Here is a 57,671-nt window from a genome sequence, read left to right on the forward strand (position 1 = left end):
ATATCTAATAAAACTAATTAGCAAAACTGTACATAAGAATATTGGCACAATCATACAAAAAAATATTGACATTAATACATTGATTATTTTTGTAAGTTTTTTATATCAATTTTCAAGTCTATAACTAAAGTGAAAATCAAGCGTTGGTAGTCTTTATGTTGGTTTATAACTGAAGTTGTATGTTTTTGTAAAAAGAAATATAATGAAATTATGGAGGTGTTATGGGTGGAGTATATAACAACAAAAGAAGTAGACAAAAATTGGGGGATTACAGACAGAATGGTAGTGTACTATTGCTCTGATAGACGGATTAATGAAGCTAAAAAAATAGAAAATACAGGGCTTATTCCTATTGATGTTGAAAAACCGGTTGATGAACGATATAGAGGCAACAAAGTAAAGGCTGGTGAAAATGAATGAAAAGGATATTTTTGGTTGAGGACGATAAAGCAATCGCTAAAAACCTTATGCTTTTACTCCGTTCTGAGGGATTTGCAGTAATTCATGCCTCTACTCGTAGTGAAGCGCTTGTAGCCATTACTGAGAATAAATTTGATTTGGCGTTGATTGATATTTCTTTGCCAGACGGAAATGGTTTTACGGTTTGCACTGAAATCAAAGAAACGGAAGATGTTCCCGTTATCTTTCTTACAGCTTCTGGCGATGAAGCAAGTGTTGTTACTGGGCTGAATATGGGTGCGGACGACTATATCACCAAACCTTTTCGTCCACGTGAATTGATTGCGCGAATTGGAACGGCCCTGCGAAAAAGTGGGCGTTTTGGAACGGATTTTGAGATTCTTGGGCTTCATGTGGATACGGCAAGTGGTATTGTTAAAAAAAATGGTAAAGAGATTTTTCTTTCAGCATTAGAATACCGATTATTGCTGGTGTTTATTAGTAATTCTAAAGGTATTATAACCAGAGGTAAGTTACTTGACGAATTGTGGGATGCTGCAGGAGAGTTTGTCAATGATAATACACTAACCGTGTACATTAAACGTTTGCGAGAAAAGATAGAGAATGATCCAGCAAAACCGCAAATAATTTTAACTGTTCGAGGAATGGGGTATAGATTGGGGGGCGAACATGCTTCGAAATAGAGAATTTAGACAGTTTACCATTTTATTCTCATTAATAGCTGCCATCAATGTGACGTTGGGATTTGCAATAAATGCAGCAGCGGGAATACTTACCATTGTTTCTGTTATTGCATTTGGAACAGCGTTTTTTGTATTTACCAAATCTCGATATAAAAGTATTTCACAAATTTCAGATCAAATCGATTGTGTGCTTCATAATGATGACCATTTGTATATTAGTGAATCGGATGAAGGTGAACTTTCTATTTTACAAAGTGAGATAACAAAAATGACGATGCGTATTAGGGAACAAAATGATGCACTAAAAAAGGAAAAAAAACATCTTGCTGATTCGCTAGCTGACATAGCCCATCAACTTCGTACTCCTCTCACATCTGTAAATCTTATTTTGTCATTGCTTACGAATAACCCCGAGGAAAATGAAAGGAGAGCATTGATTAGGGAAACAGAGGAATTGCTTGTACGTATGGATTGGCTTATCACGTCCCTATTAAAATTATCTCGTTTAGACGCAGGTATTGTAGTGTTTCAATGTGAAAAAATAGATGTAAATAACTTGATATGCGCTGCCGCTCGCCCTTTGCTAATACCAATGGAACTGCACCATATTGATTTGCAAATAAATGTATCTAAAGGTGTGGTTATTCAGGGTGATTCAGGCTGGCTTTCAGAAGCAATTCAAAATATCCTGAAAAATTGTATGGAAAGCGCAGGCGAAAATGGAAAAATTGAGATTATATGTACTGACAATTCACTGTTTACTGAGATTGCTATTCACGACAGTGGTAGGGGATTTGAAAAAGAAGATTTACCATGTTTATTTGACAGATTTTATCGTGGAAAAAACCCAAATGCTACAGGATACGGAATTGGATTGGCTCTTTGTAAGATGATTATAACACGGCAGGGCGGGACGATTACTGCAAAAAATCACCGTCAGGGTGGTGCAATATTTTCTATTCGTTTCCAAAAGTGACGAATCTCTCACTTGAAAGTCACATAGATGTAAGTTGAAGATTCTATTATATAGGTAAACCATTAGAAAGGAGACTCACATAATGGAATTTTTAAAGATTGAAAATTTATGCAAAGTCTATGGCAAGGGTGAAAACCAGGTTACCGCCCTTGATCATGTTTCACTTACTATTAAAAAAGGAGAATTTACAGCAATTATCGGTTCCTCTGGTTCTGGTAAATCCACACTTCTACATGCCATCGCAGGAGTGGATGTACCAACAAGTGGAAAGGTATACTTAGAAGGACAAGATGTATATGGACAGAGCAATGAAAAACTTGCTATTTTCCGCAGGCGTCAGGTTGGATTGATTTATCAGTTTCATAATTTGATACCAACGCTAAATGTAGTGGAAAATATTACTCTACCTATACTTATGGATAAGCGTAAAGTTAATCAGGAAAGACTAAATGACCTGCTGGAGCTACTTGGCTTAACAGAACGAAAAGCACATTTGCCAAACCAACTTTCTGGAGGTCAGCAACAACGTGTTGCCATCGGTCGTGCATTGATGAATGCACCAGCAGTTATGCTTGCTGATGAACCTACTGGTAGCTTAGACAGTAAAAATGGACAGGATATTATTCATTTACTGAAAGAAAGCCATAACAAATATCACCAGACCCTTATCATTGTCACACATGATGAAAATATTGCGCTGCAAGCAGATCGAATCATCTGCATAGCAGATGGAAAAGTAGTACGTGATGAGAGACAGGTGACTCGTTCATGAACATTTTTAATAAAGTTGCATTGCAAGGACTGAAAAAGAGTAGAACAAGAACACTTGTAACTATTATAGGAGTTATTCTATCTGCTGCTATGATAACGGCAGTCATTACCTTTGGTGTTACTTTGCTAAACTATATGAAAAATGGTGCCATATCGAAATATGGTGATTGGCACGTAGCGTTCTTAGACGTTAATTCTTCTTTTGTACAGAAACAGATAGATAATGATGAAGTTGCAAATACCGCAACATTTAAAAATATTGGATATGCAGCACTTGATGGTGGCAAAAATCCTGAAAAACCATATCTTTTTATAGCTGGATTCAGCGAAGAAGCTTTTGATACTTTACCAATAACTCTGGCTTCAGGGAGATTACCTGAAAATAGTGGAGAAATTCTTGTTTCGGGGAAAGTTTCAACAGATGGAGGAGTTAAATTTGCAGTAGGTGATACTCTTTCATTGGCAGTGGGAAGTCGTATGAGTGGAAAAGACAAGCTTGATCAGAGTGCCCCATATACCGACGGAAGTGAAAATCTTATGACACAAGATGAGAGAAACTATAAAGTTGTAGGTATCTGCAGAAGACCTGTCTTTGAGGAGTCTTCAGCACCGGGATACACCTTGATAACCAAAGCAGATGAACAAGTCAAGACGGATAGTTTCAGTATGTTTATCACATTAAAAAATCCCCATAAAGTTCATTCATACATAAGTAGTATTAAAGATCATGCTTATGTTTTGAATGATAATGTGTTGCGTTTTATAGGCATTTCCGACAATAACTTATTCAATATATTTATGTATTCCTTTGGCGGCATTGTGTTGGCAATTATTATGATAGGCTCGATTTTTCTAATCTATAATTCGTTTAATATGTCATTGAACGAACGTATGCAGCAGTTTGGAATTCTTTCATCTGTTGGAGCTACAGAAAAACAACTACGAAATTTGGTGCTGTTTGAAGGACTTTGCATTGGTGCAATTGGCATACCAATTGGAGTTATTGTTGGTATAAGCAGTATTAGTGTTGTAATTTCTGTTGTTGCTAAAAAATTTGCAAGTGTTCTCTATCTCAACACCCCTTTGACTTTGACGTTGTCTACAACTGCAATAATTGTTGCAGCAGTGGTAAGCATGGTTACCATTTTGATTTCAGCCTACATTCCAGCAAGAAAAGCTTCTAGCACACCGGTAATGGAATGTATTCGACAAACAAATGAGGTGAAAATTGAATCTAAAGCTGTTAAAACATCAAATCTCATACAACGCATTTGTGGTTTGGAAGGAACCCTTGCATTGAAAAACTTTAAAAGAAATAAAAAACGCTATCGCAGCATAGTACTATCACTTATTTTAAGTATAGTGTTGTTTATATCTACAAGTGTTTTGGTAGTTGATCTGAAACAAATGTCAAATCAGACGTTAGAGTTTACTGAACATGATATCATTTTTTCCACACAGAACATGAAGGATAGCGAAATGCTACAGCTCTACGATAAGTTTAAAACTGCTAATGGTGTTTATGAAGGATTATATCAAGAATGTATAACCTATTCATCCATTGTTAAAACAAGTGAGCTTACAAAGGATTACTTGAAGTATAAAGGTTCGTATTCTCAGTATGAAACGGCGAATCTACCAGTAAATATGCAGTTTCTTGATGACAGTACTTACCTGAATATTATCAAAGATCAAGGTTTACCTACAGAAGAATATACTGGGAAAAATGCAAAAATGATTGCTGTTTCTATGATTGAGGGGGTGGATGATACTATTGATATCTTCAAGAGTTCTTCTACTAATGTTACTTTAATTCCTGAAATTAAGGACCAGTCGAAGATGGTAGAGGGGCAAAACGTTGATATTACATTTGTCAAAATTGTACCACCTGATTGCCCCCCAAGGGATATAAGTTCAGAGATTAAGCAAACTTCCTTTATGGTGTTGGCTCCTTATTCGATGAAAAATGAATTTGCATCTTCTGATATTTCTACAGGAATAAAAAGTATGAGCTTTAAATCAAAGAATCCTACTCAGTCAGTTGCAGAAATGGAAAAAATCATCATGAGTGAGGGGGTTACATCCCAGTATAATCTATATAATATGTATGGATTAATGGATGATAATCGCAATTATATCTTCATTGCTAATGTGTTTGCGTATACTTTTATCAGTATGATATCACTAATTACGGTGGCAAATGTGTTCAACACAATTTCCACAAACATTAAGTTGCGTCGTCGAGAGCTTGCTATGCTTCGATCTGTGGGAATGTCTGAGCATGATTTTCAGAAGATGATGAATTTTGAGTGTATATTTTATGGGGCGAGAGCGTTACTATTTGGACTTCCTATAGCTATAATTACTTCATGGTTAATTCATAAAGTAATGGTAACAGACGATATCGATTTTGTGGTTCCGTGGGGCAGCATTGGAATCAGTGTGTTTGGTGTTTTATTTATCGTGTTTATTACAATGCTATACACTATTAATAAGATAAAAAAAGAAAATATTATTGATGCACTTCGAGATGATATGTCTTGATAATATATATTAATTTAATAAAAAATCAAAAAACATCTATTCCAGTTGTTGACGATTTTCTCAAAATGTACTTTATATCTAAAAATATAGAATTTATACTACACAAATAAAGTAAATTAGTGCGTAACTGTGGTAATGAAAAACTGCAGTTGTGGCAGATGACTTTTTTGGCCCCAATGGGGCTATGCGGCGGTTTTGAAATAATAATCAAAACCGCCGTTTCCCTTTTTCAAAATTAAAATATAGAAAGTGTAGAAAGGTAATTTTTTAAGCTATTAAAAAAGAATTTAGAAGTTTATTATATACAAGCTTAATAAAGAATTCATATCTTCTATATATTTTTTATAAAAGTGTTGGAGTTTGTGTAATTAAAATGAAATCTAAAAATTAAGTTAGAGGAATATGTAAAATATTGTAGAATTCATATAAATGTAAATAAACTTTGAATTTAAAATCAATAAAGATATAGTTTAATGATGATAGATTTATTACAATACTAAGAAGACAATTTTTAAATGATAAAAAAACTAAAGTTAGTATTGAATTTTTATAAAATAGGAAATTATATTTTTATACTATAGTAATAGGGAAAACCTAATGAGAATTAGTTAAGGGAGACAACCATAAATGAAACGAATATTAATTATTGAAGATGATTTGTCCTTAGCGAAGGGGATAGCGCTCGCTTTAAAAGACAGTGAATTTACATTTGTACAAGTACAGGATTTGTATTCTGCGTGGCGAGAAACTGAAAACAATACTTTTGATCTTATTATTCTTGACATCAACTTGCCTGATGGAAATGGATTGGATTTCTTAAAAGAGTTAAGGAGGGAATCAGCTGTTCCGGTAATAATTCTTACTGCAAATGATTTGGAAATAGATGTGGTTACAGGTCTTGAGTTAGGAGCAGACGATTATATAACCAAGCCTTTTAGTTTGATGATTCTAAGGGCAAGGGTAGGTGCTAGACTTCGAAGTAATGCACCTGCTATTGTTGATTCAATATCAATTAATGAATTTCAATTCTCTTTTACAAGAATGGAGTTTTTAAAAAATAACATTTTCATTGAATTGAGCAAAACTGAACAAAAATTATTACGTATTTTACTTGAAAATAGAGGACATACCCTTACAAGGGCGCAATTGGTGGATGCCGTATGGACGGATGATGCTGTATATGTAGATGAAAATGCCCTGTCAGTTGCAGTTAAGCGATTACGTGATAAATTAGAAGACACACCTTCTTCACCTGTATATATTAAAACAGTATACGGCATTGGTTATACTTGGTCGGTAATGTGATGGACAAGTATTTTTTTATAATAGGAATCTTTTTAGTTATTTCAATATTTCCTGTAATTTTCATCATCCTTCTATATCGTAGGAAAATGCGTCGGGTTATGAATTCCTTGACAACTATGTTAGATAATGCCATAGATGGAGATTTCATTGAAAATACCTTTGATGAATCTGTATTGTCAGCTATAGAGGCAAAAATGTCTCATTTTTTATCATCTTGTGCTGTATCTTCAAAAAATATGACTATAGAAAAAGAAAATATCAAGCATCTGATTTCTGACATATCCCATCAAATCAAAACACCAGTTGCAAATATACTTCTTTATTCACAGATTCTTATGGAACATGATTTGCCAGAAGAAAGTACTGTATGCGCAAAAGCACTAGCTACTCAGGCCGAAAAACTTGATTTTCTAATACTAGCCTTAATGAAAATTTCTCGTCTAGAAAGTGGGATTATTACTGTAAATCCTCAAAAGGGTACCATGAAGGCGTTAATCGATGCTGTTATTGCACAAATTCTGTCTAAAGCAGAAGAAAAAGATATTATAATTGAAACTGAGTTAGCAAATGGTACGGTTTATTATGATCCAAAATGGACTGTTGAATCAATTTATAATGTCTTGGATAACGCAGTTAAATATTCTCCTAGAAAAAGCAACATCAAAATTTGTACTGTATCATATGATTTGTTTTTTCGGATTGATATTATAGATAAAGGGATTGGTATAGCAACAGATGAAAAGGAAAAAATATTTACACGATTTTACCGTTCTGCAAAGGTACGTGAGTATGAAGGTGTGGGACTAGGATTGTTTCTGACACGAGAAATTATATCTAGCGGAGGAGGTTATATTAAGGTATCTGGAACAAAAGGAGGCGGTTCTACCTTTTCTATTTTTCTACCAACAGAGAAAAGATAAATCTTTCAAAACTGATAGATTTCAGAAAGAATGTGGAAAGAAAATTTTGTTATTATTTTTGTATAACAAAAATTTTGATGTAAATTTTGGGGAGGACACTATGAAAACCATATTAGAAACGACAAACTTAAAAAAATATTATGGGAGTGGAGAAATGGCTGTGCGTGCGCTGGATGGTGTTAGTCTTTCTGTAGAAAACGGTGAATTTATCGCAGTAATAGGGGTATCAGGTAGTGGGAAATCTACACTTCTTCACATGCTAGGCGGTCTTGACCGTCCAACTAGTGGAAATGTAATGGTAGATGGCAAAGAAATTTTAAAAATGAAAGAGGAAGAATTGACAATTTTCCGACGCCGTAAAATTGGCTTTGTATTTCAGCGTTTTAACCTTATGCCTATGCTAAATATTTATGAAAATATTGTATTACCTATACAGTTAGATGGTAACAAGCCTGACAAAAGTTATGTAAATAAAGTTATTAAGGTGCTAGGCCTTGAGAACAAACTAGAAAATTTACCAAATCAACTTTCTGGTGGACAGCAGCAACGGGTTGCTATTGCAAGAGCATTGGCAACAAAACCAGCTATTGTACTTGCTGATGAACCTACTGGCAATTTAGATAGCAAGACCAGTCAGGATGTGATAGGGCTTTTAAAAGTGACAGGAAAAAAATTCAATCAGACTATTGTTATGATTACTCATAGTGAAGAACTTGCACAGCTTGCAGACCGTATTATTCGTATAGAAGATGGAAAAATATCAGGTGGTGATACCATATGATTCGAGTGAAAAACAGAAAGATAATTTGCAAATTGGCAGTTAAGAATTTTAACTCTGCCCAAACACGCAACATTATAGCTGTCTTTGCAATTGCACTAACTTCACTTTTATTTACCGGTATGTTTACTATGGGGTTTGGTATGGTAAAAAGTATACAGCGTGCTGACATGATAATGTCTGGTGGTGATGGACAAGCGCGTATAAATTATATGACTGAATCAGAGTATGACAATATAAGCAGTCATTCTTTGATAAAGGAAATTGCCTATTGTCGCAAACTTGCTGACAGCGTAGATAATCAATCACTTATGAAGCGATACACAGAGTTTTGGTATTATGATGATCTTGGTTTGAAATATGCGTTTGTTGAGCCTACAATTGGGCATAAACCTCAGACAGAAAAAGAGATTATCACCGATACGACAACACTAGAAATGCTTGGTATCCCACAAAAATTGGGAACTCATATAAAACTAGAGTTTACTATCCACAATAAAAAAGTTGCACGGGATTTCATACTTGCCGGTTGGTGGAAGAGTTATCCAGGTGTGAGGAATGGTACCATTATTGCATCTAAGGCTTATGTTAATGCTCATTTGGATGAATTGAAAAGCACCTACCGCCAAGATCGGGAAGAAACTGGAACCATCGCTGGAATTATAAAATTTAAAGATGAGCAAAACATTGAAAAAGACCTGGAGAAGGTAGTGAAAGATAGCGGATTTTCTATGGATTTAAATGCACAAAATTATATAAATACAGGAATAAATCCACGATATTTGTCCAAGCATACAACAGTGGGGATTGGAACAGCTGGTGCACTATCTTGTGCATTATTGTTAGTTGTATTCACAGGATATCTAATCATCTATAATATTTTTCAAATTTCTGTTTTACATGATATGCACTTTTATGGGTTATTGAAAACTATTGGTACCACAGGACGTCAACTTTATGGAATCATTAACCGACAGGCATTTATGCTTTCATTACTTGGCATTCCTTTGGGGCTTTGTGGCGGTTTTTTAATGGGTAAGGCATTGCTACCAACGTTACTGATACAATCTAGTTTTAAGGGGAATACAGTAATTGTATCGCCTAATCCTTTTATTTTTATGTTGGCATCTATATTTACACTAATCACCGTATTTATAAGCGTTCGAAAGCCAGCAAAAATGGCGGCAGAAGTATCCCCAATGGAAGCTGTTTCCTATACTGATTACAATTTTAACAATGGTAAGAAAAAAAAGAAGAAGACAAGGAATGGAAATCCTCAAAAAAGGATGGCATGGGCCAATCTTGGACGAAATAAGAAACGTACTGTGCTAGTTATTATAAGTCTTTCGCTTAGCATAGTGCTAACTAACACAGTTTTTAATTTTTCGCAGAGCGTAGATCCAGAGAATGCTCTCAAAAATGCCAATACTTCAGATTTTTGCATCGGTAATACCGACTTGTTTTTTCAGTACAAAGTTAATGCAGAAAGTGCCCTTAGCGAAAGTTTTATAACTGCTGTAGAACAACATGATGGATTTAAAACCGGTGGTCGCCAATACGGCTGTAGAGCTACATACACAAGCAAAACCACTAAACAAACTTGCAGCAATCAGCAGAAAGACGGTTCATTTCCTACACATATATATGGTATGGATGAATTTCCATTTTCCCGTATGAAATTAGTAGATGGTGAAATAGATATAGAGAAACTTGCAACAGGGAAGTACATCTTAGAGGGGGCTTGGGTAGATTCCCGCGGTCATATGGACATGAAAAGTATGAATCATAGTATTGGAGATAAGTTGGAATTGAATTATAATGGTAATATTCATGAAGTAACTGTACTTGGACATGTTATTGCAAACGAGGGAAATACTTATGATTGGGTGGACTCCTGCTTTTTTCTTCCAGTGGAGGGTTATAAAGAAGTTACTGGCAATACCTATACTATGAGTTATGTTTTTGATGCTACAGAAGATAAAGAAGCTGATATGGAGGAATTTCTAAAAAATTATACGAATAGTGTTGAACCAACAATGAGTTATAAGTCTAAACTCAATACCTTAGCAGGTGTTACAGATATTAAGAATACAATCATATTGATTGGAGGCACTATTGCATTCATTATTGGAATAATTGGTATTTTGAATTTTATCAATACCATTTTAACTAGTATTTTGGTTCGTCGCAAAGAACTTGCAATACTACAAAGTATCGGTATGACCAAAAGGCAGCTTGTTGAAATGCTATGTTTAGAAGGATGTTATTATGTCATATTTACTTTGGTAATTTCTATCTTATTGAGCATAGGAAGTTCACTATTTATAGTGAGACCACTATGCAATCAAATTTGGTTTTTAAACTTCAAATTTAATTTTTTATCACTGGTAATCATTTTTCCAATATTATTTGTCTTAGGTTTGTTGATTCCATATGTTGCATATCACTTTATGGGTAAAAAAAGTATTGTAGAACTTTTGAGGGTTGATGGATTATAAAATTATTAAAAAATGTATATTTAGAATAATCATGATATAGAATTAATCGTTTTGTTACATGTAAAAATGTAGTGTTTATAAAAGAATAAATTTAAATAAATAATAAGATTTTGATTTTTATAATAGTAGTATAAATCTATAAATTTTTTATTTGTTTAAAACAAGAGAGGATAATATGTTTAAATTATAGTTCAAAAATTTATTTATATTAAAAAAAGTTATCACCAAATTTATTATATATTTAAGATTGTATAATAAATTTGGTGATTAATTTGTTGTTTATGAACATTCTTCAGTTTCATTTTCCCAAAGTTTATAGTATTTTTTTAAATATATATCCATAGCTTGAGTTTGGGGTGCACAGATAGGTTTATTATTATTATCTATTCTTTTTATTGGACATCCACCGTGACACATAGGTAAATATGAACATTCCTCACATTCCTTAGGCCAGAAATCTTTCAAATATTGTTGACAGCGCTCACAATTATCACATAGATTATCAACTGTACCAATAGTTAAATCTTTTTGTCCTATTTCTTCCCAACACTTATACACTTCTCCTTCAGGTCCAATTACATAAGAATCTTTACAAAGTGCTCCACAAGCAAAACTTAAAGGAACTGGATAAAATTTTTCAACTTTATCATCAATCATATAATCTTCGTATATATCTCTATAAAACTTATAATAGGCATCTAATGTAAGGGCAGAATCACATCCAGATACTGGAGCTAGAGTGATTGAAATTTTTTTGTTACTTTTATAATTTAAATCATTATATAAGTAAGATAGTAAATCTTTAATTTCATATTTATTATTATTATCAATGTTTATCCTGATTACTATAGCAAAATATGTACAGGCAACATTTATATTTTTAAAAATAGTTTTAAAACTATTATAACCATTTAAAGCAATTCTTCTTTTATTATTAGTTTCCTCAAAACCATCTAAGGTTACTTGTCCATCTCTAACTTTCATTTCTTGTAAAAATTTAGCGTTTTCCTCTGTGAGAAGTAATCCATTTGTAATTATGGATGCATGGTAGTCTATTTTATTTTCAATACAATGTTTTGTTATAGGTTCAGTTATATATTTAATAATATCCTTATTTAATAATGGTTCTCCACCGGTCCAAGTAATTAGTAACTTTTTAAATTGGTTTGTGGATAATTTATTTAATATAAATGCTATTATTTTATCTGCAGTAGTTTCAGTTAAATATTTTTTATTTTTATGCTCAAAGCAATAAGGGCAAGCCATATTGCAATCTAGTGTTGTCGCTATTGTAATTGATAAAGATTCATTTGCTAAGCGTGCATGTTGAGTTGATTCAACTAAATCTTCAATTTCATCTGAATCTATATTAACTATAAATCCTAAATCAATTAAGTTTTCTACAACTTCGTCATCATATTCATTAATTTTATTTATATCCGTTAAAAAATTTTGAGTTTCTTTATCTAAAACAACAAATGAACATTCTCTTGAATTAAATAAAATAAGTTCATCGCTATTGTCTACTGGCACTACTATATTGAATCGAGAGATTTTATAATCCATAAATAAGCTCCTTCCTTATAAGAACTAAAGATATTAAAATGTTAATTGGATTTATATAAAATTAATTATAAAAAAGTGTACTTGGAATCTTATAATAATAAATTTAACCCACCGGCGTTAACCGGTGGTAAGTATGTCATTATTAATAGTTGTAAAAAACTACAGTCCGTATCTTGGGCATGGTGCATGTTCTGGTAATGGATAATAGCATTTTATATTAGCAGATTTATTTTTCCTTCTAATTATTTTCATAGGAGTTCCCCCTTTCTTAAATTATTTATAAACTACTTAATTTAAACTAAGACTACTTAAATTAAAGTTAGTAAATGATGTTTAATATTTAGTGATTTTGATAATAAGTATATCTAAGTTTTTAATAAGTAGAAGAAAACAGTATTTGCAATATTTAATTTATCCAAATTATACCAACTAATAAAAGATATTACAATTAACAAATTGTAAAAATATAGAAAAAATTTATTTTATATTATGACAAAATTCAAGAATAGTATAAATGTATTAAGCCTAATTAAACAAATTTCTAATAAATTTTTGTAGAATTATAAGTAAGAAATATCAAAATAATATAAGAATAAAAATAATAAAACATCCTAAAAATATTAAATTTTAGGATGTTTTATTATTTTTATTAAGGAAATTCTAGTTCTATCAATTTTATCAATAATAAAAGTTAAGTCCTTCACTTCTATCATATCTCCTTCTTGAGGAATCCAACCAAATTCGCCGATTATGTAACCACCTATAGTATCAAAATCTTCAGATTCAATAGATGAACCTAGAATTTCGTTAACTTCAGAAAGTTTAGTAAACCCATCAACTAAAAATTCATGTTCATTTATTATTTCTATATTTTTAGTGTGTTCATCATATTCATCATCTAAATCGCCAACAATTTCTTCTACTAAATCTTCAATTGATATAAGACCTGCTGTTCCTCCATATTCATCTAGAACAATTGAAAGAGAAACTCTTTTTTTTCTCATATCTGAAAAAAGTTCAGAAATAGGTTTATATTCATAAGTAAAGTAAGGTGTTCTTAAATGTTTTTTAATATCAAAGTTATCATTATCAATATTATGAAAAATTAAATCTTTTAGATGTAGTATACCTACAATTTCATCAACATTATTTTCATATACAGGTATACGTGAAAAATGTTCTTCTTTGAATAATTCCATTATATCTTCATATGGAGTACATAATTGAATAGCTATTATATTAGTTCTTTGTGTCATAATATCTTTTACTTGTAAATCCGTAAATTCAAAAACATTATGAATCATAGCTTTTTCTTCAATCTCTAATATGCCTTCTTCATGTCCAACATTAACTAAGGTTTTTAATTCATCTTCAGTTATAAAAGGTTTCTTAGAATTATTTTTACTTCCTAGTAATTTTAGTATAAGTTCAGTTAACTTATTAAAAATAATTATTATAGGGTTTAAAATAATTATAGTTAAAGATATTATTTTACATACTTTTAATGAAATTTTTTCAGGGTCATTTGCAGCAAAAGATTTTGGGGTAATCTCACCAAAAATTAATACAAGAATAGTCATTATTCCTGTTGCAATACCAACTCCTGCGCTACTAAAATAATCAATTGCAATTACTGTGGCTAATGAAGATGCACCAATGTTTACTATGTTATTACCTATCAGTATAGCACTTAACAATTTGTTTGGATTGTCAATTAAATTACTTACAATATCTGCATTTTTTATATTTTGATCAACTAAGTATCGAACCCGTAATTTACTTAAAGACATTAGTGCAGTTTCAGATGCTGAAAAGAAAGATGATAATGCTAAAAGAAAAAACAATATAATTATTTTTCCACTATTATTTATATTCATAGTAAATACCTCGTTTAAAAATTTATTGCTTTAAAATATTATCTGTAATATGTAAGTTTTTAATCCATAATTGGCTATGAAAATTAAAATTATATTTAATAAAATATATAAAATAAATTAACCTAAAATACAATAAATATATTTGCTTTAAAAAAAATATTTCTAATATAAAAGCTATAATAAATTATAAAAAAAAGTAGCTTTAGGTGAATTAATAGCAGCATTTATTTTATCAACTAGTGTAACTTGTTATACATATGAGATTATGGGAATATGTGGAGAATGTGATGAAGAAATGCATCTTGATAGATCACACTTATATAGATATATATAAATAGTTACTTTAAGTTAGTAAAAGACAATTTCTATTAAAATACTTTCAAAGCTTATTGTAAACTGAATTAAATATTTAAGTTGACAATAAGCTATATATTTATTATTATTAAATAAAAAATATATGGGGGTAATTATTTGAAAAACACACAAAAATTAATTTTAGTTGCTATGTTTGCAGCTTTAACAGCGGTGGGGGCCTTTATTAAAGTTCCTATACCGTATGTTCCTTTTACTCTTCAATATATGTTTTGTGCATTAGCTGGTATAGTATTAGGTTCACGATTAGGTGCTTTATCACAAATGATATACATAAGTATTGGACTTATTGGTATACCAGTGTTCACTGAAGGCGGAGGGATTAATTACATATTTAAACCTACATTTGGATATCTCATAGGATTTATAATAGCAGCCTATGTTATAGGAAAAATAAGAGAAAAGACCACAAAAATAAACTTATCAAAAGTAGTGTTCATGTTGACTTCAGGGCTGCTTTTTATATACCTATTAGGTGTTCCGTATTTGTATGTTATTTCTAATTTATATCAAGAAAAAAATATTTCTTTTTACTTTGCTTTTTTTTATGGATTTATAGTATGCATACCTGGGGATTTGATATTAACATTATTTATAGCACATATTTCAATAAAATTATTGCCTATGTTAAAAATAGGTGGATATATAGATTAATCAAACATTAAAAGGGGATTAAAGTATGAAAAAATTTATTAAAAACTTAGAAGCAAAGGTTTTAGCAATGCAATTTATAAGTATTGAAGAGGCTATGAAGTTAACATATATTAAAAAAAATTGTGATATAGATCAATTGTGCAACAGTGCTGATAACATCCGAGAATTTTTTTGTGGTAGTAAAGTAGATTTGTGTACTATTAAGAATGCAAAGTCTGGATATTGCTCTGAAGATTGTAAGTTTTGTGCTCAATCAATTCACTATATGACAAATGCAGAAGTATATGGATTAGTTTCGCAAAAAGAAGTTTTAAAGTTGGCAAATGAAAATGAGAAAGAAGGAGTAAATAAGTTTTCTTTGATAACTAGTGGTAGAGGAATTAATGATAATGACTTTGAAAAAATTTTAGAGATATATAAAGAATTAAATAAAAAAGTGAAAATAAATTTATGCGCTTCATTAGGAATAATAAAGTATGATAAATTGTGTAGGTTAAAAGAAGTAGGGGTAACTATGTATCATCACAATTTGGAAACTAGTAGAAATTACTATGAAAATGTATGTACAACGCATAGTTATGATGAAAGAATAAGCACTATAAATGCAGCTAAAGAAGCTGGAATGGATATTTGTGCAGGTGGGATTATCGGGCTTGGAGAAAATTTATATGATAGAGTTAACCTTGCATTTCAATTAAGAGATTTAAACGTTAAATCTATTCCTATAAATATACTTAATCCAGTGAAAGGCACACCCTTAGAAAATACAGTCAACTTAACTCAAAATGAGATATTAAAGACAGTAGCAATATTTAGATTTATAAATCCTACAGCGTTTATAAGGCTTGCAGGAGGAAGAAACCTTATAAATAAAAGTGGTGAAAAATGTTTTAATTCAGGTGCAAATGCAACAATTACAGGAAATTATTTAACAACATCAGGTAATAAAATATGTGATGATAAAAAAATGATAACTGAATTGAATTTAGAGGTAAGAGAGAATGACTAAAGGAATATTTGTAGTTGGTACAGATACTGATGTAGGAAAAACTATTGTTACGGCAGGAATTATATATATTTTAAGAAAGAATGGTTATAATGCTATTTATTTTAAAGCAGCATTAAGTGGAGCATTAAAAATAGATGGAGAGCTTATTCCAGGAGATACAAAGCTTGTAAGTGAAGTAAGCAATTTAGAAGAACCTTATGAAAATATTACACCTTACATTTATAAATCAGCTGTATCACCGCATTTAGCGGCAAAAATAGAAAATAATCTTATAGATTTAAATAAGATAAGAAAAAAGTATAATTATTTAAAAGAAAAATATGATTACATAATTGCAGAAGGAAGTGGTGGCATAATCTGTCCACTAATAGATGGTGGAAGAGGAGTATATATTCTTAAAGATCTTATCAATGATTTAGGTATGAGTACTATTATTATAGCAAATGCAGGACTTGGAACAATAAATCATACAGTTTTAACTGTTAAATATCTACAGTCATTAAATATTAAAATTAATGGGATTATAATAAACAATTATGAGAATAATGCGATTTGTAATGACAATATTAAAATGATAGAAAAGCTTACGGGAGTTTCTATTATAGGTAAACTAAGTAAAATAGAAAATTTACAAGTTAATGTTGTTGATAGAATAAGGAATAATGCAGATAAAGACTTGAAACTAGAAAATATAATCAAATGTATGGACTTTTTATAATAGATAAAGCGAGGTGGTATTATGAATGAGTATGTAAAAAAAGATTTAAGATATATATGGCATCCCTGTTCTCAAATGAAAGATTATGAGGAACTTAATCCAATTGTTATTGAAAAAGGTGAGGGAGCTTGGCTTTATGATATTGATGGAAAAAAGTATTTAGATTGTATATCATCTTGGTGGACAAATACTTTAGGACATAGTAATAAAAGAATCAATGAGGCTATAAAAAATCAGATAGATAATATTGAACATGTTATATTTGCTAACTTTTCTAATAAACCAGCTATAGAGTTAGCAGAAAAATTGGTAAATATAACTCCAGACAAGCTTAATAAAGTATTTTTTTCTGATAATGGATCTTCCGCTGTAGAAATAGCTTTAAAAATGAGTTTTCATTATAATATGCAAATTGGAAATATAAAAAAGAAAAAATTTTTAGCTCTAAGTAATGCATATCATGGTGAAACATTAGGAGCGTTATCAGTTTGTGATATAGATGAATTTAATATGGTGTATAAGCCACTTCTTTTAGATACCATAAGAGTAGAGGGGCCAGATTGCTATAGATGTAAGTATGGTTTAAATAGAGAAAGCTGTAATGCAGAATGCTTTGAATTTATTGAACGATGTATAATAAAAAATAATGAAGAACTAAGTGCTTTAATAATTGAACCTATGGTTCAAGGAGCTGCAGGTATGAAAATTTATTCACCAATATATTTAAAGAAACTTAGAGAAGTTTGCTATAAATACAAAATACACTTTATTGCAGATGAAATTGCTATGGGATTTGGTAGAACCGGTGAAATGTTTGCCTGCAATCATGCAAATATAAGTCCAGATTTTATGTGCCTTTCAAAGGGGATTTCTGCTGGATATATGCCTATGTCAGTAATTATAACTACTGATGAAGTATATGATTGTTTTTATGGCAATTATAATGAAAAAAAATCATTTTTACATAGCCATACATATGCAGGTAATGCCATGGCATGTGCAATTGCACTAGAAAATATTAAAATATTTGAAGAGGATGAAATAATAAAACTTAATAAAGAAAAAGGAAAACTTATAAAAGAACTATCATTAAAAAGAGCCCAGTCATCAAAACATATAGGCGAGGTAAGAAGTATAGGAATGATAACAGCTGTCGAGATAGTAAAAGACAAAGATACTAAACAACTTTATCCTTGCAACATGAGGGTAGGCTATGAAATTTACAAAATTGCCCTTAAAAAAGGATTGTTGTTAAGACCTATAGGAAGTGTTTTATATTTTATTCCACCATATATTATTAGTAAAGAAGAAATAGAATTTATGGTAGATACATGTTTTAACAGTATAGATGAGTATTTTAAGAAAAATTTATATTAATATAATGTTTCGAGCCAATAACCATATATATGTAGATATTATCAAAATAAAATAACTATTGCTCAACTAATGTTTAATTTAGTTGAGCAATAGTTATTTTATTTATATATATTTAAACAGTGGGAAACTTGATTTGTTAATCAAGTTTCTTTAAACCACCATCTATAACTTGATAAGTAACAGAAGAACCTTTTTCTAATTCAGCTTGATTTTCTGTATTAATTAGTTGTAATCTATTACTAAATTCTAAATGAGTAATTGTGATTATACTGCCCTCATCAAGAGAAACTGTTTCACTATTTTTGGAGTAGTTATTAGTTCCAATAAAATTCTTAGAATATACAGTTTCGTTCTGAGCATTTTTAATTAAAACTGAAGCATATGTGTTTGAAAAATAACTATGAACAATACCTTGTGATATACTTATTGTTGCTTTCTTCTCATCTAAATTCATGTTCATTTCTGCAAAAATTCTATCACCATATCCTTTAAAAACTGTGTTAAATTCATTTCCATAATAAGTTGGTTTACTTGGAGTAGGAATTTCATTCTCTGAACATTTAGCTAATCCAACATCAGTTATCTTATAAGTTATGGTTTTATCTTTATCTAATTCTAAATTGTTGTTTATATTGGTAATTATTAAACGACTATCTGGTTCTTTATGTTTTATTGTTATATAATAACCAGATTCAATTGAAATATTTTTTAGTAAATCAGTATTTGATTTACTTCCGATAAAATCCTCAGAATAAACATTATTTCCTTCAATGTCTTTAATTACAACTGAAGCATAACTATCTGTAAAATAAACGTGTGGTTCACCTTTATTTATATCAAGGTTAGCTTGTTTAGATGATAAATCTAAAGTTAGTTCTGCAAAAACCCAGTCACCTAAGCCTTTAAATGTGATATTAAAGTTTTCACCTAAGCAAGGATTTTTATCAGGAGTTGGTATATCGTTTTCATTAATTGGTTTTAGCTGATTTTTACTAATCTTATATGAATTAGTGGCACCTTTATTAAGTGATAAGTTTTTATCATTATTAATTATAAATAACCTATTTGAATACTCTCTATGTTTAACTGTTAAATAATAACCTTCTTTTAAAGGTATTTCTTTTACCATAGCTTCGTTTACTTTATTACCAATAAAGTCTTTATCAAAAATAGTTTGTCCATATTCATTTTGAATTAAAATTGAAGCATAGCTATCATTAAAGTAGTAATGAGTTTTAATATTTTCAATTGTAAGCTTGCTAGTTAAGTTTGTAAGATTAAGATCAAGCTTAGCAAATTGTTTGTCACTATAACCTTTAAAATCAAATGTAAAAGATGAACCTTTATTTTCTTCTCCATTTCCATTAATTAGAGTAGCAGTCTTAGTAACTGCGTTATCGAATAAATCTGTTAATATTACTTTAGCATACAGTCCCTTTGAAATATTTAAATTAGCAACTTCGTTTATTTCATTTTCATAGGATTTTATGTTATTAATAGTTTTAATAGGTGTACCTGTCATGCTAGAGTTATCGTAAATTTCTATTTTACCTTTAAATTGAGGTGTACTTTGTTCTTTTAATTTCCATGATATGTTTAATTTCCCATTTTCGTATTTTTTATTTGTGATATCAAAATCTAAGTTCCCAACATTAGGTGTATTAGGTTGATTTAATTGAAATACTTGGCCACTACTGATAGATGGTTTTGCATTACCACCTGCACTAACCCAAACATATTCTGAATTTCCTCCGCCATTCCAGTTCATATTAGGATATTGACTAGTTATTTTTTGTTTGTTTAAAGAATTCCATAAGCTATCAGAAACATTTCTGCTATAAAAATTTTTTAATCTAGCTTCTCTTTCTTGGTGACCATTTCCTGCCCAGTCTTCTTGGAACATTCCAGTACCCCAATTAAAGTTAACATTTGCTACTGGAAAATCTAGAATAGCTATCTGTTTCCATTGTTTAGTAGATTCATCCCGTATCCATTGACCAAATTTTGTGTGTCCATCTTCTTGCCAATTACGCATGGTCATTTTATACCAATTGTTGGGTTGCCAATTATAATTTGTTTCAACTTTCATTCCTTCACCTTCACCGCCAAAACGGGATGAAGTAGAATTGGGAGAAAGATATTCTGCTTCAATTGGCTGTCTAACCGATACTGGATCCCAAATTGCAAAATGAGCTGTACGCCTGTCAGCACGCTGCTGAAAACCAGCATAGCCACCTGCTTCCCCACCGGCATTCCAATTGTGTACTGCCCAATATGTATATGGTGGGTTTTTGATTGCACTCCAATCATTAGTAATAATATCCGATGGCTTTACATTTGTAGGACTAACATACATTCCTGTTGCATTAGTGTTTGCATGAACTGTTTTAAAATTACCGATGCTTATACCCATTAACAGGGCAATAACACCAATTAATAAAGATTTTTTTTTCATTGATTATCATCTCCTTGCTTTAAAATTATGAATTTTGAAAATTTTTGGTGTATTAATATAAGTTTGTAGCAATAACTTATATTTAATATAATAAGATAATTTTTACATATTGTATATAATTTTGTTAAAAAACCATTTGTTCCTAAAAAAATTCACAATTTGTCAATAAAAGTGAAATTAGTATTTAAATCTACATATTTAGAAAATAAAATGAGAATATCTGAGAATAATATACTAAAGGTAGTTTTCATATTTAGAGTTATAAATACTACAACTTTTATAAGGCTTACAGGATAAAAATGTTTTAATTTTTTATGTGTATTTAGAAAGAAATTATATGTAGATGTCCATAATTATGATTCAAGATTAGCTTGTTTCTCTATAGAAATGTTTATGTGGTAATTGAATTGGAGAAATATAAAGAAGAATATTTTATATAAAATAGATAATAAGAGGCATTGGTTTTATAAAAATATATATTAGTGAAAATACAGGCAATAAAAAATGATTAAGTGCGCAAAACTTAATCATTTTTCAGTATGGATTTAAATTAATGTCACAAACAGTATTTCTACTGCATTCTAAATTAAATTTATCTAATTAAGATACATTTTCAGGTGTATCTTTAGAGTAACTAGCATTTTTAGGTGTCAATTTATCTTTAAAAGCATCAACTAAGATAGCAATTGCATTATCTCCAGATATATTACAAGCAGTACCAAAACTATCTTGTGCGATGTATAGAGCAATCATTAAAGAAAGTTGAGCTTCACTAAAACCAAGATTTGTTTGAAGAACTCCTAGTGCAGCCATTACAGCACCACCTGGAACTCCTGGGGCTGCAACCATTGTAACCCCTAGCATAGCTATAAAACCAGCAAATTGACTAAATGATAGTGCCATGCCATTTAATAACATTATAGCTATAGCGCATGATGTTAAAGTAATTGTACTTCCAGATAGGTGTATAGTTGCACAAAGTGGAACTACGAATTCTCTAACCCCTCTAGATACTTTGTTTTTTTCAGCACATTCTAAGTTTACTGGAATAGTAGCTGCTGAGGACTGAGTACCTACTGCAGTTAAGTATCCAGGAATTTGATTTTTTAAGCAAGATATAAGATTTTTTTTACCAACCAAACAAGCCACTGCAAATTGGAATATTATCATTAATATATGCATTGCAAGTACAATCAAGAATACTTTCCAGAATACAGATAATATTCTGCTTACTTCTCCTGCATAAGTCATATTTGCAAAAATACCCATTATGTGAATTGGTAATAATGGAATTATAGCTTTTTCTATTGTTTTCTTAACTATATGTTGAAATTCTATCGATGCATTTAATAAAGTTTTTCCTTTAACTGATGCAATACCTAAACCAAGAAGAAATGCTAATATTAATGCTGTTGTAACAGGCATTAAAGGTGTCATTTCAATTTGAAAAAGTGGTTTAAGTAAATGATCTTCTGGATTAACTGCATTTGATAAAGTTTTTGTAGTAGCTATAAAAAATGGGAATAATTTAGATGCTACAAAGTATGCAAAGAATCCAGCTATAAGTGTAGATACATATGCAAACAGGGTAGTTACTCCAAGCATCTTTCCGGCGCTTGTCCCTAATTCTGCTATTCCAGCAACTATAAATCCAACAATTATAAGAGGTATAACAAAGTTTAAAAAGTTTCCAAATATGGAGTTGAAGGTCGCTAGAATCTCCACTACTCTTCTTGGAAAGAATGCTCCAAAAATAATTCCAAGTGCTATTGCTATTATAAGTTTTGGTATAAGTCCTAATTTTTTCATAAGTCAATTAACCTCCTTTTATAGTGTAATTGTAATAATTTGATAAATTAAGAATGTTTGTGTTAATGTAGTTAGTATTATAGCAAAGTAAAATAAAAAATAAATAGTTTTTTGTTAAATTTTTAGGGATACTTAGTTATAATAAAGATATAAAGAAAACCTTTAGAATTACACCTTTATTTTCGTTAATTTGAAGAATAGGACCAATAATAAGGAATAGAGCTTTAATAGAAATTAGGCTAAAACACAAAAAGAAAAGATTGTATTTATGAAGAGTACAAAGAGCAAGAATTGCAAAATATAATAAGTGAATAGAATTCATAGGTTAATATATTTTTAAAAAGTTCTAAAGTAACTTTATATTAAAAAAACTGGATGTTTTAAAATTTTAGGATTAATAATTAAGGGGGAATAGTATGGAAAATAATTATTTTGTTGTAGATGGTGAGGTATTACCAGAAATATTTAGTAAGGTTGTTGAAGTTAAACAATTGTTATACAAAGGACATGTAAAGGATATAACAGAGGGAGTTAAGGTAGTAGGGATTAGTAGAAGTGCATATTATAAATATAGAGATAAGGTTTTTTTGATGACAGAGGATGTAAAAGGGCAAAAGGCTACAATTTCAATATTAGCAAGTCACGAATATGGAGCTTTATCTGAGATACTTGAGACGATAGTAAAGTTTAAGGGAAATGTAATAACAATAAATCAAGATATTCCTATAAATAAGGCAGCGAACATAACAATAACTTTAGATATATTAAATATTGAAGGGGATATTGAAGAGCTTATAGCTGAAATGCAATTATTAAGTAAAGTTATAAAAATAAATTTAATAGCTATTGAATAATATGATTGTATTAATACAAAATGTTTAATTACTGTCACCATAAATAATAAAAGAATGTATAGAGACAATATTTAAATTAGTTTAAGTTATATAAAAAACAAAAAAATGATTAAGTGCGCAATACTTAATCATTTTTTAATAAGGATTTAAATTAATGTCATAAACAGTATGTCTACTGTCTTCTAAATTAAATTTATCTAATTAAGATACACTTTCGCATGTATCGTGAGAGTAATTAGCATTTTAGTGTTTAATTTATTTTTAAAAGTATCAACTAATATAGAATTACCAGTTTATCTATAAATAAGTTTTAATCTTTTAATAATAAAATTAACATATTTTTCAACTAAATTATAGTAATTTTACCCGTAAAGAAAAGTTATGTTAATTCATTTAGTATTATAGCAAAGGAAAATAAAAAATAAATAGTTTTTTATTAAATTTTTAGAGATACTTAGTTAAAATTAAAATATAAAGAAAAGCTTTAGAATTACAACGTTATTTTTGTTAATTTAAATAATAAGGCCAATAATAAAGAATAAAGCTTTAATAGAAAATAAGCTAAAAAACAAAAAGAGAAAATTGTGTTCATGGAGAATACAAAGTATAGTAATTAAACTAAAATATAAATAAAGAAATTTATAAATTATTATGATTAAATATATATCTTAAAATAGTGGAATATATGAAAAAGTTATATAAAAATACAAATGTAAGGATAAAATATTTATAATTTAAAATTTTATTAATTATAAATATTTTTAAAATTTAGCTATTGACAAAAAATAAACTTGAGTATAACATATAAACAATAAATAACAAAATAAATTCTATGAAGAGAAAAAGTAAGCAATATTTTGTTCTACAGAGAGTTGGCATTTTGCTGTAAGCCAATGTTCAAGGTATAGTGGAAAATCATCTCTGAGAAGTAAAACTGAATTTAGTTTAAGTAAGTTTTGCCGGAGTCTTTCACCGTTAAAAGATAAGCGTATTGATAGATACGTAACTAAGAGCTATAAAGGTCTATTTATTATAGATTATTTTATAGAATTAGGGTGGTAACGCGATTTAACTCGTCCCTTATTTTAGGGGCGAGTTTTTTATTTTATAAAAATTTATAATTTTTATTTATAAGGGGGGATTTCATGGAAATTGAGATTGATATTATAAATTATAGAAAAGAAGTTATGTTTAAACGAGGGGGAAATTGTAAATGAAAAACTTATCAAATGAAAACTTATCAAAAAAAGATTTATTACTTATAGGATTAATGCTCTTCTCATTATTTTTTGGGGCTGGAAATTTAATATTTCCACCATTTCTAGGACAATCAGCTGGCATAAAAACTTGGATATGTATGGGGGCTTTTTTTATAACAGCTGTGGGATTTCCGATTTTAGGAGTAATATCTGTTGCTAAATGTGGTGGATTGACTAATCTTGCTAAAAGAGTTAATCCTATTTTTGCAATAATTTTTACAGTGTTAATATATTTATCTATAGGACCTTGTTTAGGAATTCCAAGAGCAGGGAGTTTACCTTTTGAGATGGTAGTAGCACCATATCTGCCACAGGGTATATCAAAAACGTTAGCATTGTTATTATATACATTTATATTTTTTATTATAGCTTATTGGCTTTCTTTATCACCAGCTAAATTAGTTGATCGTATGGGGAAGGTGTTGACACCTAGTTTGTTAATTTTAATATTAGTTATATTTGTTGGTGCTTTATTTAAACCATTAGGAAGTTTCGGAGAACCTGTAGGAGAGTATATGACTTGTCCTTTTGTTAAAGGATTTTTAGATGGATATTTAACTATGGATACTATAGCAGCCTTGAATTTTGGAATAGTTATTGCTTTAGCAATAAAATCTAGAGGAGTTAAAAGTGAAAAAGTGATAGTTTCAACATCAATAAAAGCTGGAGCAATAGCTGGAACTTTGTTAGTAATTATCTATTCAATGCTTGCATATTTAGGTGCAAGTAGTGGTGAAAGATTTGGAACTACTGAAAATGGAGCGCAGACGTTAACAAATGTGACAATGTATATATTTGGTAAGCCAGGCGCTGTATTACTAGCTGTTGTATTTACTTTAGCTTGTTTAACAACTAGTGTTGGACTTATAACATCTTGTAGCCAATATTTTCAATCACTAAATAATAAAATATCATATAAAACTTGGGTTAGAGTGTTATGTGTTTCTAGTATGACACTTGCAAATATGGGATTAACAAAAATTTTATCAATATCTGTACCAATACTAAATGCAATTTATCCAATAGCATTAATGCTTATACTATTATCAATGTTAGATACTTTATTTAATAAGAGTTCTATAGTTTATAGTTTAACTATATTGTTTACTGGAATTGTAAGTTTAGTTGATTCACTAGGACAAGTAGGTGTAAAGTTAGGATTTGTTACAAATTTATGTAGTAGCTTACCTTTTTATTCAAAGGGGTTAGGATGGGTAGTACCAGCAGTAGTTGGAATGCTTTTAGGAATAGCACTTTCTGTTGTTAAAGAAAAGTCGGTGGTAGAGGTTGGATAGAATATAAATATGACTAATAAAAGAAGATATTTTAAATAGAAATATTATGATGAGTTGCATTGTTATATGATTTTAAATAGTTAATGACTGTCACCATACATAAAAGTGTATATGTAATGTTTAAAAATATAGTATATCAATATATGATATTTAGAAGAATAGATAAATTAGTCTTGTTTCATTAGAATAATAAAATTATGTTATATTAAAATAGATATAAAAGGAACATATGAAGAGGTGATTTATTGATAGGAATAATATTAATATGTATTGCGGTTATTATTTTTATAGCTAAAATTTTAAATTGGGGTATGGATATACATAAATTAATGTTTTTATCTATATTTGTGTTGTTAATTAGTATTGCATTAATATTGCTTGTTATTAATGAGGACAGTAATTTAGGTGTTAGTATAAGATTAATTTCAGTAATTTTTATTATATATGGAATTTTTACAGGTATTCAAGTTCTAAGATTTAAAAAGTAAATATAATTAAAAATATTTAATGACTGTAATTATAAATGTAAAAGCTATGAGTTAATAAAATAATTCATAGCTTTAAGTTTTTCGTATAAAAATAAGCATGCGTATATCTTTACATATAACTTGTTAAAGTATAAGATTTTGTATAAAAGAAACGGAAGTGGAAAATTTAATTTAGATATGGAGGAGTATATGTTTTTTATAGGAGTATTTGGAGTAGAAAGAAAAGAAAAAGAGATAGGTAATTTAAATGATATATCTTGTAGGAATTGTGATATGGAATTAGGAGGAAGAATTATAAAGACATTTAGTTTTTTCCATTTTTTCTTTATACCTATTTTTAAGTGGGATGAGAAATATTATGTGGTATGCAATGGATGTAATTTTATTTATGAAATTTCAACTGAAAAAGGAAAGGGTTTTGAAAAGGATAAAGATGTTAAGTTTAATTATTGGGATTTAAAACCTACAGAAGGAGTAAATGAAATTTGTTCACATGGCAATGTTTGCTCAAATTGTGGTAAAGTTGTGGAAAATAATTTTAAATATTGTCCTTACTGTGGAGAAAAGGTAAAATAAATTGTAATTTATAAAATAAGGCCATTTGGAAAGAATATAAATAATGAAAATTATTTATTAAAAAATTAAAAGTGAGGGTTTAAATGGCTTATATAAATTTTAAAGAGGAAAGGGTAGCACTAAAAAACCAGCTAAGTAATAGAAATAATAATAATGAGAAGTTGTTTAATGAAATAAGAAATACAAAAAACATGTCTGTAAATTATAATCCGGATAAAAAATATAGTTTTAAAGATTTTAAGGAAACTACTTTTGGAAAAGGTAGAGTGAAAAACGAAGAAGAATTTGAGAAAATTAATGGTATAGATATTATATGTACTACGTTTGATAAATGCAAATTTCATAATATAAAGTTTCAAGACTGTAAATTTATAGGTTGTTATTTTAATAAATGTAGTTTAAATGGTGGAGGAGTAATTTTCGAAAACTGTATATTCATAAAGGAAGAAACTGATAAGTTACCATCATTGAATAAAAATGATAATTTTTCTTGTACTTTTAATGGATGTGATATCTATTCAAGGTTTTATAATTGTTTGTTAAACTATGTTATATTTGACAATTGTAATGTAAAAGATACAAACTTTGAACTTAGTGATATGAGTTCTGTAATCATAATTAATTCATACCTAAGTAAGATAACATTTAAAGATGTAGATTTATCTTGTTTTAAACTTACAAAAACCTATATAGAAGATTTAGATTTTAAAGATAAATTTAAGAGTAAAATAGATGAAAAAACTTTTTTTGATAAAATTGAATTGAAAAAAGGTACAAGAAATGAATATGAAGGTATTTACATGGTTTATGAAACTGTAGCAGATAAATTTAAGGAAAATGAAATAAAAAATAATTTTGGTGAATATTATTTTTTAGCAAAAAAAACTCAATCAAAAACTTTAAGACCATTACCACGAATTGGAGCTTTAATAAATTGGATAAGTTGTGGTTTTGGTGAAAGACCATTATATGCTATATATACATCTATTGGTATAATGTTGATTTTTGCAATAGCTTATTTAATAGTAGGTATTGAGGTTGATAGTGAGATTATAAAATATGCCTTTTTAAATAACAGATTTAAACTATCAACATTTATTTTTGATTTTAATGAAGCATTAAATTTAAGTGTTGGAATGTTTGCTGGTATTGGAGTAAATAATGCACAGCCAATCCCAGATGCATACTTTTTAGCAAATATTGAAACTTGTATAGGAGTAATAATGATGGGAGTTGGAATAGGTACACTAACTAAAAAATTAGTTAGATAAAATAATTTTTAATATATAATAAAAAATCAAATAAAAATACACTGCATAAATTTTATGCGGTGTATTTTTATGTAGAAAAAGAAGTGATAAATGTTATCTATAATTTAACGAAAATAGATGTAATAATAAATAGTTAGGAGGTATTTTATATGGAAGCAATTTTTAAATATGAAGAAAATGAATATTTACCTATTAGCACAATATCAGTGATAGGTGAATTTAATAATTTTAATCCAAATGATGGAATAATGGTAAAAGAAAATGACATATGGGTTTTAAAATGTGTATTACAACCAGGAGAGTATAAATACAAATTCCTTATTAATAAAGAATTAAAACTTAATGATCCAATAGCTAATATTTATTTGCCAGATGAAAATGAATCCCTTTGGTCCACTATTATTATTAATGATAATAATGAAAGAATGTACAATAACACTCAGTATACTACACATATAGAGAAATACGATATAAGTTCAACAGTAAGTGAAGATGAGGTATTAGTAAATAAAAAGACTTTTAATACTATTTTGGATGAAAAGGTTGTAACAAGATTTCAATTTACAAATGTTACAGGATTACATACTGTAACTACAGCATGGTATAACCCTATTGGGGAACTTTTTCAAATAACAGAAAATAATTTATTTAATCCTCCAGAAAATAAGAAAGCTATAACATTGTGGTTTTGGATGGATTTAGATAATAAAAGTAGAAAGTATCAATTAGGAACCTGGAAAATGAAGCTTTTTATAGATGGTGAGTTTATTTTAGAAGATGAATTTACTTTATTAGAAACTGGAGCTTATTCTGCAAATGGGCAAATGATATATTAAAAACTGCTAATATATTCTTTATTTATATAGAGTTTATATAGAAAAAAATAAAATAAGGAAGTGAAAATGTTATGAAAATAACTAGTAATGTTAATTTAAATGCAAATATTATGAACAAAACAACTGATTGCAAAACAAATAGTAAAGATGTGGAGAGGAGTAAATACAGTTCAAATGTACAAGCTACTAGTGTAAAAAAATTAGAGAAAAACTACAAAGAGTCAATTGTAAATTTAAGTAGTAACTCATCCACGGTAAATAAAGAACAAAATGCAACCAAAAGTTCAATATCTGGATTTTTTAAATCAGTATCTGATGGATTATCAGTTGTTACTAGTAATGTGAAAACTTTTGTTAAAACGGCAGTGTCAGTAAGTAAAAGTGTTGTAAAAACTGTAAGTGCTGTTTCAAAAACTATTGGGGACACTGCTAAAGTGGTAGCAAAGACTTTAAAAGATGTTTCAGAATCTGTTTCTCATAAGATAACAGACACAGCTTCAAGAGTAGCTAGCACTGTTAAACAAGTAACAACTACAGCCGCCGATTTGAAAAAAGCAGCAGAAGAGATTAAAAATTCTGCTACATCTTTAATTAATACAACAATAAAAACGTCAGTTTCTGTAGGGGCAGATGTTATGGAAGTAGCAGCAAAAGTAGGAGTTACAGTTGCTAGTGTTAAAGGGACAATTGATAATCCAAGTATGGGAATCATAAGTAAAGTATTTGAAAGTAGTGCATCTATAAAAGGTGGAATAGACTCAATAAAAGAGCCTATAAAAAGAATTCCTAATACAATTTCAAATGGGTATAAAGGTGTACAAAAGGATTATAATAACATAAAAAATACTATAGAAAACTCTATGTCTGATGTTGAAAAGGTAACTAAGTCTGTTATATCAATTAGTAAAGAGGTAGTTAATACAGCAAAAACAGTGTCAAAAGAAGTAAAAGATGCAAGTAAAATCATATACAATAGTATAAATAATGCTAAAAATAATATAAAAGATGAAGTAATTAAAGGATATAATGAATTAAATGAAGAAATTAAAAAAGGATATGATGATAATACTGACAGTATAGGAATGACTCCTATTCTAGCATAAAAAGCAAAGTCTGTAGATTTATACTACAGACTTTGTTTTTAATCTAATTGATAAATTCATATGTGTATCAGTGGAAAATGATAAGAATACTATTATTACCAGTTTGATTTTCTTGAAATTTTGTAAATGATTTTTAAAAGTATTCCAGATAAACTGGTTATACATAATATAATAACTGCACAGTGATAAAAAAAATTTTCAGGCAACAATAAAATTATTGGATCTAGTGATGAATTAAAAAGCCAATAATTATTATTAAAAAACAGTTTATGGAACAATGTAAAAATATAATTAAAGTTAAATAAGGTGCCTAGTACTATTAATGCTGAAAATACAATTAGCATATTTCCACTATATTTAAAAAATAAGTAATCTTTATTTATAATTTTAAATACACCATATAAAATACTAATTCCCAAGGTTATAAGCCATAAACTTTTTAATGATTTAAATATCATCCTAACTTCATAAAAATGGGTTTTACCATTTTCAGAAGAGGGTAGAGATGGTAAAGAAAAATTATCATCTGTCTTTTCTAGTATATAATCTACTGCATAGCTATAGTTTTTTTTAATTTCATATACAGATATAGGCATTCTAGATTGTAAATTCAATGTATTTATATCAAGATAGTACAAGGGTTTAAACATACATACTGAGAATACTGCTGATATTATTATGAATGTGCTTATACAAAATGCTAGAAAATAATTTGAAAATATATATTTAAAATTCACATAAATTCCTCCCAAAATAAAAAACATATATGAATAGTTTTCCATTTTAAAAAGACAAATATTCAATTAAAAACAATAAAGTATAAATTAAAATGTTAAAGTTTTATTAAGTTTTATAATAATGGATATTTATATATGGATTACTTAAAAATAGCATAAAAATATGCACTTAAGAGCAAGAAAAGTTGCTATTTTATTATATTCAAATGATATATAAACAAACCTGCAATGAAATAAGTATATTTAAGCAAAATAAGTTGCACATTAAAAAAGTAAATTTAAGAAATGATGGTATAAATCATTAATTATTATAATAATTATTATAATATAGCAGGTTATTTTAATATAATCTTGGCATGAATTTTGCATAATAATTATGGTATACGTTGTTTAGATTAATATGAATTTTAAAATTTATATTTCAATACGTATCTGATTAAAATAGGACATGCTTGAGAATTTAGGTTGATTGAAATTGAAAAAAATGCTTAATAAGTAATTTTAAGTGAAGATTTCTTCACAATATAAAAATAAAATGGGGGTAAATTATATGGAAAATGTAAAAGTAGCACTTTGGGGATTTGGGGCTATGGGAAGTGGTATGGCTAAAGTTTTATTAGGGAGAAAAGGTGTAGAAATAATAGGAGTTTGTGATATGCATCCAGAAAGAGCAGGCAGAAGTATATTTGATATATTAAATGTTGAAAAAGGCAATCGAATGGATGTAATAGTGCAATCGAATATTGAGGATGTTTTGACTGAAAAGGGTTGTGATATTTGTATATGTGCCACAGATTCTTTTACTAAAAATGCTTTTCCAAAATTAAAGTTTGCTTTAGAAAAAAAAGTGAATGTAATATCTACAGCAGAAGAAATGTCTTATCCACAAGCTCAGAATACAGAACTTTCAAAAGAATTAGATAGAATAGCTAAGGAGAATGGTGTATCAATTTTAGGAACAGGTATTAACCCAGGATTGATAATGGATTTATTAGTTGTATGTTTAACAGGGTGTATGACAGATGTAAAACATATAGAAGCTAAGAGAGTAAATAGCTTATCTCCATTTGGACCAGCGGTTATGGAAGAGCAAGGAGTCGGTTTAACGGTTGAAGATTTTAATAAAGGTGTGGAAAGTGGCAAACTAGCAGGTCACGTTGGATTTGCAGAATCAGTAAGAATGATTGGCGATGCCATTGGCTTTAATGTTGACAAATTTGAGCAACAAATGAGTCCTATTGTAACTAAAGTAGATAGAAAAGCACCATATGGATTTGCAGCAGCTGGTGATGTTGCAGGTGTAAATATGATAGGACAAGGTTATGTTGATGGAGAAGTGAAAATAGATATGATACATCCTCAACAAATTGAACCTGAGATGGAAGGAACATATACAGGAGATTATATAACAATAAAAGGAACTCCAGAGGTTAGTATGTCAATTAAGCCAGAAGTTGATGGTGGTCTTGGAACTATAGCTATGTGTGTAAATATGATACCACATGTTATAAATGCCGACCCAGGATTAAAAACAATGATAGATTTACCAGTACCAAGAGCTATAATGGGAGATTATAGAGATTTTATTAAAAGATAAATAAATTTTAGATAAATACAAAAGTGAGTGTATTTTCTTATGAAAAAGCAGTTTGAAATAAAATTTTAAACTGCTTTTTTAAATAGAAATAACTTTATTTTAAAATATATGAAATTAAGTGTATTAAAAAAATAAATTAAAACCAAAGAAAAAATTACAATATTTAAGTTAAGTTATAAATTTACTTAAATATTTACATTGAGCAATAAATGGATATGTAAATAATTTATAATTTATGTTATATTAAAATAAAGTATTAATTAACTTATATATAATATTATTAATAAATAAATATAAGGCAGTGGTTAAAAATGTTAATACTATATATAATACTTTTGTCTACGATTATTTATAGAAGTTTTATAAATATATCAAATATAAAATTCAATATAGAACAGGCTATTTTGATATTAGCATTAATAGATATAATAACAATATCAGTTACTTTCTTCGAAGAATATTTACCTACATATGTAAGCGATTGCTTGCCAATAATTATTATTAATATAAGTTTGATAATAGTGTACTATATAAAAAATAAAAAACTTTTATTAGGTACTATGACTGTAATTTTTTCAACAATAACCTTTGTTATAGGAGATTATGTTGTTGATTGGATAAAGATAGGTTTTTTTAATGTTGATTTAGCTTTAAATATTGAAATTACATATACTAAGCTTTTAGTGGATTGGATTATGGTCTATGTAGCTGTTTACTTTATAAGTTATTTTGTTGGAAAATTATTTAGAAAAAACTTGTCTATGATAGATTTTTACTTTAAATTTAAAACTTCCGTTTTAGTATTAATAATATTATCATTAACATTATTAATATATTATGTAAACATAATATTAAACGAAAGTTGTGCTATATCAAATAAATTAGTTAAGTTTAATGGAGCGTTATTCTTAATATATTTTATAACATTAATACTTATTATTTATTCAGTTCTTATTACTGTAAGAAAAGAACTTCAATTTGAAAATGACAAAATACATTTAAAAAATTTAAGAGAATACACATCTAATTTAGAATCAGTATATGCAGGGGTAAGAAAATTCAGACACGATTATATAAATATTATTTCATCTATGGCCGGATATATAGATGAAGGGGATATGGTAGGACTAAAAAAATTTTTTAATGAAAATATTGCACCTTTGAGTGAAGAAATGAACTCCAATAATTTTAAATTATGCGTTTTAAAAAATATTGAAATTTTAGAATTAAAAGGTATAGTATCATCTAAAATGATAGTTGCAAAGGAAAAAGGAATAAATTTAAGTATAGATGTATTTGATCCTATAAAAGAGGTGAAAATGAATATTTTAGATTTATGTAGGGTAGTAGGAATTATACTAGATAATGCTATAGAAGCTTCTTTGCAATGTGAAAAACCATTTTTGAAATTAGGTATTATAAAAAAGAAAAGGTCTATTTTAATAATAGTAATAAATAATTATAAAGATGTTTTACCACCTATAAGTAAATTGTTTTTAAGAGGTTTCTCAACAAAAGGTGCCAATAGAGGGCTAGGTCTTAGTAATTTAAGAGAAGTGTTAGATAAATATGAAAACGTAATATTTGATATTGAATTAAATAATGGAGAATTTATGCAGACATTAGAAATATATTCAATGGGGGGATAGTTATAAATATTTTTCTTTGTGAAGATGACAAAAACCAAAGACAAAAATTTAATAGGATAATTAAAAAAATAGCAAAAGAAAAAAATATAATTTTGGATGTTAAAATTTCTACAGATAATCCAAACGATATAATCAAACATTTACAAGATAATGAAACTGTAGGCGTTTATTTCTTAGATGTTGATTTAAACAAAGATATTAATGGAATCGAACTTGCTTCTAAAATAAGAGAATACGATTCCATAGGGGTAGTAATATTTATAACAGCTCATTTAGAGATGAGTTATCTTACTTTTTTATACAAAGTAGAGGCTATGGACTATATATATAAAGGGGATATAAATACATTAGAAAAAAGAATGGAAGAATGTATTTTAAAAGCTAAGAAAAAGTTCGATAAAGAAAAAAACAAAGAAAGTATAAGCATAAAAGTTTATGACAAAATTATAAACATAGATTATGATGAAATATTATTTTTTGAAACATCCCATAATATGCATAAAATAATTTTACACGGGGCAAAAAGACAAATAGAGTTTTATGGTAAATTGAAAGATATGGAAAAAGAGTTGAGTGAAGATTTTTATAGATGTCATAAATCTTTCATAGTGAATAAAAATTATATAAAAGAAATTGATACTAAAGAAAAATTAATACATTTAAAAAATGGAGAAAGATGTTTAATAGCATCAAAACTTGTGAGTAAATTAATAAAAGAAATAATTTAATATATAACAAAAGGCGAGATTAAATTTTTAACTCGCCTTTTGTTGTGAATATATATATGATTTTAAAGCCTTACGTTGATGACTTTAAATTTTTGGTATGTATCATAATGAAACAAGCTGAACATTTATCTTATAGAATAGTTTTTAATATTTATAAGCTTGTTATCATTTTTTAGGAACTAAAATCTTTCATTTAAAAGTAAAAAATAGTTTTAAATTCCTATATATAATTAAGCATTATGAAATAAATTTAATGATATTATTTGCTAATTATTTAAAATTAATTTTAAAAATACAATTATAAAATTTTTTACAAACAAAAGAATATAAAAAACAAGAACTGTATTTATTAGTATGTAAATTTTTTGAATTTTAATATTATTTTTTACATCATTAAAAAATTTTAAGCATATTGCAATAATAAAACATATTATAAAAATTATATGATATATCATAAGTTTCTCCTTATGAAGTATTAATTCTTAAACCATAAACAATATATATCATTTTATAAAAATTTTAAATCTATTTTACTTGAAATACATTTTTTTATACCTAAACAACAGAAAATATAAATTTTAAATTATATTAAAGCATAAAATGTTAAAAAATTATATTATAAAACCTAAATAAAATAGATTGTTGTCCATACAGTGAGTGTCGCAATTAAAGTATAGTAATGAAAAATAATATATACTTTACACTGAATTTCAATTATACAACAACCTATTTTACATATGTATATAGAATTTAATATACATATAAATGATAGTAGTATGTAATAATTTGTGTTTAAATAATATAATTAATATTATTTTATTTTATTTTATAATATAAAAAATAAAATTATTTTTAAAGCTATATTACTTAAAATATATTAATTTATACTTAAAAGATTAAAAAAATAAAAAAATTTAAAAGTCCTAATAAACATAAAAATGTACATATAAGAATTTTAAATACATTTAATTTGTTATGTAAAAATATAATTATTAATATAATAAAAAGGTAAATAATAATCTGTAATATAGAAAAAAATTTAATAAAACAAATTTGGTTATTTATATCTGAATAAGCTAAAGATATAAGTAGTAATGCTAAAACAACACTAGAAAAATTTAAAATTTTATTTACCAATGTATTCACCTCGATGAAATGCAGATAATATGTAAAGTAATGAAAATATAATACAAAATATTTATAACAAATAGAATGGATAATACTTGAAAAGTTAAAATTTATACTTGAAAAAGTGAATTTAATATATTTGAAAAAAATAATAAATTATAGTATATTAATATAAACTAATAAAAAATTAATTTGATTTAAATTATTATGAAAACTTAGTTCAAATTAAATTTTTATAACATAAAATTTGAAATTAAAGTTATTAAGGTAAGATGTCATATAGAAGTTAAGTACATAGTAATTTGGTTTTTATAAGTTACTTTAAAAGATTATGTACCATTTAAATGTTTATATATTTTGAAATAGAGGTGATATATATGTTTTTAATGGAATTGCAATTAAAAGAAAGAAAAAGTTTTTTAGATTTGGCCCAATATACAATGAAAGTGGATAGATATGTTACAGCTAGCGAAAGCTGGATGCTTAAAAAATTTTCTGAAGAATGTGGTTTTTTCGACAATCAATATATCCCCAGAAAAAGGCATCCTGACGATATAATTAAAGATTTTAAGAATTCAAGAAAAAAAATTAAAAATATAGTTATTTTTGAATTATATAGAATGATATTAGCAGATGGAGTTTTTCATGAAAAACAAAGAGAATTAGTGGATCATCTTGCTAAACAATGGGATTTCACTGAAGATGAAATTGCAGAAATAATAGATTTGTCGCAACAATTAATAGAAATGTCATTAAAATCTTATAAAAGATTAAGTATGAATTAAAAATGAAAAGGAAGTATATGGGGTATTCATATGCTTCTTTTTATTTTAAAATGATATATAGGGAAACAATCTCCAATTTAAATTTATTCAATAGTTTTAAAATATTTTCATACAAGATGCAGTGTTGAATTTGAAGTGCTTTAGATTATATCTTACTATTTTGAGTATACAAGTTTTGAAATGGATAATTTAAAAAGACAACTTAAAACTCTATATATTTACTTAATTTCATAAAAAACTAAATTTAAAAGGTGGTACTAAATGAATATACAAATATTTGGAATAAGAAAATGTTTTGATACAAAAAAAGCAGAACGATTTTTTAAAGAACGAAAAATTAACTTTCAGTTTATAGATTTAAAAATGAAAGCTCCCAGTAAAGGGGAACTTCAAAATATAAAAAATGCAGTAGGATTAAACAATTTAATTAATTCTACTTCGAAGGATTATAAAAAATTCAATCTAGATAAAATAAGAGGAGAAGAGACTAGAATGGAAGTTTTATTAAATAATCCGCAACTTTATAAAACTCCAATAGTTAGAAATGGTAAGAAAGCTACAATTGGATATTCTCCTGATACCTGGAATGAATGGATAAAAGAACAATAGTATAAATCAAACATGGAAATGTAAGATTATATGTTTTAAATGATGAAAATCAAGTTGTAAAGATAAAGTATAATGATAGGAAATATGTATTTATAAATTTTGAAAATAAAAATAAAACAGAAGAGTTTTATAAGAAATTAAAAAAGTAAATATAAAATGCTATAAAAAGTTTCTATGAATAATATAAAACATAGAAACTTTTCTATTATATTCGATTAAAGGGATTAATCATGTAATTTTCAACGTTTTCTAGAACTTCATCATTGCCTACATAAATTAAAATATCTTTAGCTAATAATGTAAAGTAAGGTCCAGGAGATAAAAAAGTTTCATTATCACGCTTCACACCAATTATTGTAGCTTTTGTATGATGCCAAAAATTAAGCTCACCGATACTTTTGCCAATTATAGAACTGTCAACAGGTACAGTACTTTCAAAGGGAATTATTGTACCTACATTGCGAAGTTGAGTGGCAAATTTTATTATAGAATTTAATTTTTGCTCAATTTCATTATCAATTTTTTTCTTTTCGTTTAATAGTTCAAAAGTTTCTGATTTTAAGTTGTTGAAATCAGACTGAGTTTTAAATTTATTTAAAAAATCAACAGCTTTTTTCCTACTATTTATTATTATTCCACTTTTCTCATTTACTGTAACAACATCCATATCTTTAAGTAATGCAATGGATCTTCTTATAGTTTCAGGTGAAACTTGATAAATACTTACAAGTGTTGTTCTACCTGTTATTTTGCTACCTTCAGCAAATTCATTTTTAACTATTCTATGAGCTATATCAATAGCAATTCTTATGTAGTTTGGAATTTTCACTTTCTTTGTCATTATACATATGCACTCCCCTAAATATATACTATAAAAATTAAATGTTATAAATTTATTAAAAAGCTAATTTAAAAGTGAAATTAGAATAATTATATAGTTAAATAAGCTAGAATTTTAATTTATTCATGAATTATAGAAAATTTTTATTCTAATTATATTATTCAATTTAAGCTATTTTTAATTATGTGGTTACTATTTAGGCATCGAAAATTTCTAATGTATAAGTTGAAAGGAAATTTTAGAGCCATATATATTCACACAATTTTAAATTTTATCATAAAAAATATAAGATGTAAAATTAATATAAAGATATAATGGGACAATTTGCATTATGACAACTTATATGTTAATATAAATGTGTCAGAACAAAAAAGTAAGTAACTTAATATATTGAAATTAAGTTACTTTTTTATTCTCAAAACTGACAACTTTATAAAAAGGATAAGATTTCACTTAGGGGGTAGATAAATTTTATGATTTATAAAAAAGAGAAGAATATTAATAAAAAATTTTTGAAAGATAATATAGTCTATATTAGTTCTATAGTATTTGCTATATTGGTAGTAATTTGTGGAGTGTTTTTTAGAACTAGTTTAGAAAATGGAGTAAATTTAGTATATTCAATAATAATAGATAAATTTTCATGGGTCTATTGTGGTCTTATGCTTATATTCTTTTTATTTTGTATATGGATAGCATTTAGCAAATTTAAGAATGTAAAGCTTGGGGACGATGATTCAAAACCAGAATTTTCAAATTTAACTTGGTTTTGTATGCTTTTTAGTGCAGGAATTGGAATAGGACTAGTTTTTTGGGGCGTAGCAGAACCATTAACACATTATATTAAACCGTTAAACCTTCAAGGGGCAACACCAGAGGCAAAGGAATTTGCTTTTACCAAATCATTTCTTCATATGGGAATATCCGCATGGGCATGTTATTCAGTTTTAGCATTAGCACTAGCATATATGCATTTTAGAAGAAAAAAACCCATACTTATTAGTAGTTTATTAATACCTTTAATAGGTGAGGAAAGAGCTAATGGAATGTTAGGAAAAATTGTTGATATATTTACTGTATTAGCAACGATGGCAGGAATAGTTACATCTCTTGGAATGGGGACTCTTCAAGTAAACAGTGGGCTAAATTATTTATTTGGAGTACCAGATAACAATGTTGTAAAGATAATAATAATATCAATAATAACAGTGTTATTTTTAATATCTGCTTGTACAGGTGTAAACAAAGGGATAAAAATATTATCTAATACCAATATGATTTTGGCAGGGATATTTTTAGTTATGGCAATTATTATAGGACCATTTAGTGATATGTTCAATAATTTAATCTTAGGATTAAAAGGGTATGCGGTAGAACTTGTTACTACTAACAATAATATCTTTGTAAAAGGTGAATGGTATGGGAAATGGACTATATTTTATTGGGGATGGTGGATTGCATGGGCTCCATCAGTAGCAATATTTATAGCTAGAGTTTCTAAAGGTAGAACTATAAAAGAATTTATAAGAGGAGTATTGTTTGTTCCAGCTGGTTTTTGTATTATTTGGATGAATGTATTTGGAACTTTAGGTATTAATGCACCGTTAAATGTTGGAACAGTTGCTATAAAAAAAGTTGAAACTGCCTTATTTATGATTCTTGAAACATATCCATTAGGTTGGGTAATGTCTATAATTGCTGTAATTTTACTGTTTACATTTTTCATAACTAGTGCAGATTCTGCAACTTACGTTTTGGGAATGATAACATCAAATGGAAATACAGAAGTTAAAAATTCTAAAAAAATAGTATTAGGAATGATGCAAGCTGGAATAACTATAGTACTACTTTTTGCTGGAGGGCTTGCTATGGTACAAAGTGCATCAATAGTTATGGCATTGCCTTTTGGTATTATAATGCTGATTGTAATTGTAGCCTTTACAAAGGAGTTATATGCAGTCGAAGGAGAAAGTGAAAGTTTGAAAAGTAAAAAAATAAGTGTGAAAAAGGTAGAATCACAGAGTTGAACAATTAATATTTATAAGCATTAAAAATATGTTTTAAAATAGAAAATAATAAAAGTAGGCAGTAATTTTTTAAATTACTGCCTATTTTTATCCAATTATTTTATTGAGTAGCCTGTATTTTCAATACAAGTTTTTATTTCATTTTCAGTAGCAGGTGAATTATATTCAACTTCCACAGATCCTCTTGCAAGATCAACTGCTATTTGTTGAATCCCCTCTATTTTAGTTAATGAATTTTTAATTTTAGTTTTACTCTCTGAATTTGCCATGCCGGAAATATTGAGATGTATTTTATTCATTATAACTCTCCTTTCATAAATTAATTTTAATAATGATTTTAAAGTAGCTTTTAAGTATAGTATTAAGTAAATAATTAAAATTTATCCTTATTGAAGCATTAAAGAATTCATAAAATTATTAAGCTTGAAATAGTATATTAATAAGAAATAAAATAAAATATAACACAAAAGGAATTTAAAATGGGAACAGGCAGAATAAGAAATATTCCAAGTAGACAATTGCAAAATGCTTTAGGTAGTGAGGAAGAACAATTATTATCATCTATACAAGCTATTTTCGTTGCGCCTATAAGAAATGTAGCTATTGATATTCAGTTTGGTATAACTATAGAATATTTTTTTATAATACTTTTATATTGGGTTAATAAATATAAAAATGGAAATTTTGAAGGGTTAGAGGATTTAGGAGAATTAGAGGTAGATGCTGAAACAATTGAACAAGAAGATGATATTTATTTTAAAAGTATAAAGTTTTTTGTTAATATTGCATATGTAAAAAATAAAAATGATATATATCCAGTAGCATATGCAATAATATTACCTATAACATGGAAAGAATTTATTACTTTTTTTACTATAGGTAAGATGACTAATCAATTGAGAGAAGAAGAAGTTATAGAAGAAGAGACAGAGACAGGATTATAATTAAATTGGTTTATATATTAAAGTAATTTATTTATAAGTATAGGTAAACAAGCTCCAATTTAAATTTATTCAATGATTTAAAAATGCTTCATATGAAATATAGCATTGAATTCTAAGTGATTCGGAACATGCCTCACTATTTTAGGTATCCAAGTTTAAAAATGGATAACTTTAAGAGTCAACTTGGAACCCTATATAGGAAAACAAGCTGCCATTTAAATTTATTCATCAAATTTTTGTTATCAGTTGAGAAAAATAAGTGCAAATATATTTACTTAAGAATTATGAATTATGAATTTAGGATGAAAGTGGCAACCACTTTCTGAAAATGATTTTAAAAAATCTATCAATATAATTTGCTTTACAAATTTATAAAAAGATACGTTGAAAATTACTAGGAACGAAGTGAGTAGTAATAACCAAAACTGTTCACTATTCACTATTCACTATTAACTTTTAACTAAAATAATCTTTTAGTTATTAAAAAAAATATTAATTTGAGTTTTCTCATTTGATAAATGAATAAGTTTAAGATTTAACTTGGAACCCTATAGAGGGATACAATCTTGAAATTAAATTTACACATGAAATTTTTGTTATCAGTTGAGAAAAATAACTACAACTGTTCACTAGTCACTCTTAACTTTTAACTAAAACAATCTGTTAGTTATTGGGAAAATATTAATTAAAACTTTCTCATTTGATAAATGAATAACTTTAAAGCCTAGTTCAAACCCCTATAGAGTAGTTAAAATAAATGGAGGTGAATTTTGTGTTGGTAGCAAAACGGATATTTTTATTAATTCCAATATTGCAGTTTATAGTTATAATTTTAGATAGTGTTTATGTAACGATTAGATGCAAAAAAGAAGGAAAAACCAATGGTGAACTTCATACTTTCATAAAAATGTTATTTAGTTTTTCAATGATAATAGTGGCTTTCATTTTTTGGGAAACAAATAACAATGAAAATTTAAAAACATATTTAATGTTCATATTTTTAGGAATGACTTTTTCAGCAATTGGGGATATGGCAATGGCAAAGCTTATAAAATCAAAAGATAGGTTAATGTTAGGTATGACGTTTTTTTCACTAGCACATATACTTTATATATTAAGTTATATAGAAATTACTAAGATTTTTCAATATGAATTTGGTGGACTGATTTTAATTTTCATTATAGGTTATATAGTAATTTTAGGTGTATGGAAAAAGTTTGTTTATAACAATACAAGAACTAAAAAATTTAATTTTATTAGCTTAATTTACTCAATTCTTATATCAACTATGATGTTTTTATCATTAAATTTAGCAATAGAATCTAAAGGGGAATTTATTATTTTAACTATAGGGGCAACTATATTTATGATTTCGGATTTTATAATATCTTTATCAGAAATAAAGGAGATAGGTCTTAAAAATCAATCCATTTGGGTTTGGATAACTTATGTTATTGCTCAAATTTGTATAGTTTATAATTATCTACTAGTTTTATAAAATTTAAATAAACATAGTGATTAGTGGATTTAGAAACATTTAAATATATAGTGGAAATAGACGGGGGTGTACCAAAATGAAGTTTTTTAAACTTGATTTTGATACAACCCCTCTTTTGTGTAAATTAAAATTCAAGTTTGTTTCCCTAGGGTATAGTAGAAGAAAAGTTTGTCTATAGTGTATAATATTATGGAAGTGATAAGAAAAGCATTTGGAGGAAATTATGAAAAAAAGATTAGCAAAAGCTGCTACGGTCATTATGATTATGACACTTATAAATAAAGCTATAGGATTCTTAAGAGATGCATTAGTGGGAAGTGCTTTTGGAACTACCTATCAGACAGATGCTTATAATATAGCTATGAATGTATCGGACTTTTTATTTATTATGATTGCATTAGCTATTACAACAACATTTATTCCAATACTGAGTGATACCTTAAATAAAAAAGGTAAAGAAGAAATGTTTGATTTTGCAAATAATATTATGAATATAACAACGGTATTAGGAATAATACTAATTATTTTAGGCGTTATATTTTCTCCGGCGATTGTAAAAATTATGGCGTTAAATGCAGATAGTAAAACTTTTAACTTAGCTGTAAATCTTACTAGAATTAGTGTTGTAACTTTAGTGTTTTTGATTATGCATTCAGGGTATACCGCTATACTTCAAACTATGGATGATTTTTTAGGACCAACAGTTGTTGGACTTATATTCAATATTCCGGTTATAGTTTACATATTATTTGGTGCAAATGGTGGTGTATATGGGTTAACAATTGCAACAGTTATTGGAGCTGCACTTAGGGCGTTAGCTCAAATTCCATTTTTATATAAACATGGATTTAGGTTTAAACCTATATTAAATTTAAGAGATAAACGAATAAAAAAAATGCTAATGTTGATTTTGCCAGTAATAATTGGAGCATCTGCGAATCAAATAAATAAACTAGTGGATCAAACATTAGCATCAGGCATAGCTAATGGAGGAATATCTGCATTGGTTTATGGTCAAAGAGTATCCGATGTTATTTATGCTACTTTTGCAGTGGCTATAATAACTGTTATTTTTCCAACTATGTCTATGGCTATAAGTGAAGATGATGGAGCGAAATTCAAATTTTATATGGAAAAGGGTATAAATAATATGAATATGATATTATTTCCATGTACAATAGGATTAATAGTACTTAGTACACCTATTATAACTGTAATATTTAAACATGGAATATTCGATGATAGAAGCGTAGAAATGACTGCTTCTGCACTTGCTTATTATGCAATTGGTATACCTTTTTTTGGGCTTAGAGATATATTTAATAAATCATTATATGCAGCTCAAGATACAAAAAAATCTACAATAAATGGAATAATTGCTGTAATAATAAACATAATACTAAGTTTATTATTCATAGAAAAACTAGGGTTAAAAGGACTAGCGTTATCAACTTCATTAGCTGCAATAGTAGCTACTATATTGTTATTTGGAAGTGTAAAACAAAAAATAAAAAATATAGAGACTAAACCTATATTTAAACCGACGTTAAAAATATTTATTGCTTCATTAGTGATGGGAGCTATAGTTAAACTTTCTTATGATTTGATATATAAGATTAATATGCTAGTAGCAATAGGTGTATCTATTGTAATAGGTATAATTATTTATAGTTTATTATTAAAAATGTTTAAAGTATCTGAATTTGAAGAGATTATTATATATATAAAGTCTAAGATTTAAAATTAGATATAAACTTAACAAAAGCAAAAGGTATAAGGGTGAATTTTTAATGAAAAATAAAATTTTAATTGGAGAAATGGCAAAATTACATAATGTATCAACTCAAACGCTTAGATATTATGATAAAATAGGACTTTTTAAGCCACAACACATAGATGAAGAGAATCAATATAGATATTATGATGTAGAACAATTTCCAATGTTAGATTCTATATTGTTTTTTAAAAAATTAGGAGTTTCTCTAGATGAGATTAAAGCATATTTTCATGACAGAGATTTAAATAAAATGGTAGATTTGTTAAAGGAACATGAAAAAATTTTAAAAAAAGAAATAAATATTTTAAATAAACATTTAAAAAATGTTAGAGAAAAAATTAATATAGTTGAATATTATAGAGATAATAATAATTTATACATATGTTCTTTTAGAGAAATGGAATCAAGAAAAGTTGTGTCATACAATTTGAAAAACGGTGGAAATAGTGTGAATTTTGAATACGGACTGAAAGAATTATACAAAAAAGTTAAATATGACAATTATATTTTTAATAGTAGAATTTGCTCCATAATATCTAAAGAAAACATATTAAATGGAAATTATAAGTATTTAGATGCAGTAGGGTTATTAGTTGAAAATGCTAATATCAAAGAAGACTATATTAAAGTTTTAAAGAAAGGAATATATGCTACTATTACGTATACTGGTGATGATGAGAAGAAGTATTTTAATAAGTTAATGAGATTCATAAAAGATAATAATTACAGCGTAAGTGGTGATGGAGTAATGATAACGATAATAGATATAACTTTTTCAGATTATAGTGATGAATACATAAAAGAGATGCAAATACCAGTTGAATTTAATAATATTTAAAAAAAAGCTAAAAGTAAGTTTGTTTAATTACTTTTAGCTTTTTTTATAAAAACATTAAATTCAGAATAGGGATAATTATGTGACAAAAGAATAAAAGAAAAGCTTATATTTCTTTCAAAAAAAACATCTTGACATTATAGCCGCTATAACCTTTACAATACCTCTTGGCGCATAAATAAAGTGTTCTAAAGTAATTTTAGATACACTTTTAGATATATTTAATTTAATTAGAGGAGGAATTGTTATGGGGAAAAGAGTAGATTTATTAAAAGATGATGTAAAGAAAACATTTATAAAATATTTAATACCAAGCATCGCAGGAATGATAGGTTTATCTTTAAATATTTTATTCGATACAATATTTGTAGGAAGAGGGGTAGGAAGCAATGGTCTTGCTGCATTAAATATAGTAATACCTATATTTAATGTTTTTTCATCAGTAGCTTTATTATTAGGAATAGGTGGAGCAACAGCAGTTTCAGTATCCATGGGAAAAAAAGAATATGATAGAGTAAATAAAATATTCACTACATCTATATTGATTAATATTTTAATAGGATTAATAATAACTATTTTTTCCGTAGTATTTATAAATAAACTATGTTATGGCTTAGGTGCAACTGAAGAAATTTTTTCAATGGTAAAAAGTTATCTAGGGGTAATTGTTTGGTTTAGTTGGGGATTTTTAATGGCTAATACTTTGGCGATTTTTGTTCGTAATGATAAAAATCCTAAACTTGCAATGTGGAGTATGCTTGCAGGAAATATGGCTAATGTAATATTTGATTATATATTTATATTTATTTTAGGATGGGGAATGAAAGGTGCAGCAATAGCAACAACAATGTCTCCAGTAGTAACAATAGTACTTTTAAGCACTCATTTTATAAGAGGAAATAATACATTAAGAATTACTGGTGATAATTTAAAAATAGATATAGAAATTTTAAAGAGAATATTTAAAAATGGTTTTCCAAGTTTTATAATGGAAATGTCAAATGGATTAATAATATTTGCATTTAATATGGTTATAGGTAATTTAATAGGTTCAATTGGTGTATCTTCATATAGTATAATTGCAAATATATCTCTGATATGTGTAGCTATATTTAATGGTATAGCTCAAGCTATTCAACCAATAATAAGTATAAATTACGGAGCACAACAATATGATAGAGCTAAAAAAGCTTTGAAATTAGGTGTGATAACAGCATTTTCTTTTGGCGTAGTATTTTATGGAATAGGATTTTTATTCCCAGAATTAATAGTTAGTCTATTTAGCAGAGGAAATGATAAGCTTACATCTATAACAGTTAATGGAATTGGTATCTATTTTATAGCATTTTTATTTATGGGATCAAACATATCTATGGTTTCATATTTTCAATCAATAGAAAGTTCTAAATCATCTACATTAGTTTCAATGTGTAGAGGGATTATATTTGTACTGATTTCATTATTAGTATTACCAAAGGTTTTTGGAATAAATGGAGTTTGGGCAACTATACCAATATCAGAATTAGCTAGTATTGTAGTTGCAATAATGTGTGTAAAAAAGACAGATATGGAAATTGAAAAAGAAAGTAGCTACAGCTTAAATTAATAGTAGTAAATATAAAACAAATAACTAGCCAGTTATAGGCTAGTTATTTTTTATATAAAAATGTGGTGTAAATTTAATTATTTTTTCTTTATAATTTTTTTCTTTTTAATGGTTTTCTTTTTAATAACTTTATTTTTAAGCTTTTTAATAGTTTTCTTTATTTTTTTAATTTTTTTAATGTGTTTCATAGAAATACCTCTCTAAATTCATAATTTTGGAATATAATTAAATTATAAAGTTTTAATACATATCTATTATATATTAAGGGAGATACTTTTTAAAAACAAAAAGATCAAGTATTAAAAAATATAGATATGGCTTGAAGATTAATATAGGGTTCCAAGTGGACTTCTAAAATTATCCATTCCAAAACTTGGATACCCCAAATAGTGAGACCTGCTTTGAATCGCTTAGAATTCGACACTACATTTTGTATGAAAATATTTTAAAGTTATTGAATAAATTTAAATTTGAGCTTGTTTCCCTATATAGCGTTCCAAGTTGACTTTTAAAATTATCCATTCCAAAACTTGGATACCTAAAATAGTGAGACATGCTCCGAATCACTTAAAATTCAACACTGTATCTTGTGTGAAAATATTTTAAAGTTATTGAATAAATTTAAATTGGAGCTTGTTTCCCTATAGTTAACTTATAAAAGTAAATTAACTCCCAATATATTTTAAATCATGTACTATTGATTATATAAAATTTATAATATTTAAGTTGAAATGTCAGTTTAGAAGTCTTTTGCAAAAAAAAGATAAGTTTTTTTAGAGAATAAAATTATTTTAGCTATATTTTAATTTAATTAGTTGTAAATTTAATATTAAGTGTATAGTTAATGCATTTTAAAAATAATAATTAATATAGATATTATTGACAGAGTAATAAACTTAAACTCTAGTATATTAATAAACTTTTAATGAATAATTTTATTAATTAAATTTTTCAAAGGTATTTTAAAAGATGGTGTAGAATAAAAACTAAAAAATCTATTTTAAAATACAAATTGTGGTATAAAAATATGAGGTGTTATTATATGATTTTTTATAATAAGGCTTATAATTGTTACTTAAATAAGCAATACGATAATATAAAGAAAGATTATAAAGTGAAATCGGAAGAAACTATACAAAGTTATGATGAGATTTTATGGGAATGGAATACAAACACTGAAGAATTCAATATAAACTTTATAGGATATGATATTTTAGGAATTAAAAAATATTATAAAAAAAAGGATGATATTGAGTTTTGGAAACAATTTATACATCCTGATGATGTAGATTATTCTTTTGATAAAATTTTAAATGATATTGTTTCTGATGATAAACAGAAATTTTCTAATGAATATAGAATAATAAGAGCTGATGGAACAGTAGGGAAATTAATTACTAGTGGTATAAGTTATAGAAATATACATGATGAAAAGGTAATAGTAGAATATATAGATAAATTTAAACAGTATGAAAACCTATGGTTTGACAAAAGCAAAGCAAGTTCCTATCCATACATAGGTGGGGGAATTGATGGAGTAATAAATATAGACACTAAAAATAAAAAAATTAAAATGAGTCCATCAATTAATGCAGTATTAGATGAATTAAATTTGCACAAAAAAATAAATTCTTTGAATCAATGTGCTGAATATTTTACTAAAGATGATACGTTAAAATATATTAAATCTTTTGAGGAGTTTTTAAAAAGTAGTGAGATATATTATTACAATCAGTTTAAGTTAATAAATAGAAATAATAATGAAAAATGGATAGAAATTAGAGGACAAGCTAATTTAGATAATTTAGGTAATAAAGATAAAGTTTATATTTCAGTAAAGGATATAACAAGAGAAAAAGAAGAAAAAAGAAAATATTCCCAAATAAGATATATTGACGATATTACAGAACTTCCAAATAAATTTTTTTTAAGAGAAATTTTAATGAAAAAAGATATGGAAAATTCAACAAAAATAAAAGAAAAAATGACGTTAATGCTTATAGATATTGATGATTTCAAGGAAATTAATGATAAATTAGGATATGATTTCGGTAATAAATTATTAAAGGCTGTAGGAAAGAAGATTAAAAATGGAGTAAATAAAAAAGATACAGTATTTAGATACAATGCAGATGAATTTTTTATTTTATATGAAGATTTCACTGGATATATGAGTGTGAAAGAAAATGCAGAAAAAGTAATTGAATTATTTAAATACCCGTTAAAAATAGATGAAAAAGATTTTTTTGTTAGTGTAAATGTTGGTATAGCAATTTATCCAGATCATGGGGCAATAATCAGTGATTTAATTTATAAAGCAGATATTGCTATGTTTAAATCTAAAAGCATAGGAAAAAATACTTTTAGCATTTTTGAAGTAGATAAATGTGATGAAGTAAATAGAATTTTTAATATGGAACAAGACTTAGTAAAAGCTATAAATAAAAATGAGATGTATGTGGTTTTTCAACCTAAAATAAACATTGCAAATGAAAAAACTATAGGATTGGAAGCATTGTTAAGATGGAATCATGGAAAAAAAGGAGTTATACCACCTAGTAAATTTATACCAGTTGCTGAAAGTACTAAATTGATAATTCCCATTGGAAGATTTGTTTTTGAGGAAGCTTGTAAAAAGTGTAGAGAACTTCTTGAGAATGGATATGATAATTTTAAAATATCTGTGAATTTATCTAAAATACAGTTGGAAGATAAATTACTAACAGAATTTTTAAAAGACACATTAAAAAAATATGATTTAGCGCCTAAATATATAGAATTAGAAATAACAGAAAGTTTAATAATGAACGCATTAGAAAAAAATTTAGCGACTTTAGATAACATTCATGATTATGGAATAAGTATGTCACTAGATGATTTTGGAGTTGGTCTATCACCTATAAAGTATTTGAAAATATTAAACTTAGATTGCTTAAAGATAGATAAAAGTTTCATTGATGACATAGGGGTAAATGAAAAAAGTGAAAGAATTATAGAAGGGTTAATAAAACTTGCACATAGTTTAAATCTTTTAGTTATTGCTGAGGGGGTAGAAAAAGAAGAACAAATAAATTATTTAAAAAAGCACTGCTGTGATATAGTTCAAGGATATTATTATGCAAAACCAATGAGTTTTGATGACACTATTACATTTTTGAGAAAAGAGAATATTTCTAAAAAATAATAGAGCTAATATTATTTTAGCTCTATTATTTTAGCTTGTTTCAATTAAAAATTTCCAATATCTTTTAGGCATTTGTCTATGTTGAAGGTTTGGATTTTTCCTGCTTTGTATAGAAGCAGAAGTATAGTAACTTTTCCATAAATCTTCATAAAATTCATCATTAATTTTAGTTGCTAAGTGATAGTTTGCTTTACTAAAAAAATCTATAAAATATTTTTCACCATTATATATGAGCGCTAATTCTCTTTTAACATCATGTATTATAAAACTTTGGTTTTTAAATCTATGAGTAAAATGTGATGCTATAAGAATTAAAATATTATTATCAGGCTCTATAGAAGCATAAAATTTATTGTCACCTAAATCTTTAAAACGTACAAAGCCAGTAAAACGATGGGCTTCTAATTTTACAGTTCTAGAAATCTTAGAAACTTTTAATATAATATCATTATTTAAATACATATCTACATCTTTTTTAAATTTAAAAGCTAATCTTATATAATTGTGAAGTATCCAATATTTTTCTTCATTGGCACTAAGAAATACGTACATAATATTCTTTATTGTTTCATTAGTAAAGATATTTTCCATTGCAGTATAAACTTTTGAAGAGTTATCTAAGTCAGTAATTATATCTATAAAATTATCTATAAGATTTGGAATACAATTTTTGGTTGCTATGATGTTATTAGGTTTAATATCATTATAATAACTATGATAAATACAAGTTAAAAATCCTTCAAAAGATCCATCAAAAGTATAGATATTCATAAACATTTCACCTACCGATTCTTAATTATTTTAAATTTGACCAGTTATTATTTTAATTTTATCTTCAGAATTAGGTATACTAGGTAAATTTGAGAACAAAGAAAGTTGCTCATAATTATTGGGTTTTATCATTTGTTTTTCTTTTAAAATTAATCTATTTTCAATTTTGTCTTTATCTATATCAACATCACCATAATATTTACCTTTACAAGTTATAAAATATTGAGCTCTTTTTAAAACAATTCCTAATTTTTTCAAGTCATAAAAATTTAGAAATCCAACTTTTCTTGTTAAAATTATTCGTTTAGCGGATTTTATACCTATACCGGGAACCCTTAAAAGTAATTCGTAAGGTGCAGTATTTATCTCTACAGGAAATAAATAAAGATTATTAAGTGCATAGAAAGTTTTTGGATCTAACTTATCATGAAAATTAGGATTATCTTTATTAAGAATTTCATCGGCTTTAAACCCATAAAAACGCAAAAGCCAGTCTGCTTGATAAAGCCTGTTTTCTCTTATAAGTGGTGGTTCTTTTATATCAGGAAGATTTGGTGTTTGATTAACAGGCACATAGGCAGAATAGTAAACTCTTTTTAAATCATAGCTTTTATATAAATTTTCACAAAGTTTTAGAATATCATAATCATTATCATTTGTAGCACCAACAATAAGTTGTGTACTTTGTCCACCGGGAACGAATTTGGGAGCACTCTTAAACAATTTGCTATTCTCTTTTGAATGAATTATTTGTTTTTTTATAAGAGACATAGGTTTTAATATGCTATCTTTATTTTTTTGAGGTGCTAAAAGCTTTAATCCTTTAGAAGATGGGAGCTCGATATTAACGCTCATTCTATCAGCATATAAACCTGTTTCTTCAATTAATTTTTCATCAGCACCAGGAATAGCTTTAACATGAATGTATCCATTAAATTTATGAGTAATTCGTAATGTTTTAGTGACCTTTAATAATAATTCCATAGTATAATTTACATTTTGGATAATAGCAGAGCTTAAAAACAAACCTTCTATATAATTTCTTTTATAAAAATTTATAGTTAAGTCAACTACTTCATCAGGGGTAAAAAAAGCTCTAGGAATGTCATTACTAATTCTATTTATACAATAAGCACAGTCATAAATACAATAATTAGTTAAAAGAATTTTTAAAAGTGAAACACATCTTCCGTCAGGAGTAAACGTATGACAGATTCCATTTGTATTACAATTTCCAAGTCCGTTATTAATATTCTTTCTTTTACTCCCACTTGAAGAACAAGAAACATCATATTTAGCAGCATCACTAAGTATTTTTAATTTATCTAAAATTTCCAAGTAAAATCACCACCATATAAATACTATTAATTACAATTATAACTATATTATTAAATTCTGTGTTTTAAAATCAAATTATTATACCAATAACAAAAATAAATTTCAAATATTTTTAAAGTAAAATTAGGGTTATTTAGGAAGGGGATAAAAATACAAATATATTTTGGTCAAATCAGTATTAAAAATAAAACATTATGCAAACTAATTAGTAAAGATACAAAGAAAGGATGATTTTTATGGCAAATAATTTTTTAGAAGTTATTAAAAATAGGAAAAGTGTAAGAAGTTTTACTAGTGAATTGGTTTGTGATGAGAAAATAAAAGAAATTTTGGAATGTGGAATGGCAGCACCATCAGCAATGAATACTAATTGTGTAGAATTTATAGTAGTAAAAAATAAAGAAATAATGAATAAACTTCCACAAATGCTAGAAGACTGTGCAGTAGCAATTGTTGTTTGTGCAAATGTAGAAAAGCAAAAGAAGGAAGCATATTGGCTTCAAGATTGTGCAGCATCTATGGAAAACATGTTGTTAGCAGTTGAAGCTTTAGAACTAGGTGGAGTGTGGATAGCAATTTATCCAGAAGAAGAAAGAATGAAAACTGCTTGTGACTTATTAAATGTTCCTAATCACATAAAGCCAGTAGCTATAGTTGCTTTAGGCTATGAAAATGAAAAAGAAAATTTAAAATATAATTATGAAGAAAAGAAAATTCACTCAGAAAAATGGATTTAAATTTTTCACTATAAATTTAAATGACACATTTTCATTAATTTTGCTATAATTATTATATATTTATAGCAATTTTTATTAAGTAGAAAAGGAGAATAAATGAGAGTTGAATATATTTCATATATAGATAACCTTCCAGTAGATGTGTCTTTAGTTAATGTTGGAGAATACCCGATTCATTGGCATAAATCTTTAGAAATTTTATTTGTCTTAAAAGGAAAAATAAATGTAACTATTGAATCCGAAACATATGAAGTTGAAGAAAAAGAAATTGAAATAATAAATTCAGAAGAAGCACACATGATATTTAGCGAAGATGAGGACAATAAAGTTTTAATGTTTCACATTGATTTAAAATTCTTTGAAAAGTTTTATGATGATATGGAAAACATATTCTTTTATGTTAATTCATCAGATGAAGGAGTACAAAATGAAGAAAAGTACGATATAATTAGAAGATATTTGTCTATGGTACTTTGTGAATTAGTTCAAAGACAAGATGATTATGATGAGTTTATAGAAGAGAATTTAATAGAACTTATATATCATCTTATAAACAATTTTCATTATCTTATGTATGAAAAAGAAGAGATAAAGGATAATGACGAACAACTTCAAAGATATCATAGGATAGCAAAATATATATATAATAATTATAATAACAAAATAAGTCTTCAAGATATAGCTCAAAAGGAATTTTTAAGTACTCACTATCTTTCACATGAAATTAAAAATACTATGGGACTTAGCTTTAAAGATTTTGTAAATTTAGTTAGAGTTGAAGAATCTTTAAAATTGCTGTTAGATACAGATATGACTATTTCGGATATATCTGAAGAAGTAGGATTTTCACATAGTAGATATTATAATAAACATTTTAAAAAGCATTATAATTTAACACCAAAGCAGTATAGAAAAAAGTATAAAATTGATGAGAAAGACTTAGAAAAAATAAAAAAAATAGAATTTTTAGAGATAAACAATGAAACTTTAGAAAGTATATCAGATTACTTAGAGGATTATGAAAGATATAACTATGAAGAGAAAATTATAAGATTGAATATTGATATGTCACAAAATCAAGGAGATTTTGAACATTTTTATAAGGAAGTCATATATTTAGGTCATGGACATGATTTATTAAAAGAAAGTTTTAGAAAATATATAACGGATATACAAAAAAATATAACTTTTCAATATGGAAAACTTACGAAATTATTTTCTAAACATCTTGGAATATTTGAAAATAGTGAATTTATAAACTTTATGTATCTTAAACAAGTTATGGATTTTATATTAGATTTAGAATTAAGGCCATTTATAGTAATTGAAAAAGAAAATTTTGAAGATGAAAATTTGATTTATATGTTGAAAGCTTTTATAAAATTTTTTACAGAGGAGTATGGAAATTATGAATTTAAAAAATGGAGATTTCAAATTCATAACTCTATTGAAGAGAAGTTAAAAGAAGAAATAATAGATTTATTTACTAATCAATATAGTTTGCAATTAGAAGAAAATCTATATTTTGAAAATAAAAATATAAATCCAATATACGATACTTCTTATATGTTGCCTTATATAATAAATAAAATTGTAATGAAAAAAGAACCTGTTTTTATGAAAGTAGTTGATGTTATTCAAAAAGAAACTAGTTTTCATAGTCAATTATTTATGGGTGATAGAGGAATAATGAATGGTTTTGGTATAAAAAAACCATCATATTATGCATATTATTTACTAAGTCTATTAGGTGATACATTAATATGTTATGGAGAAGGCTATATAGTTACTTCTAGAGGTGATGAGTATCAAATATTACTATATACGTATAGTGAAGAATTAGAAAAATTAGCAGATATAAAGGAGTTCAATAAAAAAAGAGGTAGCAAAAATGTAAAAGAGAAAAAATTCTTTTTAAATATAACTAATTTATATTATGATTATAGAATGACTTTTTATGAAATTGGAGAAAAAAAGGGCTCTGCATTTAATTATTGGTTAAATTTAGGCAAACCTAATTTAATTGAAGAAGATGAAATAGAACTTTTAAGAAAATCAGCATTTCCTGAAATAAAATTTAATTATGCTAAGAAAACTAATGTATTTCATATAGCTCCTATGATAGATGGGTATGGATCAACATTAATTTTACTAAGAAAAGTACAAAAGCACCCTTTTTAATGTGCTTTTGTACTTTTTTGTTAAATAAAATTTAATCAAAAGTCCTTAAGAATGTACTTTTTATAGAGCATATCAATGAGTGCAGGTATTGTTTTGTACATATATAATAGTAATATAGGAAAAAATACTTATGATTTTTTATTAAAAAGTACAAAATGATGAATTTAAAATAGAGAATTATATAAAAAAATATGAGGTGGATAAAATGGGATTTGACAACAGGATGTTTGCTGAAGGAAAAGTTGGAAAAATACTTTTTAAGTTCGCAGTACCAGCAATTATATCTTTGTTTGTATCAGAGCTTTATAACATGGTTGATACGTTTTACGTAGGAAGGTATGTTGGTGCTAATGCAATAGGAGCCCTTACCATAGCATTCCCAGTTCAAAGGTTACTAATATCAATTGGACTTCTGATAGCTATAGGAGCATCTACAGCAGTAGCAAGGTCTTTGGGAGAAAACGATTATGATAAATTAAAACAAACTATAAATAATGCATTTATATTAACAATAATGTTACTTATTATTGTACCTATCGCGGTATTCATATTTAAAGAGCATATAATAACTAAATTAGGAGCCAGTGAGGCTATATATCCATATGCTGAAAGTTATATAAGTATTGTATTAATTGGTGGGTTATTCCAATCTTTAACGGTAGTGGCTTGTTACATTATGACAGCCCTAGGAAATACTAAAATAACGTTGGTTGCAACATCTATAGGGGCTATCTGTAATACAATAATAGACTATATATTTGTAGTCGGTTTATCGATGGGAGTTAAAGGTGCGGCAATTTCTACAGTTATATCACAAATAATAGCGTTTTTATTTATGGTATATAAATTTTCAAGAGTAAAGAAAGCATTAGATCTTAAATTAAAACTTGAATTTAATTTTAACATAACAAAAGCAATAGTTGCTATTGGATTTTCAACATTCATAGTAGAGATTTCAGATGCTGTAGTAGCTGTGCTATTAAATAATTTAGTATCTGTATATGGTGGTGATTCTGCAATAATAATTGTTGGAGTTGTAAGTAGATTATCAATGTTCTTATTTATAACGGTTATAGGAATAAGTTCTGCGATGCAACCAATTGCAGCATATAATTATGGAGCTAAAAATTACAAAAGATTAAAAGAAATAGTTAAAAAGGCTATATATGCTGTTTCTGTTACATCAACTATATTGTGGGCGTTAATGATGATATTTACAAGACCTATAATAGGAAGTTTTCTTCAAGATCAAAGTTTATTAAATGAAGCAGTAAAGGCTTTTAGAATGTGTATAGCAGTTTTCCCAGTAGTAGGATTATATTATGTAGCTATATACTTCTATCAATCTATAGAAGAAGCAAGATCAAGTTTAATACTTTCTGTATATAGACAATTAATATTATTTATCCCAATAGTTATAGTATTAGTTAATTTAATTGGAGTAGGTGGTGCTTGGATAGCATTCCCTATAAGTGATTTGATTTCAGCAGTAACTGGTTTTTATTATATAAAGAAAGCTGGTATGCTTTTGGAATCAGAAAGAGAAGCTTATATAAGAGAAAAAGAAACTTTGAATTTTTCATAATTTAGCAATTAACATGTGCAACTTATATTCTTTGAATTTAACTTTTAAATTCTTCCTTTGCAAAATTTTAGTAGCTAGCACCTGCTAAATATAACTTAAAAGGAATGTAAGTATGTACATTTAAAAAAATGAAAAATCTCTATAAACAATTTAAAAACTGTTTATAGAGATTTTTTAATTCTTAAATATTTGTATTATTAATTAAATTGTTTATAATTAATAATCCATTAGGATTACTTAGGTTTTCTTTAAAAATAGGCAAATTTAAAGGTGATATAGTGAATATAAAGAAAGATAGTATTATTATTAGGAGTAATATAATTCCTAAACCATTTATATTAGAATAAATTTCTTTGCTAGAAGTAATCTTATAATTAATTATTCCCCATAATACACAAGCTACTATATATATTAGAATATCTATAAAAAGAATAGATTTTCCCGTGAAGCTAGTGTATATATAAAATAAGAGTGGGATTACAATCATAGTTGAAAGTGAGGCTACTGCTTTAGCAAAAAAATAATTATTAGCATAATCTTTTACAAATTTATATTCAAAAATAATATAAAATATAGAGGCAAAGACTGCCATTTTTAGATGTTCCCAAACACTTTCATTTATAGGTGAAAAAAGACCTACAATTGGGCTGTTGTTAGAAAACTTATAAGTAAAGTGAAGCAAAGAACCTACTATAATTAT

45 protein-coding genes and 1 other annotated feature (1 of these 46 running past the window's edge) are annotated in these 57,671 nt (G+C 27.0%); of the genes, 35 read left to right on the forward strand and 10 right to left on the reverse strand.

Annotation, left to right across the window (positions count from 1 at the left end; genetic code table 11):
• The first annotated feature begins 225 nt into the window (after positions 1-225).
• The 9 genes from AZI32_RS08260 to AZI32_RS08300 all read left to right on the forward strand — a co-directional run bounded on the left by AZI32_RS08260 (position 226) and on the right by AZI32_RS08300 (position 10,895).
• Positions 226-420: a hypothetical protein gene (locus AZI32_RS08260; protein WP_061995387.1), complete on the forward strand. Its 195-nt coding sequence runs from the start codon at positions 226-228 to the stop codon at positions 418-420.
• Positions 417-1,103 carry a response regulator transcription factor gene (locus AZI32_RS08265; protein ID WP_061995388.1) on the forward strand — a complete coding sequence of 229 codons (687 nt, stop codon included), beginning with the start codon at positions 417-419 and terminating at the stop codon, positions 1,101-1,103. Before AZI32_RS08260 ends, AZI32_RS08265 begins: the two co-directional genes overlap by 4 nt.
• A complete protein-coding gene (locus AZI32_RS08270; protein ID WP_061995389.1) occupies positions 1,090-2,079 on the forward strand; it encodes a HAMP domain-containing sensor histidine kinase in 990 nt (329 codons plus the stop codon). The genes AZI32_RS08265 and AZI32_RS08270 overlap by 14 nt, the downstream gene beginning before the upstream one ends.
• 82 nt (positions 2,080-2,161) lie before the next feature.
• Positions 2,162-2,851 carry an ABC transporter ATP-binding protein gene (locus AZI32_RS08275; RefSeq protein WP_061995390.1) on the forward strand — a complete coding sequence of 230 codons (690 nt, stop codon included), beginning with the start codon at positions 2,162-2,164 and terminating at the stop codon, positions 2,849-2,851.
• The gene (locus tag AZI32_RS08280) at positions 2,848-5,394 is read left to right on the forward strand and encodes an ABC transporter permease (RefSeq protein WP_061995391.1); all 2,547 of its coding nucleotides are present in this window, start codon (positions 2,848-2,850) and stop codon (positions 5,392-5,394) included. Before AZI32_RS08275 ends, AZI32_RS08280 begins: the two co-directional genes overlap by 4 nt.
• 627 nt (positions 5,395-6,021) lie before the next feature.
• Complete coding sequence (locus AZI32_RS08285) at positions 6,022-6,699, forward strand: response regulator transcription factor (protein ID WP_061995392.1); 678 nt, start codon at positions 6,022-6,024, stop codon at positions 6,697-6,699.
• Positions 6,699-7,619, forward strand: a complete 921-nt coding sequence (locus tag AZI32_RS08290; protein ID WP_061995393.1) for a HAMP domain-containing sensor histidine kinase — start codon at positions 6,699-6,701, stop codon at positions 7,617-7,619. The genes AZI32_RS08285 and AZI32_RS08290 overlap by 1 nt, the downstream gene beginning before the upstream one ends.
• Before the next feature lie 100 nt (positions 7,620-7,719).
• Complete coding sequence (locus AZI32_RS08295; RefSeq protein WP_061995394.1) at positions 7,720-8,400, forward strand: ABC transporter ATP-binding protein; 681 nt, start codon at positions 7,720-7,722, stop codon at positions 8,398-8,400.
• The gene (locus AZI32_RS08300) at positions 8,397-10,895 is read left to right on the forward strand and encodes an ABC transporter permease (protein WP_061995395.1); all 2,499 of its coding nucleotides are present in this window, start codon (positions 8,397-8,399) and stop codon (positions 10,893-10,895) included. The genes AZI32_RS08295 and AZI32_RS08300 overlap by 4 nt, the downstream gene beginning before the upstream one ends.
• Positions 10,896-11,174: 279 nt before the next feature.
• On the opposite strand, the gene AZI32_RS08305 is transcribed toward AZI32_RS08300, so the two are convergent.
• Together AZI32_RS08305 and AZI32_RS08310 are read right to left on the reverse strand one after the other, a co-directional pair.
• Positions 11,175-12,461: a radical SAM protein gene (locus AZI32_RS08305; RefSeq protein ID WP_061995396.1), complete on the reverse strand. Its 1,287-nt coding sequence runs from the start codon at positions 12,459-12,461 to the stop codon at positions 11,175-11,177.
• Between the two features lie 620 nt (positions 12,462-13,081).
• Positions 13,082-14,338, reverse strand: a complete 1,257-nt coding sequence (locus AZI32_RS08310; RefSeq protein ID WP_061995397.1) for a hemolysin family protein — start codon at positions 14,336-14,338, stop codon at positions 13,082-13,084.
• Between the two features lie 471 nt (positions 14,339-14,809).
• Here AZI32_RS08310 and AZI32_RS08315 point away from each other — a divergent pair, with 471 nt between their 5' ends.
• The 4 genes from AZI32_RS08315 to bioA are packed head-to-tail and all read left to right on the forward strand — an operon-like array spanning position 14,810 to position 18,468.
• A complete protein-coding gene (locus AZI32_RS08315) occupies positions 14,810-15,364 on the forward strand; it encodes a biotin transporter BioY (RefSeq protein WP_061995398.1) in 555 nt (184 codons plus the stop codon).
• Positions 15,365-15,389: 25 nt separating this feature from the next.
• The gene (gene bioB, locus AZI32_RS08320; RefSeq protein WP_061995399.1) at positions 15,390-16,373 is read left to right on the forward strand and encodes a biotin synthase BioB; all 984 of its coding nucleotides are present in this window, start codon (positions 15,390-15,392) and stop codon (positions 16,371-16,373) included.
• Positions 16,366-17,091 (forward strand): dethiobiotin synthase, encoded by a 726-nt coding sequence (gene bioD, locus AZI32_RS08325; RefSeq protein WP_061995400.1) that lies wholly within the window; start codon positions 16,366-16,368, stop codon positions 17,089-17,091. Before bioB ends, bioD begins: the two co-directional genes overlap by 8 nt.
• 21 nt (positions 17,092-17,112) lie before the next feature.
• A complete protein-coding gene (gene bioA, locus AZI32_RS08330; RefSeq protein ID WP_061995401.1) occupies positions 17,113-18,468 on the forward strand; it encodes an adenosylmethionine--8-amino-7-oxononanoate transaminase in 1,356 nt (451 codons plus the stop codon).
• A 136-nt stretch (positions 18,469-18,604) separates the two neighbouring features.
• Here the strand turns inward: bioA and AZI32_RS08335 are convergent, their stop codons facing one another.
• Together AZI32_RS08335 and AZI32_RS08340 are read right to left on the reverse strand one after the other, a co-directional pair.
• Positions 18,605-20,923 carry a putative mucin/carbohydrate-binding domain-containing protein gene (locus tag AZI32_RS08335; protein ID WP_082761186.1) on the reverse strand — a complete coding sequence of 773 codons (2,319 nt, stop codon included), beginning with the start codon at positions 20,921-20,923 and terminating at the stop codon, positions 18,605-18,607.
• 600 nt (positions 20,924-21,523) lie between these two features.
• The gene (locus AZI32_RS08340; protein WP_061995402.1) at positions 21,524-22,732 is read right to left on the reverse strand and encodes a dicarboxylate/amino acid:cation symporter; all 1,209 of its coding nucleotides are present in this window, start codon (positions 22,730-22,732) and stop codon (positions 21,524-21,526) included.
• Positions 22,733-23,148: 416 nt separating this feature from the next.
• Between AZI32_RS08340 and AZI32_RS08345 the strand changes: the two genes are divergently transcribed.
• The 7 genes from AZI32_RS08345 (at position 23,149) to AZI32_RS08375 (ending at position 30,414) form a co-directional block, all read left to right on the forward strand.
• Positions 23,149-23,586, forward strand: a complete 438-nt coding sequence (locus AZI32_RS08345; RefSeq protein ID WP_061995403.1) for an ACT domain-containing protein — start codon at positions 23,149-23,151, stop codon at positions 23,584-23,586.
• Positions 23,587-24,409: 823 nt separating this feature from the next.
• Positions 24,410-24,670 (forward strand) — a binding site (T-box leader).
• Between the two features lie 129 nt (positions 24,671-24,799).
• Positions 24,800-26,140: a branched-chain amino acid transport system II carrier protein gene (gene brnQ / locus AZI32_RS08350; RefSeq protein WP_061995404.1), complete on the forward strand. Its 1,341-nt coding sequence runs from the start codon at positions 24,800-24,802 to the stop codon at positions 26,138-26,140.
• A gap of 245 nt (positions 26,141-26,385) precedes the next feature.
• A complete protein-coding gene (locus tag AZI32_RS08355; protein ID WP_061995405.1) occupies positions 26,386-26,628 on the forward strand; it encodes a hypothetical protein in 243 nt (80 codons plus the stop codon).
• A gap of 189 nt (positions 26,629-26,817) precedes the next feature.
• Positions 26,818-27,204 carry a zinc-ribbon domain-containing protein gene (locus tag AZI32_RS08360; RefSeq protein WP_061995406.1) on the forward strand — a complete coding sequence of 129 codons (387 nt, stop codon included), beginning with the start codon at positions 26,818-26,820 and terminating at the stop codon, positions 27,202-27,204.
• 83 nt (positions 27,205-27,287) lie between these two features.
• Positions 27,288-28,475, forward strand: coding sequence for a pentapeptide repeat-containing protein (locus AZI32_RS08365; RefSeq protein ID WP_061995407.1), 1,188 nt, complete (start codon positions 27,288-27,290; stop codon positions 28,473-28,475).
• Positions 28,476-28,624: 149 nt separating this feature from the next.
• Positions 28,625-29,311, forward strand: a complete 687-nt coding sequence (locus AZI32_RS08370; protein WP_061995408.1) for a hypothetical protein — start codon at positions 28,625-28,627, stop codon at positions 29,309-29,311.
• Between the two features lie 71 nt (positions 29,312-29,382).
• Positions 29,383-30,414, forward strand: a complete 1,032-nt coding sequence (locus AZI32_RS08375) for a hypothetical protein (protein WP_061995409.1) — start codon at positions 29,383-29,385, stop codon at positions 30,412-30,414.
• Between the two features lie 95 nt (positions 30,415-30,509).
• On the opposite strand, the gene AZI32_RS08380 is transcribed toward AZI32_RS08375, so the two are convergent.
• Complete coding sequence (locus AZI32_RS08380) at positions 30,510-31,151, reverse strand: TIGR01906 family membrane protein (RefSeq protein ID WP_061995410.1); 642 nt, start codon at positions 31,149-31,151, stop codon at positions 30,510-30,512.
• A gap of 550 nt (positions 31,152-31,701) precedes the next feature.
• Here AZI32_RS08380 and ord point away from each other — a divergent pair.
• From ord to AZI32_RS08415, 5 genes are all read left to right on the forward strand, one after another.
• Positions 31,702-32,748: a 2,4-diaminopentanoate dehydrogenase gene (gene ord / locus AZI32_RS08385; protein WP_061995411.1), complete on the forward strand. Its 1,047-nt coding sequence runs from the start codon at positions 31,702-31,704 to the stop codon at positions 32,746-32,748.
• 311 nt (positions 32,749-33,059) lie between these two features.
• A complete protein-coding gene (locus tag AZI32_RS08390) occupies positions 33,060-34,397 on the forward strand; it encodes a sensor histidine kinase (protein ID WP_061995412.1) in 1,338 nt (445 codons plus the stop codon).
• An 8-nt stretch (positions 34,398-34,405) separates the two neighbouring features.
• Positions 34,406-35,125, forward strand: a complete 720-nt coding sequence (locus AZI32_RS08395) for a LytTR family DNA-binding domain-containing protein (RefSeq protein ID WP_275934979.1) — start codon at positions 34,406-34,408, stop codon at positions 35,123-35,125.
• A gap of 1,505 nt (positions 35,126-36,630) precedes the next feature.
• Positions 36,631-37,038 (forward strand): hypothetical protein, encoded by a 408-nt coding sequence (locus AZI32_RS08410; RefSeq protein ID WP_061995416.1) that lies wholly within the window; start codon positions 36,631-36,633, stop codon positions 37,036-37,038.
• A 261-nt stretch (positions 37,039-37,299) separates the two neighbouring features.
• Positions 37,300-37,647: an arsenate reductase family protein gene (locus tag AZI32_RS08415; RefSeq protein WP_061995417.1), complete on the forward strand. Its 348-nt coding sequence runs from the start codon at positions 37,300-37,302 to the stop codon at positions 37,645-37,647.
• A 205-nt stretch (positions 37,648-37,852) separates the two neighbouring features.
• On the opposite strand, the gene AZI32_RS08420 is transcribed toward AZI32_RS08415, so the two are convergent.
• Positions 37,853-38,488, reverse strand: a complete 636-nt coding sequence (locus AZI32_RS08420) for a TrkA C-terminal domain-containing protein (protein ID WP_061995418.1) — start codon at positions 38,486-38,488, stop codon at positions 37,853-37,855.
• A gap of 473 nt (positions 38,489-38,961) precedes the next feature.
• On the opposite strand from AZI32_RS08420, the gene AZI32_RS08425 reads away from it, so the two are divergent.
• Positions 38,962-40,515, forward strand: coding sequence for a BCCT family transporter (locus AZI32_RS08425; protein ID WP_082761188.1), 1,554 nt, complete (start codon positions 38,962-38,964; stop codon positions 40,513-40,515).
• 95 nt (positions 40,516-40,610) lie between these two features.
• Here AZI32_RS08425 and AZI32_RS08430 read toward each other — a convergent pair whose 3' ends face one another.
• Entirely contained in the window at positions 40,611-40,814 is a 204-nt protein-coding gene (locus AZI32_RS08430; protein ID WP_061995419.1) for a heavy metal-associated domain-containing protein, read from the reverse strand.
• 180 nt (positions 40,815-40,994) lie between these two features.
• Here AZI32_RS08430 and AZI32_RS08435 point away from each other — a divergent pair, with 180 nt between their 5' ends.
• The 6 genes from AZI32_RS08435 to AZI32_RS08460 all read left to right on the forward strand — a co-directional run bounded on the left by AZI32_RS08435 (position 40,995) and on the right by AZI32_RS08460 (position 50,359).
• Complete coding sequence (locus AZI32_RS08435) at positions 40,995-41,459, forward strand: hypothetical protein (RefSeq protein WP_061995420.1); 465 nt, start codon at positions 40,995-40,997, stop codon at positions 41,457-41,459.
• Between the two features lie 772 nt (positions 41,460-42,231).
• Complete coding sequence (locus tag AZI32_RS08440; RefSeq protein ID WP_010294520.1) at positions 42,232-42,957, forward strand: lysoplasmalogenase; 726 nt, start codon at positions 42,232-42,234, stop codon at positions 42,955-42,957.
• A gap of 223 nt (positions 42,958-43,180) precedes the next feature.
• Positions 43,181-44,698 (forward strand): murein biosynthesis integral membrane protein MurJ, encoded by a 1,518-nt coding sequence (gene murJ, locus AZI32_RS08445; RefSeq protein ID WP_061995421.1) that lies wholly within the window; start codon positions 43,181-43,183, stop codon positions 44,696-44,698.
• 49 nt (positions 44,699-44,747) lie between these two features.
• Positions 44,748-45,572 carry a MerR family transcriptional regulator gene (locus AZI32_RS08450; RefSeq protein WP_061995422.1) on the forward strand — a complete coding sequence of 275 codons (825 nt, stop codon included), beginning with the start codon at positions 44,748-44,750 and terminating at the stop codon, positions 45,570-45,572.
• A gap of 244 nt (positions 45,573-45,816) precedes the next feature.
• Positions 45,817-47,175 carry an MATE family efflux transporter gene (locus tag AZI32_RS08455; protein ID WP_061995423.1) on the forward strand — a complete coding sequence of 453 codons (1,359 nt, stop codon included), beginning with the start codon at positions 45,817-45,819 and terminating at the stop codon, positions 47,173-47,175.
• Between the two features lie 1,042 nt (positions 47,176-48,217).
• Positions 48,218-50,359 (forward strand): GGDEF domain-containing phosphodiesterase, encoded by a 2,142-nt coding sequence (locus AZI32_RS08460; RefSeq protein WP_061995424.1) that lies wholly within the window; start codon positions 48,218-48,220, stop codon positions 50,357-50,359.
• Between the two features lie 30 nt (positions 50,360-50,389).
• On the opposite strand, the gene AZI32_RS08465 is transcribed toward AZI32_RS08460, so the two are convergent.
• Positions 50,390-51,130, reverse strand: coding sequence for a TIGR03915 family putative DNA repair protein (locus tag AZI32_RS08465; RefSeq protein WP_061995425.1), 741 nt, complete (start codon positions 51,128-51,130; stop codon positions 50,390-50,392).
• Between the two features lie 30 nt (positions 51,131-51,160).
• On the reverse strand, positions 51,161-52,468 hold the full coding sequence (locus AZI32_RS08470) for a putative DNA modification/repair radical SAM protein (protein WP_061995426.1): 1,308 nt from the start codon (positions 52,466-52,468) through the stop codon (positions 51,161-51,163).
• A 236-nt stretch (positions 52,469-52,704) separates the two neighbouring features.
• Between AZI32_RS08470 and AZI32_RS08475 the strand changes: the two genes are divergently transcribed.
• From AZI32_RS08475 to AZI32_RS08485, 3 genes are all read left to right on the forward strand, one after another.
• Positions 52,705-53,205 carry a nitroreductase family protein gene (locus AZI32_RS08475; protein WP_061995427.1) on the forward strand — a complete coding sequence of 167 codons (501 nt, stop codon included), beginning with the start codon at positions 52,705-52,707 and terminating at the stop codon, positions 53,203-53,205.
• Positions 53,206-53,301: 96 nt separating this feature from the next.
• The gene (locus AZI32_RS08480; RefSeq protein WP_061995428.1) at positions 53,302-55,386 is read left to right on the forward strand and encodes a helix-turn-helix domain-containing protein; all 2,085 of its coding nucleotides are present in this window, start codon (positions 53,302-53,304) and stop codon (positions 55,384-55,386) included.
• Between the two features lie 205 nt (positions 55,387-55,591).
• Positions 55,592-56,971 carry an MATE family efflux transporter gene (locus AZI32_RS08485; protein ID WP_061995429.1) on the forward strand — a complete coding sequence of 460 codons (1,380 nt, stop codon included), beginning with the start codon at positions 55,592-55,594 and terminating at the stop codon, positions 56,969-56,971.
• 181 nt (positions 56,972-57,152) lie between these two features.
• Here the strand turns inward: AZI32_RS08485 and AZI32_RS08490 are convergent, their stop codons facing one another.
• Positions 57,153-57,671, reverse strand: the 3' portion of a protein-coding gene (locus tag AZI32_RS08490; RefSeq protein WP_061995430.1) for a DUF6512 family protein. 60 nt of this gene lie beyond the right edge of the window; the window shows 519 of its 579 coding nt (coding positions 61-579); its start codon lies beyond the right edge, outside the window; it ends in the stop codon at positions 57,153-57,155.

This window comes from Clostridium sp. ATCC 25772 (genome assembly GCF_001573875.1).
Lineage (GTDB): Bacteria > Bacillota > Clostridia > Clostridiales > Clostridiaceae > Clostridium_J > Clostridium_J senegalense.

Excerpts from the sequence above, each read along its gene's own strand:
- bioA (WP_061995401.1), top strand. The coding sequence starts at position 17,113 with ATGAATGAGTATGTAAAAAAAGATTTAAGATATATATGGCATCCCTGT.
- AZI32_RS08465 (WP_061995425.1), bottom strand. The coding sequence starts at position 51,130 with ATGAATATCTATACTTTTGATGGATCTTTTGAAGGATTTTTAACTTGT.
- bioB (WP_061995399.1), top strand. The coding sequence starts at position 15,390 with ATGAAAAAATTTATTAAAAACTTAGAAGCAAAGGTTTTAGCAATGCAA.
- AZI32_RS08420 (WP_061995418.1), bottom strand. The coding sequence starts at position 38,488 with ATGACAAAGAAAGTGAAAATTCCAAACTACATAAGAATTGCTATTGAT.
- AZI32_RS08290 (WP_061995393.1), top strand. The coding sequence starts at position 6,699 with ATGGACAAGTATTTTTTTATAATAGGAATCTTTTTAGTTATTTCAATA.
- AZI32_RS08410 (WP_061995416.1), top strand. The coding sequence starts at position 36,631 with ATGTTTTTAATGGAATTGCAATTAAAAGAAAGAAAAAGTTTTTTAGAT.
- AZI32_RS08415 (WP_061995417.1), top strand. The coding sequence starts at position 37,300 with ATGAATATACAAATATTTGGAATAAGAAAATGTTTTGATACAAAAAAA.
- AZI32_RS08275 (WP_061995390.1), top strand. The coding sequence starts at position 2,162 with ATGGAATTTTTAAAGATTGAAAATTTATGCAAAGTCTATGGCAAGGGT.
- brnQ (WP_061995404.1), top strand. The coding sequence starts at position 24,800 with ATGAAAAACTTATCAAATGAAAACTTATCAAAAAAAGATTTATTACTT.
- AZI32_RS08310 (WP_061995397.1), bottom strand. The coding sequence starts at position 14,338 with ATGAATATAAATAATAGTGGAAAAATAATTATATTGTTTTTTCTTTTA.
- murJ (WP_061995421.1), top strand. The coding sequence starts at position 43,181 with ATGAAAAAAAGATTAGCAAAAGCTGCTACGGTCATTATGATTATGACA.
- bioD (WP_061995400.1), top strand. The coding sequence starts at position 16,366 with ATGACTAAAGGAATATTTGTAGTTGGTACAGATACTGATGTAGGAAAA.
- AZI32_RS08265 (WP_061995388.1), top strand. The coding sequence starts at position 417 with ATGAAAAGGATATTTTTGGTTGAGGACGATAAAGCAATCGCTAAAAAC.
- AZI32_RS08305 (WP_061995396.1), bottom strand. The coding sequence starts at position 12,461 with ATGGATTATAAAATCTCTCGATTCAATATAGTAGTGCCAGTAGACAAT.
- AZI32_RS08485 (WP_061995429.1), top strand. The coding sequence starts at position 55,592 with ATGGGATTTGACAACAGGATGTTTGCTGAAGGAAAAGTTGGAAAAATA.
- AZI32_RS08375 (WP_061995409.1), top strand. The coding sequence starts at position 29,383 with ATGAAAATAACTAGTAATGTTAATTTAAATGCAAATATTATGAACAAA.
- AZI32_RS08430 (WP_061995419.1), bottom strand. The coding sequence starts at position 40,814 with ATGAATAAAATACATCTCAATATTTCCGGCATGGCAAATTCAGAGAGT.
- AZI32_RS08285 (WP_061995392.1), top strand. The coding sequence starts at position 6,022 with ATGAAACGAATATTAATTATTGAAGATGATTTGTCCTTAGCGAAGGGG.
- AZI32_RS08280 (WP_061995391.1), top strand. The coding sequence starts at position 2,848 with ATGAACATTTTTAATAAAGTTGCATTGCAAGGACTGAAAAAGAGTAGA.
- AZI32_RS08270 (WP_061995389.1), top strand. The coding sequence starts at position 1,090 with ATGCTTCGAAATAGAGAATTTAGACAGTTTACCATTTTATTCTCATTA.
- AZI32_RS08455 (WP_061995423.1), top strand. The coding sequence starts at position 45,817 with ATGGGGAAAAGAGTAGATTTATTAAAAGATGATGTAAAGAAAACATTT.
- ord (WP_061995411.1), top strand. The coding sequence starts at position 31,702 with ATGGAAAATGTAAAAGTAGCACTTTGGGGATTTGGGGCTATGGGAAGT.
- AZI32_RS08365 (WP_061995407.1), top strand. The coding sequence starts at position 27,288 with ATGGCTTATATAAATTTTAAAGAGGAAAGGGTAGCACTAAAAAACCAG.
- AZI32_RS08295 (WP_061995394.1), top strand. The coding sequence starts at position 7,720 with ATGAAAACCATATTAGAAACGACAAACTTAAAAAAATATTATGGGAGT.
- AZI32_RS08435 (WP_061995420.1), top strand. The coding sequence starts at position 40,995 with ATGGGAACAGGCAGAATAAGAAATATTCCAAGTAGACAATTGCAAAAT.
- AZI32_RS08345 (WP_061995403.1), top strand. The coding sequence starts at position 23,149 with ATGGAAAATAATTATTTTGTTGTAGATGGTGAGGTATTACCAGAAATA.
- AZI32_RS08335 (WP_082761186.1), bottom strand. The coding sequence starts at position 20,923 with ATGAAAAAAAAATCTTTATTAATTGGTGTTATTGCCCTGTTAATGGGT.
- AZI32_RS08300 (WP_061995395.1), top strand. The coding sequence starts at position 8,397 with ATGATTCGAGTGAAAAACAGAAAGATAATTTGCAAATTGGCAGTTAAG.
- AZI32_RS08475 (WP_061995427.1), top strand. The coding sequence starts at position 52,705 with ATGGCAAATAATTTTTTAGAAGTTATTAAAAATAGGAAAAGTGTAAGA.
- AZI32_RS08340 (WP_061995402.1), bottom strand. The coding sequence starts at position 22,732 with ATGAAAAAATTAGGACTTATACCAAAACTTATAATAGCAATAGCACTT.
- AZI32_RS08360 (WP_061995406.1), top strand. The coding sequence starts at position 26,818 with ATGTTTTTTATAGGAGTATTTGGAGTAGAAAGAAAAGAAAAAGAGATA.
- AZI32_RS08425 (WP_082761188.1), top strand. The coding sequence starts at position 38,962 with ATGATTTATAAAAAAGAGAAGAATATTAATAAAAAATTTTTGAAAGAT.
- AZI32_RS08450 (WP_061995422.1), top strand. The coding sequence starts at position 44,748 with ATGAAAAATAAAATTTTAATTGGAGAAATGGCAAAATTACATAATGTA.
- AZI32_RS08370 (WP_061995408.1), top strand. The coding sequence starts at position 28,625 with ATGGAAGCAATTTTTAAATATGAAGAAAATGAATATTTACCTATTAGC.
- AZI32_RS08460 (WP_061995424.1), top strand. The coding sequence starts at position 48,218 with ATGATTTTTTATAATAAGGCTTATAATTGTTACTTAAATAAGCAATAC.
- AZI32_RS08480 (WP_061995428.1), top strand. The coding sequence starts at position 53,302 with ATGAGAGTTGAATATATTTCATATATAGATAACCTTCCAGTAGATGTG.
- AZI32_RS08390 (WP_061995412.1), top strand. The coding sequence starts at position 33,060 with ATGTTAATACTATATATAATACTTTTGTCTACGATTATTTATAGAAGT.